Below are 57,671 nucleotides of genomic sequence, written 5' to 3'. Positions count from 1 at the left end.
TAGCACATTGTTGCACAATGTTTCTGCAATATTTAATATATCATTTTTTATTAATTTGCATACTATATCCAATATAAATTTAATTTTTGCTTCTTTATCATCATTAGGATATATCTGCAATGCATTTTTTAAATTCTCCAATGCCTCATCTTTCATATTCATTTCAAACATAACTTCTGCATAATCAAACATTTCATTAGCTTTTTCAACCAAGTTTTTTTCATACATAGAATAGGATATGTCTCTAAATTTTTGGAAATCATTTTTATTCTGTCTTAAATAAATTACAGAAATCAAATGATATATTTTTGCTTTCTTCAATTTTTCATTTTCACATTCTGAAAGTTCTATGAGTTTATCTACCAACGTATAAACCTCTTTATATTTTTTAAGCATCAAAAGACATTTCATCTTGCTATATAAAGCCTCTACCAATATAGAATTGTTACATACTCTTTTTGAAATATTTATAACATTATTATAATAATTGAGAGATTGCGTGTATTCTTCAGCTTTAAACAAATATTTTCCAATATCCATATAGTACACAGCTGTATTTTTATCATTAAAGCATTTTTGAATATATCCATAATATTTTGGGACTAAAATCCATGCCGAATTTATTTGACTTTTTTCTATAAAATAATTAAACAGTAAATGCAGCAGTTTAACACAAAGATCATTGTAATTATATTTTTCTGCAAAATTTAAATTATATTCAAGTTCAGCTTCATAGTTAAATTTATTTTTATCATTCATTATTACTTTTATATTATTTTTTATCTGATCTCTTATACTTTGCTTCAAATATTCTACATCTACATCAAATTTGTCTGCTATAAATTTTAAGATTGAATCATCGGGCTTTATTTTTTCGTTTTCTATGCAGCTCATCTTTGAAATCGATATTCTGTTACTGCATAAATCTTTTAGAGTTAATCCTTTATATATTCTTATTCTTCTGATTTTCTCTCCAATTGAAATTATTTCCATTATTTATCACCTATTTAGATTAGGGTTCATCTATTATACCCAATGTTTTGAACATATCTACTCCCTCACTTAAATATGCAGCAGCTTTTATGTTATTTCCTGTGTCCATGTAAAACTTACCGAGGAAAATAGCTATTTGAGCAATCTGTTCTGTAAACTCCATATTCTTCGCAAAATTCAATGCCTTCAGTAATATATTCTCAGCTTGATGAAACTTTCCCTGAAGCATGTCGATTCTGTATTTTAATAAATAATATTCCAGCATTACCTTATTGCTGCCATCGTGTATATTGGACCGTAATTCCTCAAGTGCCTCATTTGCATTTTTAATATCTTTTAATTTTATGTAATTTTCACATATATTTTTGATAGTCTCTATTACGGATTCATCTTTAAGTTTAATTCTAATTTTCTTTGATTTGTTTAAATGTATAAAAGATTCTTCTACATTGTCAAATTCATAAAATAGTTGTCCCAAATTATTTTCTATTTTGGCAATATTGATTAAATCATTAATGGATTTATATTCTACAAGAGCTTCCTTAGAATACCTGATAGCATTATTTAAATCATTTTTTTTGTTACATTCATCTGCTAGAAGTAGAAGTAATCTGGCATATTCACTTCTGTTTTCCATTTTATTGAATTTTTCCTTGGCAAGATAGGAATAATTCATTGCACTTTCAGTTTTTTCAAGCTTAAAATATATAAATGCTACATTATAATATATTTGTCCAAGTAAAAAATCATCTTGTATTCCACTGTCCTTACATACTTTTTCTGCTTGTCTAAAATAACTATTGGAGGAATGATATGATTTCAACTCCATTGTTATCTTTCCAAGGTCCATAAAAGTATTTACAATCTCCATGTAGTTGTTATTTTCTATAAAAATAACGTTGGCAGACAAAAGATACTGCTGGGCTATAGAGTATTGCTTCCTTGCTGTAAATATTTTGCTTTTGAGATATAAATTTTTTGCTTTTCTGTATTCTAAATTATATTCTTCTGCAAAGTATATTGCTCGATCAATATACTTCTCTCCTTCAATCAGGTCTTTATTCATTATATAAGATTCAGCAATATTTTGAAAATAAATACAATTTTTTTCTGCTTGAGTTTTTTCTGTTTCCATTAAATACTCGATGGATATATTCAATATGTCAGTTAAATATTGCAATAAATCCATACTTGGATTGGATTTTCCAGATTCTATGAGACTTATTTGCCCAGGTGTTATTCTATTTCCCGCTAGATCTTTCAATGTCATATTAAGTTCTTTTCTTCTTTTCTTTATCTTTTCACCCAAAGAAAGTATCTCCATTGTCAAATCTTCCTTTACTATTTCAATAGACTTCACATTGTTAAACATACAAAATATTTAATTATATCTAAATATTTTAATTTAATTTAAAAATACATATATTATTATATCATATTTTTAGACATAGTATTAAAAACCTTTTATTAATTATGTAAAAATAAAAGGTTCAGTAAGTATTAATTCTACTGAACCTTTTATAATGTAATATGCACTCAATGTAATCTTATTTCATCCATCCGATTATAGCATTTTTCATACGATCTGATGTCCTTCTTATCCTCTTCTTTGTTGATCTATCTATTTCAGGCATTATCATCATACTTACTGCTGCACCAACTAAAGTTCCTGCTATAAACTTACTATGTTTCATAATTACACGCTCCTTTTTAATTGATTATAATAAATTAAATTTATGTTTATATAATTATGATATGTAAATTAATGCTTTTTAAACATGGAATATACTTTATTAAATAAATTAACAATAATTTAATGTATAATACTGGATTATTTATGGTATAATATTACAATATAGAAAGTTTATTAAACATAGTTTTACTCTATATATTCAAAAAAATAAATTTATTAAAATAAAAACAAAAGAGGTTGATATTATGTTCATTGTATACGTATTTTTTATCATTTTAGGTATTATAATTACTTTATCTAAATTAAGTCAACTTATAGACAAAAATGAACAGTAAATAAAATTATTTTTTCACCAAATTTTTTATTTGAATTTTACCTGGAAAAAGACTGTTTAGCATCATTCCCACTACTACAAATAATATTCCAAACAAATCCACTGATGTTGGCAATTTATCTTTGAATACAAATACACCTCCAAGCAGAGTAAATATAACTTCACCTGACTGAGTAGACTCCACTATTGCAAGCTTACGCACATCACTGCTAACCATATCCGTAGCTTTAAAAAATAATACAGTGGCAATTATCCCAGAACAAACAGCTACCACAAAAGATTGTAATACCTGTCCTTTGCCTGGCATTCCAACAGATACCAAGCCAAATACAGATAAAATCGTCCATAATATCATACTGCAAAGTGTCATACCAAATACTCTTTGAAATGTAGTAAATTTATTTTCACAGAGCTCTATCATTTTACGGTTTCCTAGAGGATAGGCAAATGCAGCTATAACTACCGGTATAATTCCTATTAATGATTTTATACTGGAGATTTCTTTTAAATGTTGAAACTGCATTAAAAATATACCAAATAAGATTATCAGGGAAATACCGAGTACTTTTTTAGGAATTGTATTTCTTATTTTAAAAAGTCCATTTTGATTTTCTATGGTTTTATAAAAAAATGGGGACAATAGTGCTCCTGCTATTATAGTTATCTGCCATGTTCCTGCAATAAGCCATGAAGATCCATATGCAGAGGCAAAACTAAGTGGAGCATAGAATAGTCCAAAACCTACTGTACTCCATACTATCCATTGTATGGGCTTTTTTGCTATATCTTTCAATACAGCAAACAATTGATTTTTTACGATTATAATTACAAGCAAAATTGGAAGAGTAAATATATACCTAAGTGATGAACTCCATATCCAATTCCCACCCTGAATATCCATCTGTCTATTTAGTACAAAAGTAAATGCAAAGAAAAAAGAAGCCATTATTCCCAATATAATTGATTTTTTCATTTTTATTTCCCCTATCTTCACCGACATATTATATTGTATATTATACATATGTATGTTATATTTTACAACCGACATTTTATATAATTTACTTAAGTAACAAATTATTATAAAATTATATAGGTTGAGTATAAAAATCTGACAAGGGGGAGAATAAAATGAAAAATTTAAATTTGATTATAGGTACTAAATTAAAGGATATAAGAAACAAGAGGAATTTGAGTTTGGACAATGTAGCAAAATTGACAAATGTAAGCAAAGCTATGCTCGGGCAAATTGAAAGAGGCCAGTCAAATCCCACGGTATCTACACTATGGAAAATTTCCACTGGACTAAAAGTTTCGTTTTCATCATTTATAGATGAAGAAAATGAAGGACATAAAATAGTACATCAGGGTAATATAACCCCTCTGATGGAAGATAATAACAGAATGAAGTTGTATCCTATATTTCCATTTGACAGTAAAAGAAATTTGGAGATATTTACTATAGAATTAGAACCTGGATGCAATCACGTATCTACTCCTCATAATGATGATGTTGAAGAATATGTAATAGTTACAGAAGGTAAACTTGAATTAGTTATAGATGGTAAAAGTTTTGTCCTTCAGAAAGGTAATTCTATTAGATTTACAGGAAACAAACCTCATTCATATAAAAATCCAAACAGCAAAAGAGCAGTATTTCAAAATGTAATAACATACTAATCTATTTTAACAAGTATTCAATTAATTCTGTTTTTTGTTTACTACTTAAATTAGCTATGAGATTTTGATTTGATATTGGATCTTCTTTATATTTTTTTATAATATTTTTAAAATAATTTTTGTTATCTGCTTTATGAAGATCCTCATTGCCTATAACAACTATATTTTCATTTCCATTTGGGGCTATTTTTAAAATTTCATCTTTTACATCCTGTGTTGACACATTTATTTTATTTGCAAGGAGCCACTTTTCTACTGTTCTATCAGATTGTATGGACAATTTTTCCTTGCATTTTTCATCAACAAGTTCATTAAATAAATCCCCCGTGTGACTGTCCACTTTTACAAACATCACTTCAATACCCTTGTTCATCAGCTCATTCATTTTGTTGTAATATTCTATTGAAGATTTTTCTCTTCTCTCCCAGAACCCAGTAGCATGGTGAGATATCCCCTCATAGTCGTGGAATATTACAACTTTTTTGTTGCCTGTATTAAGTGCATATTGAACCGCTTTTACAGATCCCTGAAGTTCCCCGGCTATCTGTCTTATATTTTTTTCAGACTTGTCTTTACAGGCTCCACTTTCAATGTATTCAACTATATTGTTTCTAACAGCAACTAAACCATATGAATACATCTGAGTGCCTATGTTATAACTTCCATCTACATATACGTGCAGACAATCTTCTGGATAAGTATCCTGTCCTTTTTTGAGAAGTTTGCTTCCCTGATTCAGATATTGATTTGCACTGTTGATATCTGTAAAACTTTTGTACTTGGCTCCTTTGACCCCCTTTACATATTTTAAACATTCAGCCCATGTGCTGACTATTTTATTTTCAATCCTTTTATTGGTCTTTGGGTCAAATCCCTCTTGAATTGCATATAGTTTCTTGGCCATTTTATACATTCTCCTTTGTAACTCATCTTTTAATACAATTTTTTATGATTTACTATTTCCATTGTTTCCTGTGTAAATATTTCTATACTGCTCGTTGGTAATATACTTTTTAGATGGTTTTTTCAACATACTCTTTATTAAATCAGATATTTTCGAAATATTTCCCATACCCACTATTTCAGTTATATACTTTATGACTTCCTGTGTCATAATAATAACATCATTTTTTCCCTGCCAATTTTCAAGTATTATTTCCCTTGGAACTTTATCTATTATATAATTCAGTGCGAAAAATGCCACTGCTACATCATCCATCTGCCCAATTATTGGGATAAAACCTGGTATAAGATCCACAGGACTTATAATATACAAAATTGCGTTTACCAGAACAATCTTTATTGGGGAACTTACTCTTTTGTCCTTGAATAATCTCCAGAAAAGTATTAATATATCGGGCATAAACATAATGTATTCTGCTAACTTTGAAAACTTGCTTGGGAGTTTTTCAATAATATTTTCTCTCAATTTAACATATTTATTGGAATTTATTAAGGAATTCTTTGAATTCTTTGGGGACAGTTCACAAGTTTTATTTAAATCAGGAAATTTTTTGTCTTTTTGATACACTATATTTTTAACTTCAACTTCTATTTGTCCATGGAAAGTTTTCATTTTTACCAATTTTAAATTGAAACGTGGTATTAATTTCACAGCAGTATTCAAATCTATGCTTACAGTATCTTTGTCTACCTCTATTCCGTAATAAAAAAATTTTTTGAGAATATTCTTTGAAATAATATCTTTAATAGAATTAAAAATTTTTAGCTTGTATACTTTTAAATTATATATTTTTAGATTTAAAATATTGTCTTTTATATTTCCTAATCCTATTTTTATTTGAAAGGACATTTTTAATTTATTTGTATAGTTACCCTCTATAGTTATAATTTCATCTATTAATATATTTTTTATTTCAACTCCATCCAGATGTATATAATCTGTTATCAAACTCAAGACATCTTGATCTGTTAATTTAAATTTAGCAGCAGATATTTTCATTTTAATTTCCTCCTCAATTTATAAGTAAATTATACAATAAATTAAAAATTAGCGATAGGCGGGGACTTGGGGGACAGTTAACAACTTTTGCAAGATTAAAAGTTGTTAACTGTCCCCTTCATTTCTAGAAATTGCTTTAGCAAATTTTATGATTTTAATTAGACTAATAAATAACTATATTATATTATATTAAAAGAAACTAAAATTAAATTAGAATTGCATATAAAAATATCTTATGAGGATAGGTGATTGAATGGAAAAAATAAAAAATAAATTTTTAATATTACCAATTATAGTACTTGTAATTTCACTATCTACATTAATATTCTCAAAATATACCAGTCCAAAACCAAGTTACAAAGCATATACTTCCTTTAAAGATGAACTAAAATTGAAAAAAATATCTACAGTATACATTACAGATTCCAATAAGATTAAATTTATGCTAACAAATGGACAAGTATATGAGACAGATAACCCAGGAACAAATAATTTTAAAGAAACTTTACTTAGTAGCAATATAAAAGTTTTAGATCAATATCCATTGAATAATATAGAGAAATTTTCTTTAATAGGTCTGTTAGTATCTATTGTCTGTATAATTGCCACTTATTTAAGATCATCTAAAATAAAAACTAAAAAATCATTTTCTGTAGATGCAATAGATGCTAAAGCAATAGAAAATCCAGACTTTACCTTTAAAAATATGGCAGGAAATGAGGAAGCAAAAGAAAGTGTTCAAGACATAGTTGATTTTCTAATTAATCCTGAAAAATATAAATCATATGGAGCTAGAATACCTAAAGGAGTAATACTCTATGGTGAACCAGGTACGGGTAAGACATTGCTAGCAAAAGCCATTGCAGGCGAAGCAGGAGTTCCTTTTTACGCTGTATCAGGATCAGATTTTATCCAAATATATGTAGGTGTAGGTGCCAGCCGTATAAGGCAATTATTCAAAAAAGCACGAAACAACAAGAAGAAAAAGTCCATCATATTTATAGATGAAATAGATGCCATAGGTAAAAAAAGAGAAAGTGGAGCTGCTTCTTCCTCTGATGAAAGAGACCAAACTTTAAATGCTTTATTAACCGAAATCTCAGGATTTAATGAAGATGATGGCATAGTAGTTATTGCAGCTACAAATAGATTAGATACATTGGACCCTGCTCTTTTAAGACCTGGAAGGTTTGATAGGCATATTGAAATAAGTCTTCCAGATATATCTGCAAGAGAAAAAATTATTAAACTTCATTTAAAAAATAAACCTGTTGGAAATATAAATATAAAAGACTGGGCTCAAAAAACATCATATTTTTCAGGTGCCAAAATTGAAAGTTTAATAAATGAAGCAGCTATTATTGCATGTAAAGAGAACAATACAACTATTGAGGACAAACATATGGACAAAGCATTTTCCATAACCCTAGCAGGATATGAGAAAAAAAACAGAGATTATATAAAAAATACAGATAAAAATATTACAGCTTATCACGAAATGGGACATGCTATTACATCTTTAAAGATGCTTCCAAATGAAAAAGTATCCAAAGTTACTATAATACCTAGTACAAAAGGAGCGGGTGGATATACTTTGAGTATTCCAGAAGACAGATTGTATCAAAATAAAGATTATCTAACAAAAAAAATGATGGTACTCCTTGGTGGTAGAGCTGCAGAACATATTGTATTTGGTCCTGAATTTATTACAACAGGTGCCCATAATGATTTAAAACGCTGCACAAATATAGCCTATAATATGATCAGTAGATATGGAATGGGTAAAACCCTAGGATTATTAAATATGGAGGAACTCTCACAATTAAATATTAATCAGGATAATGTTATAAAAGAGTGCAAAAATCTAGTAGATGATATTTATGAACGTACAAAAAAACTTATTCTCGAAAATATGGATTTTCTTGAAGTAAAAGCAAAAAAACTTATAGAAAAAGAAACTCTCTTTGAAGAAGACTTAATTTAAAACTACAGGGACAGTTAACAACTTTTTTAAAATTAAAAGTTGTTAACTGTCCCCATTTTTTCCTATCTTCAAAATTAAAGAAGATACTATTCCTCCTATTAAACCACCAACATGGCCAAAATTATCTACATTAGCCACTGAAAATCCCAAAATCAAATTAACAGCAATTACAGAAAAAATACTATAGATAAATTCTTTATTTATTCTTTCTTTCATCTTTAAAGCAAATATCAAAGTTGCTCCAAACAAACCAAATATAGCTCCTGACGCCCCAATAGATATACTTGGAGAAAAAATATAACTAAAAATAGAAGCAATAATGCCTGAAAAAAAGTATATAAATATATATTTTAACTTACCATATATTTTTTCCACTAAAGGTCCAATAGCTACAAGTGCATACATGTTAAGCACCAAATGTACAATACCTCCATGTAAAAACATACATAATATTAATCTATAATACTGTCCAGATGATATAAATTGATTAACTTTAGCACCCATATAAACTAATACATTTATATCACTGCTAAATATATTTTTTGATAAAATAGCTGTTATAATATAAAATATTATATTTAAGGCCACAATAAAATATGTTATTTCTGATCCTCTTATGCTAAACTTACCGTTTTTGTCTATATGTTTATTATGATTATTCAACTTATTTATACAATTACTTATTTTATATACAAATGAATTCGCAGATTCACTATAATATAATATTCTATTTAAATTAACATCTATTAAAATTAATTCACATTGTGGATAACCGATTAAATTACTAATTTTTTGCTGAATAGATACAGTATCATTTTCCAACAATACAATTGTGAGTGTTAAATTACTGTATCCAATTATATTATGAAGTTTAACTTTTAATATATTAGTATCTATTTGCCTGTAATGATCTAAATCTGAAAAAAGTACCACATTTAAATTATTATTATATATGCTATAAACTCCCCATTTGCTAGTAGATCCAGTAATATTGCCAATTTCCAAAATATTAAAATTGTATAAATTGTACAATTCTTTAATTAAATTTTGTATGTATCTGTTCATAAAATTCTCCTTAAAAAACTAATATTATATTATCTTCAAAATTACAACATTAGTATTATAAAGCAAATCTATTTCATGAAAACATGAAATATTGCCAGTATCTTTTGGTATAACTCTTACTATAGGCCTGTCTGGAAAACCCTGATTCTGTTTTATTACATATCCATCTTCATTATTAGACAATTTAACATGGCATCCAAGTGGATAAATGGCAAAGGTATTTTTAAAATCCAATACAAGCTGCTTATCAAAAGCACTCCCACTTCCAGAGAGTATTAATTCATAGGATTCATTTAATTTGAACTTTTTTCTATATACTCTATCATTGCTTACCGCATCATATACATCACATATACAAACTATCTTTGCAAATTTAGTTATCTGTTTATCCCTTAATCCATATGGATAACCTCTTCCGTCAACCCTTTCATGATGCTGCTCAACTACCTTTATAATTCTACTTGAAATCATAAAATTTTTTTTTAAAAGTTCCACGCCATAAAGAGGATGTTTCTTTATCTCTTCAAATTCTTCATAAGTAAGTCTGGTTTTTTTATTCAATATTTCAATTGGAATTTTCGTTTTTCCAACATCATGTAAAATTGCTCCTACTCCAACATCCTTCAAATCACAAGAGTCCACTCCTGACGTTATAGCTAAAAAACATGACATAACACAAGTATCCAGAGAATGTATAGAAGTATAATTATCATATGTTTTTATATCATATAAACTTTTATTTACATCTCCCATATTAAGTATATAATCCATCATATCCTGAACTGGCGCTATAGCCTTTTCAAATCCTTTTCCATTACCATAATATAATTTTCCAACTATGGAGGATATACTTTTCATAGCAATTTGTTTAAGTTCTGTCAATTTTTCATCCTCTACATATACATCATCCAGCATTTCATCTTCTATGTACATATAACATACACCAAGATTTCTCAATTTATTTATATATACGTCACTTAGATTTACTCCTGCCTTTAATAAAATTTGACCATCTGATGTAAGTATATTTTTCCCGAGAATCTGTCCTTCTCTAATTTTACTTATATGCTCCAATCTCATTAGTTACACCTCAATAAAGTTATAAATATTTACTTTAATGCATAATTAGTCTTTTTCATAATAACAAGTATATTATATACTTGTTATTATTACTAGTATACAATTCATATTATGAAATTAATCTTCATATTTTTGTCTTTTATTCACTATATTATTAAAAACTTTATTCATACAAATATTTATTAAACTACATAAAGTATTTAATCTTTTTTCATTAAATTATGATTATCAGTATAGTTAAATTTAACTATCCACATAGGATTATATTCGTCTTCAACTTCCTTAATTTTAAAATTATTTTCATTGAAGTTATATTTTTCAAGCATGTCGAAAATGGTATAATACTGCCAATCTTCCACCTCTTTATTTGTATTGAAATAAATATTTACATAATTACTATCATAATACACCCCTCTTATGTATTATGCCCCGTCTACTGCATTATAGGTTCCAAGCTGACCATTTATCATTCCTGTTTTCTTATCTTTTTCTATTAAAATTAATGAAGAAAAATCCAATTCAACATCTCCCTGTAATGCACTTGCTAAATATAGTCAATACCTTGCATTATACTATATCGTACTTTTAAGACAAATGTTTAATATGAATTTATTTACATGTATTTACTTATATTGAAATAAAAGTTATTATTATAATATATACTCTTTATCATGAATACTATAAAATAAAATTTAATAATCATAAGATTATATGGAGGAAAACTTTATGAAAAAATTTATATGCTTAATAATATTTATTTTATTCGCAAGTATAATAATATTACAGCAATTCAACTTAAACAAATCCAAAGATATAAATTATGCTGTTGAACAATATTTTACAACTGGAATTTTTAATAAATATAAAATGTATGACGTTAGTAATAAAACTTTATATTTTTCTAATGGTGTTGATGCTTTTGTAAAAGTAAATGGGCTTTCAAATGGTAAGTCTCACAGATCTATCAATTATGAAGTGTTCTTAGAAAAAAACAAGAAAGGAATATGGAAAGTATATAAAGTTTACCCCTATTAAGATAAAAATTTACCACACTATATTTTGATATGTTCTTTCAACAATTTATTTCTGCATTCTTCACATATTCCGTCTAATTTAAAATCCAATTTTTCATCTGAGTCAGAAAGTACAAATCCTGTTTTACTTTTTATTATCTCTTCTATTTCCTGCATCGGACAATCTATTTCAACTTTTTTATGGCACAATTTACATTGTATTATGTGTTTGTGCTTTTTTCTTATTATAGCATAAGCAGATTTATTTAATCCTAAATCAAATTTTTTTATTATTTTTTTAGCTTCAAAAAGATCCAATGATCTATAGATTGTAGATATATCCACATTAACATTTTTCAACTTGCATTTGTTAAAAATATCCTCAGCGGTTATAGCATTATCACTTTTAAAAAATATTTCCAGTATGTTGACTCTAGGTTTTGTAACTTTAATATTATATTTTCTTAAGCATTCTTCAATATCATTCACAAAATCACCTCAAATTCACTCAAAAATATATAATAAACAATATTATTTACATATTTATTATTTACATATTTATTATTTACATATTTATTATTTTTTTATTATTATAAATATGATTCATTATATGCATAGTATCGTTAATATATATTACATATATTATATACTTTTTTAAGTTTAATGTGGGGACAGTTAACAATTTTTTATAAACTAAAACAAAAAAATTGTTAACTGTCCCTTTTTAACTTGTTTAAAATTATTCATATTGTCAATAATCATAATATATTTATCAAATAAACCTATTTAGGAAAGGAGCTTTTGTTAGTGTCAAGAACTGCACGTCAAAAAAATGGAATAAACATTCACCATATTATGAGCAGGGGTATAAGTGAAATCATACTTTTTAAAGATTCTAATGACAAAGAAAAATTTTTAAATTTATTAAAAAAGTACAAAAAAGCCTACATGATAAAAATTTATTCATATATAATAATGGACACTCATTATCATCTTCAAATTAATGATAATGGGGCCGATATATCAAAATTTATGAAATCTATTAACCAGAGTTATGCTCAATATTATAATAAAAGATATAATAGACATGGTCATGTATTTGCAGATCGTTTTAAAAGTAAGCCAATACAAAGTGACAGATATGCAGTAGTTGTATCCTTATATATACACAACAATCCAAAAGACATTTCAAAGTATAGAAATTGTATTAATAAATATAAATATTCAAGTATTCATGCATACTTAAATAAGAAATCTCCTAAAAATGATTTAATAGATACGGATTTTATTCTAAATCATTTCAGTTTAAATAGATATGAAGCTGCAAAAAATTATCTGGGTTTAATTTTAAATTCATCAAATAAAGATATTGAAGATAAAATTAAACTTTTAAAAAAAGAATATACTTATGTAAAAGATAATCATATATTAGTTAGAAATTTTAAACCAGAAAAAATCATAGACTTTATAAAATACTTTACTAAAAAAACTTTTTGTATAAACGGAAAATACAATCATAAAAATATGGAACTAAAATCTCTATGTGTATTTTTACTTAGATGTTTATGTAATTTCAAACTTAATGATATATCTAATATAATTGGAAATATTTCTAATTCAAATACACTAAAGCTTTATGAAAACGGATTATTTCTCGCCAGTAGTAAAAAATACAAAAATATTATCAATAACTTTATATCTTATAGCAAATCATCTCAATTACAAATTACTAATACTTAAAGTTTTAAATATTGATTATATATCCATTATTATGAAGCCAAATTTTTTTAGTTTATAATCTTGAATTATAGAACTAACTAAATCCCAATATCTTTTAGAATGGCTCATATAAACTAGATGACATAACTTATGTACAACTATATAATCTATTATATCTAATGGCATCATAATTAAAACTCAAGTTACCATTTGAAGAACAACTTCCCCATATGCTTTTCTGATTTCTTATAGTTATTTTGTTGGGATTAATTTTTATTATGTTTTTATAGATATCTATTCTTTCTTCAAGTATAGTATACAGCTTAGCTTTTAATGCGCTTGACACAAATTCTTTTATATTTTCTGAATTAGATAGTGCATAATCATTTCCATAAATAATTATCTTATCATTATCAAATTTTATATATGGTTTATTTATATTTATGTAAACATTCTACAGTGTCAATATTTTTCCTAAAAATAATACTTTTTTTCATATTATAAATCTGTAATTCATTTAATTTTACATTTCTGTTATTAACTAAACTCAATTTTTTAACTATCCATTAAATTTTATTATTTATAACTTTTTCTATAGAAGATTCAGCTATATTTAGCAGACAAGTTACACATATATCTACATTATTATTTACCCTAATATTTATATTCTTTATGTTTTTTCTAATTATACGGTAATTGATGGACTTGATTCCATATCTTATTTTCATATTCTAATGTTTTAGGGACAGTTAACAACTTTTGATCCTAAAAGTTGTTAACTGTCCCCACCAAATTACAATTATTTTACTAAGGGTTTTTTGAAAACGCCAAGTAAGCCCGCCGTAATAAATGATCCTATTACTATAGCAAGTATATACAATAGTGGATTCCCATTTATTACTGGTATTACAAAAATTCCACCATGTGGTGCAGGCAATCCTATATTAAATATCATTGAGAGTCCCCCTGCAACTGCAGCTCCTACTATCGAAGCAGGAATTACCCTTCCAGGATCAGATGCTGCAAATGGTATAGCACCTTCTGTAATAAACGTAGCACCCATTACATAGCATGTTTTACCTGTTTCTCTTTCTTCCTTAGTAAATCTATTTTTAAATATTGAAGTAGCAATAGCTATTCCAAGTGGTGGAACCATTCCTCCAGCCATTATTGCAGCATGAGGAGTAAATTTTCCATTTGCTATCATAGCTATTCCAAAAGCAAAGGCTGCCTTGTTTACAGGACCTCCCATATCTATTGCCATCATTCCTCCAAGTATAAGTCCTAAAATAAGCCTATTTGTACTTCCCATAGAGCCAAGCCAGTGTACTAATCCTACATTTATTGCCTTTACAGGATTTACTATAAATAGAAGCATTATTACACCAGTAATCAATATACCAAACAATGGATACAAAAGTACAGGCTTTATTCCTTCAAGCGACTGTGGAAGCTTTGAAAATACCTTTTTCAAAAGCAATACAACATAGCCAGCTATAAATCCAGCTATAAGACCTCCTAAGAATCCAGCATCACTTTTAGCTGCTATGAAACCACCTACCATGGCAGGAGCAAATCCAGGCCTGTCAGCTATACTCATTCCAATAAATCCTGCAAGTACTGGAACCATTAATGAAAATGCATAAGTTCCGCCTACATCATGAAATAATTGCGATATAACATTAAAAGATGGATCCTTAGGATCATAACTTTTAATACCAAACATAAACGATATGGCTATTAAAATACCACCGCCAACAACAAAAGGAAGCATATTTGAAACACCACTCATAAGATGTTTGTAAAATCCAACCCTCTGTTTTCCACCAGAGTTAGAAACTTTTCCCTTTTCATCTGAATGATAAACTGGTGCATCACCATTTGCAGCCTTGTTTATTAATCCTTCCGGATCTTTAATGGCCTCGGATACAGAAACTTGAACTAGTTTTTTTCCATCAAATCTAGCCATTTCAACCTGTTTGTCCGCAGCTACAATTATACCATCCGCCTTCTCTATTTCTTCATCTGTCAATTTATTCTTAACACCAGTAGAACCATTTGTTTCAACTTTTATGTTGACTCCAATTTCCTTACCTTTATTGTTAAGTGCATCTGCAGCCATATAAGTATGAGCTATTCCTGTAGGACAGGCTGTAACTGCCAGTACCAGCTTTTCTGAGCTGTCAATTTCAGCTGGTTTTTTATCTCCACCTTGGGCCTTTATATAAGCCTTTTCCTGTTCATCTATCATTCCCAGAACTTCATACTCAGATTGAGCATTTAAAAGATTGTTTTTGAATTCCTGATTCATAAGCATACTTGATAATCTTGCAAGAGTATCTAAATGTTCATTATTGGCACCTTCTGGCGCTGCTATCATAAAAAACAGTTGAGCATTAGTTCCATCTAGTGACTCATAATCAAGTCCATCTTTTTTTAATCCAAATGCTAATGCGGGAATCTTAACTGCAGCTGTCTTTGCATGTGGTATTGCTATACCTTCTCCAATTCCAGTTGAAAATTCAGCTTCTCTTTTTAATATTTCCTTTTTATATCCTTCTTTATCATTGAGCTTGCCTGCAGAATTCAGTATGTCTACAAGTTCTTCTATTACATCGGATTTAGTATTTGACTCTAAATTCAGCTTTATAGTGTTTCTTTGTAAGAGTTCAGTAATCTTCATAATATTTCCCTCCCATTATTTTAAAATATATATAGGACAAATTATTAAAGACATTTAACTGGTGAAATTTACAATATATTATTGGATTTATAATTTCTAAAAAATAACTATTTCCAATTAAAGGTTTTCAAATTTGCCATAGGCATATAATAATATATACCTAGAAAACTAATTAATAATAAAATTCTTCCTATAATTTAGTTACATTTATTTCAGCCATCAATTGCTCTACAAAAGCCTTTTTACACAAATCTATTGAAAAGGCCGTAGCACTTCCTGAAGCTGCACCATACTTAAATGCATCAACTATACTGTGACTTCTTGTATATTCAGCTAAAAAACCAGCTACAACAGAATCTCCTGCACCTACAGAATTTTTAACTGTACCTTTAGGTGCTGATGCCTTATATACTCCTTCGTCACATACAAGCATTGCTCCATCTTTTCCCATGGAAATTATTACATTTTGTGCTCCCATCTTTCTCAATTCATTTGCATATTTAATTACTTCATCTGAACTTTTAAGTTCTCTTTCAAATATTTCTCCAAGCTCATGTATATTGGGTTTTATTAAAAATGGTTTATATTTTAATGTAGCAGTAAGAGCTGAACCTGTAGTATCCACTGCCACTTTTCCATTTTTACATCTCTGCTGAATTCTAGAGTATATATCCCTAGGTACTGATTTTTGCACATTACCTGCAAGTACTATAAAATCTTCACTTTTTAAGTTTTCTACTTTTTTAAATAATTTTTCTAAATTTTCCTTGTCTATATCAGGACCTGCACCATTTATTTCAGTTTCTTGTTTTGATTTAATTTTTACATTTATTCTGGTGTCTTCCTTAACTTCTATAAAATCTGTAAAAATCCCTAAATTCACTAAAGAATCTTTAATAAACTTTCCAGTAAATCCACCTATAAATCCAAGTGCCTTACTTGAGACTCCAAGATTATTCAATACTCGAGATACATTTATTCCTTTTCCTCCTGCAAATTTTTTTTCATTGTCAACTCTATTAATGTCTCCTAGAATCAAATTTTCAGTCTGTATTACATAATCTATTGAAGGATTAAAAGTTACTGTATATATCATGAATCCATCACAACCTTTATATTAGTTTTTTCTGAATATCTTTCATAATTTTCTATTTGTCCATAGGTAATTATATCTGACATTTCCAAATCAGCTACTTTCACAAAACTAACCTCTCCAAATTTACTTTCATCTGCAAGAATATAGCTTTGTCTTGAGTGTTCAATAGCATTTTTTTTCAGTATTGCTTCTTCAGAATCAGGGGTTGTAAATCCATATTCAGGGTGAATGCCGTTTATTCCCAAAAAACATTTGTCAAATCTAAATTTAACCATGCACTTCAGCGCATCTATGCCTATAACGGCTTTTGTATTATTTTTAACTTTACCTCCCAATATATAACCATTTATATTATTTTCAATAATGGCATTTATATGCTTTAATCCATTAGTTACTATTATTATTTTCTTGTTGCTTATATATTGGATCATTTCAAATGTAGAAGTTCCTGAATCTAAATATATGCAATCTCCATCTTCTATGCAAGATGATGCAAATTGTGCTATTTTTTTCTTTTCTTGTACATTCTGTATCTCTTTTTCGCTATAGCTTGGCTCTATAAGTCTTCCCTTTGGAATAGCAGCTCCACCATGAATTCTTTTTACTGCATTTATGCTTTCCAGGTAATTAAGGTCACGTCTTATAGTAGACTCAGATGTATTTAAAATATTTACAAGGTAATTTATCTTTATAATTCCCTTTTGTTTTAGCTCATCTAATATTATTCTATGGCGCTGTTCTGTAAGCAAGATTTTTCATCCTCTTCCAAATTGAATTTATTAATGTTAACTCCTTATGCAGACATTATAATATAAATTTTTTTACTAATCAATCATTTTATTCTAAAATCATTCACTTTTTTTCATGATTCTTTCAAAAGTAATCAGTAGTATTAATTACAAATGTGATATAATTTTATTGATTAATAAAGTATTTTTATAAATCATTATTGATATCGTATAAATAAAGGAGAGAAAATTACATATGAATAAAAATTTTGCTACACTATTGAACTGTATGGATGGGAGAACTCAACTACCAGCTATAAATTGGATAAGAAATAATTTTAACGTGGAATACGTGGATATAATATCCGAGCCCGGTATAGATAAAGTCCTTTTTCTAAAAGACAAGGTTTTTCTAGCAAGTTTGAATAAAAAAATGGATATATCTTTAAATTCTCATGATTCAAAAATGGTATTTATAGCAGGACATTATGATTGTGCTGGAAACAGTGTTGATAAAGATGAACACATTAAACATATTAAAGCTTCTGTAAAATTATTAAAGAGCTTATATGAAAATATTCCTGTAACAGGATTGTGGATTAATAAAGATTTTAAAGTAGAAAAGATATGCTAAATAAATATACTAATTAGGATACTTATCATTCTTAGATATATATTCCAATTAGTATATTCTTAAATAAAAGATAAAATCATATTAGAACTTGATGCTAATGCTTCCATCCTTTAACTGAAGTTGTTTCATTTTAAGCGGAAGTCCTGTTGTATCTATATATATTTTGTTGTTTTTTAAGGACAGCCCACTTAAAGTTTTATTTTTTATGATATTTAATACAATACTTTTAGATAAATTCAATTTTCCAACTTTGAAATTATCTATTGCATAAACTATCTTTCCTTTTTCTAAATATGTATTACCGGAAGTGGATAAAAGTATATCTAATCCCTTATATTTAGATGGGAAATAAATATTAAATTTTCCTTTTAATACTCTAATGTATACAGTTTTTACTTTTAAATCCCCAAAGCTATTTTCACCTATAGGGTACAAGTCTATGAGTTGATTCAATTCTTCATTGCTAAGTGTTAATATTGCATTATCTTTAGGTATTTTAATAATTTTCAATGCCAATTTTTGAGATGGCTGTGGAAAAATCGGTATATCAGAAGAATTCCATGTAACCAAATAATAAAGCACACCTACAACTATTAAAACAGGCACAATTATTTTTAAAAATATTTTGGATTTTTTAGTCATAGATCAACCTCCTGGGGACAGTTCACAAGTTTTATTTATGAACTTTATTATAAGTGACACATAACAACTTTTCAACAATATTTAAATTTATAACAATATATACTATAAAATTAAATATTGTATAGTTAAAATTTTATTCCCATTTATAATATGTAATTTATATAAAATCCGTTCATGAAATCAAAAAGTTGTTATATGTCCCCCTAAAATCACACTAAAAAAGTAGAGCCATAAAAACACAGCTCTACTGAATTATTTTTTACCATCAATTAATAAACTGGAGTACAGTAATGTGCATACTTAGGATTTTTGCCAACAGTTAAATTAAAGAATAATTCTTTAATTTTCTTGCAAACTTCTCCCTGTTTTCCATCACCAACGACTCTATGATCAACTTCAATTATTGGAGTAACTTCCATAGCAGTTCCACTAAAGAAAACTTCATCTGATGCATAAAGTTCTGTTCTCGCAATACTTCTCTCCTGAACTTCCAAGCCCAATTCTTCTTTTCCAAGCTGCATAACAAGATCTCTTGTAATTCCTTCAAGGATATTATCAGAAGCTGGAGGAGTTATTAATTTTCCCTTTTTGTAGATAAATATGTTTTCTCCAGGGCCTTCGCAAACATGATTTCCTGAAGTTAAAAATATAGCCTCATCAAATCCTGCTCTTTTTGCTTCAAGTGATGCTAAAGCTGAATTTAAATAAGCTGCTGTAGCTTTAGTTCTTGGTGGAAGCATATTATCCTCAAGTCTTCTCCATGATGTTATTCCTACACTTAATTCTGACTTTCCTGCATATTTGTCTAAAGGTTGACAGTAAATTACTACTTTAGTGTCGGGTTTAGAAAGATTAGGTCCTATATCCTGAGCATCGTTATAAACTATAGGTCTTATGTATGTAGTACGCTTACAATTATTTTTCTTTAAAAGTTCGATTGTCCATTTACTTAATTCATCTGCTGTATATGGTATATTTAAGTTTAGCGATTTAGAAGATTGAAGTAATCTCGTATAATGATCCTTTAATCTAAATCCAAAAAGCTGCTTCTGTTCTTCATCCCAGTAAGCTCTAATCCCTTCAAAACATCCAAGTCCATAATTAAAAGCCTTACTTCTTATACCTATAGTTACTTCACTTTCATCTACAATTTTACCTTGATAAAATACATATGAATTTGACATTAAAAAGCCCCCTTGATTTCTTACTAATTTATTATAATTATAGTTAAATATAACGCTATAAAAAAATTTAGTCAATAAATCTAACATCTTATCAATAATTTTTATAAAAAAATATATTCATTTTAAAAATTATCAACCTATATAAAAATATTAACATTAAATAAAAAAATATAAAAGTCATATTTTAAATTTGATGTTCAAGTCTTAGTACAATTTCTGCAATTATACTGGCAAATACAAAAGTCCCTGTATAAACAGTCAATGCTACAACAACTATCTTCCAACTTAGATTTTTAAACAATTTTATATCTTTTCCTAGAGACAGACCTGCAAAAGCTAGAACTGGAGTTGTAAGTGCCAGCATGCTTATCTTACTTAAATACTGTTTATCCAAAAATGCTCCATATGGATCAATTGGACTTGTAAGTAAAACAGCTACTATGGACACCCAAAATACTACCGGTAATTTAACAGGTATTATCTTTTTAATTATAATTCCAATAATAGTTACAATAACTAATATTCCCATTCCAATAAAACTTATCTTTAAAGGCACCCTTTCACTTATAGTATTGCCTATTACAGAAACAAATCCAATCCATAATAAAATAATAAGTTTTTTTATTGCATTACTCATACATTATTCTCTCCTTTATGATTCTTGTTTTTGCCAATCTTAGGTTCTAACCAAGCATACATTTTATTGGCAACTGGAAGTGAAACAAATAATGTAAAATATATGCCTATTATAGTGGTTATAAGATTAGATGCTGCGGCAAAACTTGCGATTTCTTTGGCTCTTTCAGGGAAAACAGCTGCAATAGCTCCCGATGCTGCCGCCATCATACTTCCGGATCCAACTCCTGAACCCATAGCTAGAGCCAATGGATTAAATATCTTAAGTGATCCCAAATATCCTGCAAGCAGCCCAATATAAACTGCTCCAAACAAAGTTCCACAAATATATATTCCCATGACTCCACGTCCTTCAGGGGAATCCATACCATACTTTTCTGCAATAATAGCTATATTAGGTTCACGATCAATGGAAAAAGTAGCACCTACAGATTCACGTTTAAGTCCAAGTAATAGTGCAATTGGGAGTCCAATAATTACTGTTCCTAAAAAATGTCCAAGTTCTTGAAAGCAAATAGCCCAACCTGATTCAACAAGCATTACAATAGATGGCCCCATAGTGGCACCTATTTTTGCTACAAATATTATTACAGCAAGACTCATAATAGAATTAGATAAGTTCATTTCCTTGTCGGAAATAATTTTTAATTTAGGCAAACTTATTATTGCGCCCATGACAAGTGCAAACAACATTGGAAGAAATACAAGATACCCAGGTCCTACTTTAATCTTCTTTTCTCCAATAAATTCGGCTATCACAACTAGCACAAGAGCCAACAAACAAATTTTCCAGTATTTTTTTAACATGCTTTTCCTCCTATTTTTATTATTTATTATTTTTAATTTGACTTTTTAAGTCAAAAGTTGTGTACTGTCCCCAGCTTGTACCTAATTATAGAAGCTATTCATTACTTTCAAATACTCTTCTTTAGTAAATGTAGGTTTAAAATCATTTATTATTTTTTTGCCCTTTTCAGCATTATCTGCAAGTAAATCAACTACTGTCATTGCCATTAATTTTGCAGGCAAAATACAAGCTGAATAATAGTCCTCAACATTAAATTCCTTTGAATGCAATGTTCCACTTACTCCACCTATATAAGGATGTATACTTGGTATAAGTTGAGATACGTCCCCCATATCAGTAGAGGCAAAAAAATGTCCTGCATCTAAAATGCTGTCTTTTGGAAGAAGTCTTTCACAGTTATTTTCAAATAAAGAGTTTAATTGCTTTGAGCATTGAAGAGGCAAATATCCTGGTATATTCTTTATAATTGTCTTTGCACCTACTGCATCTCCACCTGCTTTAAGTGCCCTGTCAACCTTTTTATTGGCACTTGTCATGGCATCTACGGTCTTTGCTCTTACATAACTTTCAAGTCTTACATCTGAAGGTACTGAATTAACAACGTCTCCTCCTTTTGTTATAATAGGATGAAATCTGACATAGTCATCATCTTTGAAAGTTGATCTAATGGCATTTACACCCATTAGTCCAAGCATTGCTGCATCCAAAGCGTTTATACCCTCATGAGGAGCTTCTGCTGCATGAGCTGTTTTTCCAAGATATTGTATAGTTTTTGCTATAAATCCATTACTGGAAGTTCCAATTGCTGCAGTTGGATTTGGGCTGTCCTTTAAGGAGTGCATCATCATTGCTATGTCTACATCATCAAATTCTCCCTTATATATGAGTTCTTGCTTTCCACCCATAAAATGAAGTTTTCCTTCCTTACGAAGTTTTTGTCTATAAGTTACTTCTATGCATTCTTCTGCCGGTACTGCCATAAAGGTTACATTTCCATCCAATTTTTCTGCTACCCCTGACAATTTTAAACCTATTGCAGCTCCTATAAGTGCACCTAGCTGCAAATGATGTCCACAAGTATGCGCAGCTCCAGTTTCAGGATTTGTATTCTTGTTTCCCCTGCATATAACTGCATCCAGTTCTCCAAGTATAGCTACATTTATTCCATCTTTTTGATCTTTTAATTTTGCTTTTACTCCAGTAATAGCAAGTTTATCCTTGTAATTTAAACCTATTTCATTGAAAATATCTTTTACCTTTTGTGCTGTTTTTATTTCTTTAAAACCAAGTTCAGGTTCACTTTCTACAGATTTGGAAAATTTTATTATTTCTTTTGAATTCTCATCAATAATTTTACATATTGACTGCTTGATTTTTTCCATATTCATTATTATCCCCCCTAATATTTTATAAAATTATTTCAATATACTATTATACATGTTTTATTCATAAAATCCATGATAATTTTAAATAAAAGGTATACAAATATATTATTTCTAAATTTTTGTGAAATTATTTCTAAAAATGGATCATGCTACTTTTAAAATACCATAAAAAGACGAGCTACAATCTCTATACTGATGATTTACAGCCCGTCTTTACTATATGAAAAAGTTGTGTACTGTCCCCTAGTTGTCCCCTAGTTGGTTATTATTATATATTTCGTAATTTTGTTTTTCTAATTTTTTCCGCTTTTGACTGAATATCCTTGAGCTTTTGATTGTTGTCCTTTATTTTTATTCTTTCCAGGAATGCTGAATTTCTAAATATCTTCTTGAATACAAAATATCCTATTACCATAACTGCAAGTTCTCCCACTGCCTGTGTGAAAAATGTATAAAAGAAAGGTACCTTATACAATATATGGAGTTCTTCCGCTATAATTGCACTTCCTAAAACCGGCCATATCATTGAAATGGCCATTTTTCTGGTTTTCCACATGGCATAAGTTGCAAGCAAAGTAGCAAAGCTCCCTACAAACACATCAATTATACTGAAGCTATAGAAATTAGCTATAGCACAGCCTATGGTTAGAGAAATTATATAAAAAGGATCTATAAAAGTAAGAAAATTAAGCATTTCACTAAGTCTGAAGCCTATAGGCCCCCAATAGGAAAGTGATCCAAGTGCAATAGTTACAACTATATATATGGCCGCTACTACGGATATTTTTACAAGCTTGTTTGTTTTATTCATCTATATTGCCTCCCACCCCATCTAGATCTGCATTACATCTAGAATCTATATCATCAAGTATCTCAACTCTATTATAGTAAGTTGTCTGAAGCTGTTTAAATAAATTGCTGTTGTAAAATTCTTCTATAAGATTATTATCTCTTTTTACATGTGTTGTATTCTCACAGAATATATTTACAGTAACTCTTTCAAAATATTTAAGTCCCAATTCAACGTCCTTCTCTAAATTTTCAATACTCTGTCCAGATATACCAAAAAGAATATTTACCCAGTCAAAATTTTGAAAATCACATGCTTTTCTATTACCTATTCCCTTATTTAAAATATTTTCCCTATAATTTATATCAAAACTCTCCGCACCTACTATAAATTTTAAATTGGTTGGTTTAAAATGCTCTCTAAAATCATCTATAAGATCTTCATATTTAACGTGGCTTTCCATAATCATTTCTTTTATATTTTTATCCATACATAGGCTTTTGAGTTCTCTTAATGTTCCATTGTCAAGTTCACTTGCACTTCCCGAATTCATTATCTGAAGCACACCATACTTTCCAGTAACTTTTTCAAGCACTTTATGATTCAATTTATAATTTTTGGATTTATCTGAATCCTTGTCCATATGGTAATCACAAAATATACAATTTCCCCATGTACACCCACTTCCTCTTAAGAGCACTACTTCTCTAGGCAATCTTTTAGTGACTTGTCCATATCTTTTTAATTTTGATATACAGATCATATTGTCCCCCTTATATTCTTAATATTGAATTAATGGATAAAAGATAGAAAATAAGAACCATCCTAGATATGCAAATTGGCTTTTTAAAGCATGAATATAAAAAAAGGTGGAGAACTATCCCCACCTTTTAATCTCAAAAATAAACTATAATTAAATAATAACCTAATTATATATAGTTAATCCCTAGTTTTATTTATAGACAGGATGGTTACGAACTGTCTTCTATGCATTTATATATTTTATTATACACCTTAAAGTGTTATAAATCAATGTTTTGTATTTTTTATTAAATGTCAAGAAATATTATTAAAATTTCTATTTTACGTTTGCAAATATGTTTGTAAAACATGTCCTAAACAAAATTTAATTTGCAATATGTTAAATTATTCAATGCAAAAATATAACTCCAGCTTGAAATTAAGCTGGAGTTATTATAATTAACTAATTTTAACTTTGTCACTAAATATGTTATCTTGATATTGTAATAACATTTCCTTGTCTCCTACTGTTTCCTCAAAAACTACAGTTCCTTCTACTTCCCCGCCTGGTGCTAACTCCCAAGATTTTAAGGCTGTATCTTCATTTACATTAGAGAATGTTTCATCCTCAATTGTCCTTTACTATTTTGCATTTTAAAGTAAAAAAGATTATATGCTAGTTTCTCCTTTACATCGTTTTTTATTTTCACTCTAACTATAACAAATTCTTTTCCATCTTTAGGTATATCATATTCAGATCCATTAGATTTATCGATATTTAGCACTGTCATTTCTATACCTTTATATTTTGCAGTTTCCACAATAGCATAATAACTTTTCAATTCATTCTGCTTAGATTCTTCTTTTTTACTAGCTTGATTAGTTGTAGTTGTTTCCTTTAAAATCCTTCAATCTTTGCCGCAATGAGGACACTTCTCAACGCCTTTGGCAATATCAGCCCCACAAGCCCTGCACTTGACTAAATTCTTGTCTTCCAATATAATTCCCTCCAAATATGTATATTTTATTATATTGTAGTGATCTAATAATAAATTATATATACTTAAGTAAAAAAATAAAAGTTTACCAAAGAAGTAACTCTTCGATAGACTCAGATTATTTCTGTACAGTTTGGACTACATCTGCGGCATCTTTTATATTATCATAGGCAGGAGCCAACAACTGACTATCCTTAACTTCACTATTTACTTTTCCACAATGAGCTTGTTACTTAAAAATTCTATTCTTTTTTCATTCGAAAGTTTACACAACTTAACTTCAAACACGTACTTCCATAATTTAAACATTTTACTCATTTAATTCCTCAAATTTGACTTATTCCTCATTTTTTGATAGTATGATGTCATACCATTTGTTAACGTAATCGTTAACGTAAAATTCTTAGCCCTTGGAAGAGGGCTCTTTTTATCCATTAAATTCCATGGCACATCAAAACGCACAAACCTTTTCATTACTACATATGCCCTAAAAACTATTAACATTTCTTAATCTAAGTTTGTTCTTTTGCCAAATTTAATACGATTTTACCTTATATCGTCAGTGGTCATTTGTAAAATTTCTTTAAGTAACTGCTTTATTATGCTGTCAGTTCCTCTTTGAGAAATTTCAAGTTTTTTCAATCCGTCATATACTTGTTAACCAATTCATAACATCTTTTTTTTGTTGAGTTATAAAGAGATGAATTATATGCAACAAATTCAAATGTTCCACCCTTATATTGCGATGCTTCCTTATTCGCTTCAGCTTCTTTATGTTCTATCCATTTAATCTGTTCAGTTTGTAAATTTTTCATTGTTTCCGGAGATAACTGCTTCTTTAACAAAGCATAAATCTCATTTAATTCCCTATCATACATATCATAAGATTTTCCATAATAACTACGCATGGCATTTGTTACTCCAGCATCTGAATCCTTCTTTTCTGGCAAGGCATCAATTTCTTTTTGTATATTATCTAATCTTCCTAGAAACGCTTCCCTTCCTATTTCTATTTTTGTCATCGTATTTGTTGTATTGGCCTCATGAATGTTTTTATTTGCTTTCATGTCATTCACCGAAGCTGTTTTATCTGTATTCTCAACTTTGTTCATACTATCTTTTACTTGCCAATTTTGTTCTGTTTTATTTGCAGAATTTTGATTTTTTTTATTATCTTTTGTGCATGCTGTCAATGTAATTATTGACAATACTATAACCATCAAAAATATATTTCTTTTATTTTTCATTAGTGCTTTCTCCTTTTGATTTTGTTTGTAATTATATTTTTATCTTACCATAATAATTCAAAACCATGGAGTTTTTCTTCTGCTATGCTCGGGGTATTTAATCCAGAGAAAAATTTATAATATTTACAAATCATAATTAATCAATTAGGATACTACTCGCAGATTTTTTATATTCCAAACTTCTAAAGGATTTCAGATTTACACATCTATATTCTATTTAGCGGAAATGTCATACAGTGTATTCCTCCACCATGTTTGAACATTTCAGTTATATCAACTTCTATAACATCCAATCCATCTGCCCTGAGTGCACTGTTTACCTTCTTATTATTTTTAAATGATACTACTCTGCCATTTCCAAGTGCCTGAAGATTACAATAACATTCCAGTAAATTACTTTTGTCTACTTCTATAAGCTCATAATTTTTGTTTTTCAATATATGCAAAAATTCATCAGGCAGCACCTCCTTGCATATTACAGCTATTTTTTCCGCTACTATATTAAAGCACATATCAAGATGAAGGCATTTTTCAGAAGATTTCACCGACATAATTTCATATCCATACTTTTCTATCTGGCTCCTTATTTCGTCAATACCTTTTTGATCAGTTCGCTCCAGTATGCCTATGGCTATCGTTTTATCATCAAGCATCCAGAAGTCCCCACCTTCAAAATATCCATTTCTGCACCTTGCAATACATGGAATTCCAAGTTCGTTCATCTTCTGCTCATAATCTGCAGTTTCACCTTTTCTTATATCTATTCTAAAATTTCCAAGTATATATCCTTCTTTTATACAGGCGCCAAAGTCCCTCGAAAATACCTGGTCATATAATTGATTGTTTGGAATCATAAGTTCAACTTCAACTCCATTTGACCTGTATGCATCCACAAGTTCGCTGTGTTCTTCATTGCATCGTTTTCTATCTATCTTTATATCATAATTTTTATTTATGTCTTTTTTTAAATGTGAGTATTCAGGCGGACACATCAATACCTTTTTCAATATTCCGGTTGAATTTTTTACAAAATATCTATCCATACATTTATCCATATTTCATATCCTCTCCAAATTATATAAACAAATTAATTTCCACTTATATTATATAATTTACAAGTATACACCAAATTATTTATATTTAAATAATTTTTTATAACATTTAACCAGGTAAATGGATAAATACCAATATAAAAAAGACTAACTTTTCATGTTAGCCTCTTTTAAAAATTTCTATCAGATTTTAGCCTTTTTTCTCATGTGTTTAGGTTTTATCATATCATATGGATTTATAAAAGTTTCAAATTGTTCCTCATTTAAAACTTTTTCTTCAACAATTATGTCCTTTATGCGTTTTCCTGAAGCAAGAGCCTTTTTAGCTATACTGGCAGATTTTTTATATCCCATGTATGGTGCAAGAACTGTTATCATTCCCACACTGTTTTCTAAAAGCTGTCTGCATCTGTCTCTATTTGCAGTTATGCCTAAAATACAGTTATTTGTAAATGTATCAATTCCATTACTTAGAGTTTCCATGGATTCAAATAAATTATAAAATATAACTGGTTCAAATGCATTTAATTCAAGTTGTCCAGCTTCTACTGCCATAGTTATGGTAACATCATTTCCAATTATATTAAAAGCAATTTGGTTCAATACTTCCGGTATAACAGGATTTATTTTTCCAGGCATTATTGAAGAGCCATTTTGCATGGCTGGGAGATTTATTTCCCCAATTCCAGTTCTTGGGCCCGAAGACATCAATCTTAAATCATTGGAAATTTTAGATAAATTTACTGCACATATTTTTATCGCCCCGGATATAGTAGAAAAGGCATCTAAATTTTGAGTAGAATCTATTAAATCATCTGCTTGACATAAATCCATTCCCGTAATTATAGAAAGATTTGGAACTACCGACTCCACATACTCCTCGTCCGCATTTATTCCAGTCCCTACTGCAGTTCCCCCTATATTCAATACGCCCATATCCTGAAGGGCCTTTTTTATTCTTAAAATATCTCTCTTAGCTACAGCACTATATGCTCTGAATTCCTGTCCCAAAGTAATTGGTACAGCATCTTGAAGTTGGGTTCGCCCCATCTTTATAATATCTTTAAATTCCTCACTCTTTCCCTTTAATGCCATATGAAGTTCACTTAACTGATTTAAAAGTTTTGATGCCAATCTTAAAGCAGTTATTTTACCTGATGTAGGTATGACATCATTTGTAGATTGTCCCATATTTACATGATCATTTGGGCTTACAATACTATAATCTCCCTTTTCTCCCCCAAGAATTTCTATAGCTAAATTTGCTATAACTTCATTTGCATTCATATTTATGGATGTACCTGCGCCACCTTGAATAGGATCTATTATAAACTGTTCTCTGAACTTACCTTCAATTATTTCATTACAAGCTTGTATAATTGCATTTCCAATCTTGCTATCTAATAATCCAATGCTGCAGTTTGTTATTGCAGATGCTTTTTTAACTTGAGCCAGGCTTTTTACAAATTCAGGATGTATATTTAATCCTGTAATATTGAAATTGTTAGACGCCCTCAAAGCTTGAACTCCATAATAAGCATCTTTTGGAACCTTTCTACTCCCTATAGAATCACTTTCAATTCTAAAATTCATTTAAACAACCTCCCTAAATAATATATCCATAAATATTTTTGCAAGAATTTAATCATATTGAGTTGCATTTTTAAATTCATTTTTTCAACTTTAATATTATATCAAAACAATTATGATTTAATTCTTCGCACTGCTTTGTATATTATTATATACAGTTTATATTTATTTTTCAATTATTTTTAATATATTTTAATATATTTTTATTATTTTTCTTTATTTATTGATATATTTATAATTTCAAAATTAAGAAATAAATATTTCAAATAGTATTTTTCAATATAATATATGAAATATTTATTTCTTTAATCTTTTATTAAAGGAAGATAATTTATTATCATCATTCATTTACCTCATTTATTTGAATTATGTGAAAATATTTAAAGGTTATACTCTAGCCATTTTAATAAATCGACAGATTATTTTTTATCTTGATTTGAATTTACAAATGTTTTTGTTTGTCTTCATATTATTCAACTCATTAAAAGCATTGAAATTTAAAAATGATTTACTTGCATTAGGCTTTAATATAAAAATTACCTCATAGATAAAGTTTTCCCCTCTATCTATAAGGTAATTCTTAATCCTAGATCCATTTTACTCCTAATCTTTCAAAAACTTGTGTACCGTTCCCAATTTGTCTAGCTCTTTTTTAATAATTTATAATAGGCTGTATAAAACACAATAATTCCAATTATACTTCCTGAAAAATCTATGATTACATCACTTACAAGTGATGTTCTTCCTGTAACAAATGCCTGATGAAATTCATCTGTAACTGCATACAAAAGGCATATGAACATTATATATACAATAGCCCCTCTTCCTTTTAAGTGGAAGGCAAACATTGCAATTGCGACTAAAATAGCAAGTACAAAGTATTCAAAAGCATGGGCATTCTTTCTTATAACCATATTTAATTTCTCCTGCCTGTTGTCAGGGATTTTAAAAACCTCTTTCATTTTCTTTTTCAGGGATATTTTTGTTTTTCCATTATTGTCACCGCTTTTGTATTTATAATTATTCTCCTGAATATTTTTCTTATTTATATGTCTCAAATCATTTAAAATGGTATTGCTTTTTTGATTGGATATTTGTCCATTATTTGATGAGTTATAAAACAAAATTCCCATCCAGACAATACAAATTAAGATTAGAACAATCTTCTTGATAATATCACCCTCTTGAAAATATAGTATAATTGTCAACAGCATACATTCTATTATAACAAACTATATAACAAACTATATAACAAATATATTATAATTTATTTAACATTATAATATTAATACAGCTTTATATCCTTAATTTCAATATGGAAACTAAAAAATTGCTATGATATAATTATTTTGAGGTGAGTGCAATGGACGAGTTAAATGTGCCAAATCATATATATCAAATATCCACCATAAATGCATTGGTTTCAGGATTGTATGATGGATGTGTTACACTAAATAAACTTCTTCAAAAAGGAAATTTTGGAATAGGAACCTTTAAAGGTTTGGATGGTGAGCTGACTCTGTTAGACGGTATTTTTTATAGAACAAGGCCTGATGGAAGTATTTATACATGTTCCGAAAATGTATCTGTTCCATTTGCTGTTATTACTGAATTTGAAAAATACAATATATACAATATCTCTAATTGTACTTCATATCATGATATTCAACAAAAATTTGACAGTTTCATAAAAAGTAAAAATCTATTTTATGCTTTTTATATAAAAGGTAGATTCAACTATATAAAAACCAGGACTGTAACAAAACAGGAAATACCATATAGACCGATGGCTGATGCCGTCAAAAATCAACCTGTATTTGAATACAATAATATAGAAGGCTATATAGTTGGGTTCAGATGCCCCGAATTCGTTGAAGGGCTTAATGTACCCGGATATCATTTTCATTTTGTAAGCAAGGATAAAAAAGTTGGAGGCCATATAAGTGAACTTTCAATAGCAAATGCAGAAGCATTTGTACAAAATTGTTCCTGTTTTAGAATGGAACTTCCTGAAAATACGAATTTCTATAACTTGGAAGTTAAGGATAGAAGCAGCGATATAAAAGAAGTTGAAAAATAAGAAACCAGGAGTTTAAACACTTCTGGTTTCTTATTTTTGATTATAAATTAAATTTGTTCACTATCTTATTAAGTCCATCTGAAATATCCTTAAGTTTTTTCATATTTTCATTTATACTTTCTATTGAGCTGTTCTGTTCCTGAACGGAAGCTGCCAGTTCTTCATTTCCTGCTGATGACTCTTCCGATATGGAAGATATATTCTCTATAGCATTTATAACCGAATCTTTATTTGAATCCACTTCATTTATCTTTTCAACGAGAATTTCCATATCAGAAATAACATCATTTATGGATTGTCCAATCATGTTGAATGCCCTGTTTGATTGTTCCATACTTTCATTTGCTGCATCATTAATTTCACTTGAATTATGTGAACTCTCTATAGCAGTTTCTATTTCCTTTTGTATTTCCTCTATTACTGTTGATATCTCTCCTACTGATTGTCCTGTCTGTTCTGACAGTATTTTTACTTGATCTGCAACCACTGAAAATCCCTTTCCTGCTTCTCCTGCCCTTGCAGCTTCAATAGCTGCATTTAATGCAAGAAGGTTTGTCTGTTGTGATATTTTTTCTATAGTATACACTATTTTATCAATAGATTTAGATTTTTGCGATAGATTTTTCATACTTGTTGACATTTCATTAATTGCCCTGCTATTGTCCTTTAATTTCAAATTTAGCACCTTTACAGCCTTTATTCCATTGTTATTGATTTCTCTCGTATTATAAAAATTATCCTTTACTTGTTTTGCCTTGTCTGATACATTATTTATCTTAAGTGATAGATCATTTAACTTTTCTGTACCTTGTTGAGCTTCATTTGCCTGAACTATTGATCCCTTTGCCATTTCCTCTGTAGTTTTTGATACATTTTCTATGGATTTTGAAGTTTCATTTAATGCCTGTGAAACATTAGAAGAATACTCAAAGATATTATCGGAACTGCACCTTATATCATTAACTGCTGCAACAAGTGATCCAGATAATACTTTTACATCTTCTGCTATAGACCCTATCTCGTCTTTATTTTTAATTGCCTCATCTAATTTTTCACTGTCATATTTAAAATTCAGCTTTCCTAATTCACCTATAACGTATCTTATGTTGTCTATAGGACTTGATATATTTACTGCCATATGCCTTGAAACTACAACAGCTGCTGCTATACAGACAGCCAGAATGGCAATTCCCATAATTACAAGGGAGTGAAGATCTTTTGTAAATTCGCTTTTAGGTACTGCAAATCCTACTGTCCAATTGGATATCTTTATTTTGGAAGATGAAAAATACTTATTTATTCCATCATAATCCTTTATGTCAGCTAGTTTATTCTGTACATTTACAATAGATTTATACTTGCCCTGCATAAAGTCATTTATATTTTTAAGTTTGTCTCCTTTAGCACTTAAATCCTTGCTTGGATGTACAAGAACATTCCCATTATCATCAATTAGGTATCCATAGCTGTTTTTCAAGGGCTTTGCTTTATCTATTATATCTACAATAGAATTCATCTTTATATCCTCAGATACTACACCTATCGTTTTTCCACCTTTTACTACAGGTACTGATATTGACACCACCATTTTCTTGGTGACCATGTCATAATATGCCACATATGAGTAACCATTTTTAGCTATTGCATCTTTATACCACTGCCTTGTTGTAGGATCAAAATCTGATGGTGGTATCCAACCTGATCCATCTAAAATAGTCTTATTAGGAAGACCCATATACAAATCTGAAATATTAGGATTAGATTTAAGTTTTTCTTTAAAGTACTCAAGTGATTTTTTATTGTCACCTACTATATTATTATCATACATATTTGTGACAATACCGTTAAATATGGTAGTTTGTTTATCCAGCCATCCATTGACAATTTCAGAATATTTCTGAGATGACAGAGACATGTTATATTCATATTGCCTAACAAGTATATTTCTAGATATAAAATAGGCTCCAATAAGCGAACATAACAGTAATATTATTATCAAAGATAACATTGAAAAGGTTATTCTATTTTTTATGCTTTTCATACAAGTCCCCCCAATTTTAAATATATTATTTTATATATCGAAGTTTTTATAAGATTCTAAACATGTTAAAACACAATATAACATCATAATATTAAAAAACCTTATAAATTTTTAAGTATTTTTTTAATTATGTGTAATAATCTCTGCAATAATTTAATAAATATATAATAGACTAATTGATTTGCAAGAGGGATAATTAATGAGAAAACACAAGGCATTAAGATATAAAATTATTGCAGCAATAGTTTGTAGCATTATAATATCAGTTTTAATATCACTTATTCCACATTTTTTTAGAAATACTTATACCGTAATAATTTCAAGTAAACAAATAGAAAAGAAATCGAAAAACAAAACTATATACTTGATATATACTCAAATGGACAATGGAACAGTAAAAGTATTTAAGAATATAAACAGCTTTCCAGAATTAAAATTTAATTCCCAGGACATATACGGAGGACTCAGAATCAACAGAAAGTATAAGATAAGAGCATATGGTCTTAGAATACCTCTACTATCATCCTATGAAAACATAGTCAAAGTCCAGGCTGTGAAACCATATAACCAATGGCAATAGAAAACTTTCTTAGTGATATAATATATATATCATAATTAAGGAGGTTTTAAAATTGATTTTTTCCAGTAAAATGAACCAGCTTACTTCAGCTATATTCTCTCAGCTGAGCTATAAAAAAGACAAGCTTCTTTCACAGGGAAGAGAAATAATCGACTTCAGCATAGGTACTCCGGATATACCTCCGGCACCTCATATTGTGGATACAATAGTTGAAGAATCAAAAAAAATTGAAAACTATGTATATGCTATAAATGATTCACAGGAGCTTATAAACTCAGTGAAGAACTGGTATTCAAGGCGTTACAAAGTAAATCTTGAAGATGATGAAATATTATCTCTGCTTGGGTCTCAAAGTGGTTTTGCAGAATTGTCTCTTTCACTTGTAAATTCTGGGGATGTAGTACTTACACCTGATCCAGGCTATCCTATTTTTACTATAGGGCCCTATCTTGCCGGTGCAAAAATAGTTAAAATGCCACTGTTAAAAGAGAACAACTATCTTGTTGATTTTGATTCAATAGATGAAAAAACTGCAAAAATGGCAAAACTTATGGTAGTTTCCTACCCCAACAATCCAACAGCAGCTTCAGCTCCTAGAGATTTCTATGTAAAGCTTGTTGCATTTGCAAAGAAATACAATATAATGGTACTTCATGACAATGCCTATAGTGAACTTGTATTTGACGGAAGTGAAGGTGGAAGCTTTCTATCCATACCCGGAGCCATTGATATTGGAATTGAGTTCAACTCTCTTTCAAAAACCTATAGTATACCAGGATGCAGAATTGCATTTGCTGTTGGAAACAAGGACATTATAAATCAACTTAAAATATTGAAATCCCATATTGACTATGGAATGTTCATTCCATTTCAAAAGGCTGCCATTGCAGCTTTAAATGGTCCTCAGGACTATGTTGGATTTGTAAAAGAAACCTATAGAAAAAGAAGGGATCTTCTTGTCGAAGGACTGTCAAAAATAGGATGGCATATTGACAATACCGGAGGAAGTATGTTTGTATGGGCTGCCATACCGTCAAAATATGACTCTTCTCTTGAATTTACCTTTGATCTCATGGAGAAGACAGGTGTTATTGTAGTTCCAGGCAGCAGTTTTGGGGAACGTGGTGAAGGTTTTGTTCGTTTTGCCCTTGTACAAAATGAAGATAGTATAAACAAAGCCATACATAATATAGAAAAAAGCAGCATACTTAAAAATGGCAGAAGTTAAAATTCTTCTGCCTTTTTACACAAATCTATACCCATTCCCTATGTTATTTATAATATCTAAATTTTCCTCTCCTGGTATTCCAAAAATATAATCTACACCTTCTACTTCTAAACATTTAACTAAAAGTTGTGCCGTAGTTAAACTAACCTGATATTTCAATAATTTATTCTGTAATTATTTTATGAATTAGCACAGGCTTTTCAACTTTATTGCTTATTGAAATGTTGTCATAAATTTTTGCTCTTACATCTTTTACATCTTCCCGGTTTGAATAAATAGTTACAATAGGATCTCCCGCCTCTACCTTGTCTCCAACTTTTTTATGCATTATAAGTCCTACAGCCAAGTCTATTTTGTCTTCCTTTGTAGCCCTTCCTGCACCTAGAAGCATCGCTGCAATTCCAATTTCATCAGCTGCAATATTTGATATAAATCCGCTCTCTTTGGAAGGTACGTCAATTTTGTATTTTGCCTGGGGCAATTTATCAGTATCATCTGCAATAGAAGGATCTCCCCCTTGATTTTTAACAAACAATTTAAACTTTTTAATTGCACTTCCACTTTTTATTGACTCTATAAGCTTTTTTCTGGCTTCTGCAAGAGTCTCTGCACCTTTAGCCAGTACAACCATCTGACTCCCAAGTGCTAGAACAAGCTCTGTCAAATCTTCAGGTCCATTTCCCTTTAATGTATCAATCGCCTCTTTTACTTCAAGTGCATTTCCTACTGCAAATCCAAGGGGCTGGGACATGTCAGAAATTATGGCCATGGTATTTCTTCCTACATCATTCCCTATTTTAACCATTGCATGGGCCAGTCTTTCAGCATCTTTTTCAGTTTTCATGAAAGCTCCAGTACCCGTCTTTACATCTAGAACTATGGCATCAGCTCCTGCGGCTATCTTTTTACTCATTATGGAGCTTGCTATAAGTGCTATTGAATTTACACTTCCTGTTACATCACGAAGTGCATATAGCTTTTTGTCTGCAGGAGTTAAATTTCCCGTCTGACCCATAACTGCTACCTTATCTTCATTAACTAATTTTATAAACTCATCTTTTGTAATTTCTACATGGAATCCACTAATTGACTCCAGCTTGTCAATAGTTCCCCCAGTATGCCCCAAGCCACGTCCGGACATTTTAGCTACAGGAACACCTAAAGATGCAACAAGCGGTGCAAGTACAAGTGTTGTAGTATCTCCTACTCCGCCTGTTGAATGTTTATCTACCTTTATTCCATCAATTGACGATAAATCAATAGTCTCTCCAGAGTTTACCATGGCCATTGTAAGGTCGGCTTTTTCACGATCATTCATGTCCTGAAAATATATTGCCATTGCCATGGCGCTTGCCTGATAATCAGGAATTGTTCCTTTAGTATATCCTTCTATAAAAAAGTTGATTTCCTCTGTACTTATCTCTTTTCCATCACGCTTTTTTGAAATTATGTCCACCATTCTCATTTTTATCATCCTCTCATATTAGTTTTTGCAGAAAACTTTCACCATACTCGGGCATTTTCACATTAAAATTATCTGCAACTGTTGCACCAATATCGGAAAATGTCTTCCTTATTCCCAAATCCCTTCCAATTTTAAATCTCTTTGAGTATGCAAACAAAGGCACATATTCCCTAGTATGATCCGTTCCCTTGTAAGTTGGGTCATTACCGTGGTCTGCAGTAATTAAAAGAAGATCATCTTCTCTCATTTTTTCAGAAACTTCCGGCAGTCTTTTGTCAAAGTCCTCCAGTGCATTTCCATACCCGATTGGATCACGTCTGTGACCATAGGATGAATCAAATTCAACCAAATTTGTAAAACTAAGTCCATGAAACTCTTCACCAAGCAGTTTTACTAACTTATCCATGCCATCCATATTTGATTTAGTTCTGATTGCCCTTGTAACACCTTCTCCATCAAATATATCTGAAATTTTCCCTATTGCAATAGAATCCAGATTACTCTCTTTTAAATAGTCCATTACAGTTTTTCCAAAAGGCTTCAAAGCATAGTCGTGGCGATTTGAAGTTCTCTTGAAACTTTGTGCAGTTTTTCCTACAAAAGGTCTGGCAATGATTCTTCCAAGCTTATAAGGTTCATCCAGTGTTATGCTTCGGCAATATTTGCATATTTTATACAGTTCATCCAGTGATATTATCTCCTCATTGGCTGCAATTTGAAGTACAGAGTCTGCTGAAGTATATACAATAAGTTCTCCTGTTTCTAGCTGTCTTTCACCAAGTTCCTTTATAATTTCAGTACCACTGGCAGGTTTGTTTCCCATAACTTTTCTTCCAGAGAAATCCTGTATCTTTTCAATTAGTTCCTGGGGAAAGCCTTTGGGAAATACACGGAAAGGTTTGTCGATATATAATCCCATCATCTCCCAGTGTCCTGTCATTGTATCCTTACCTCGAGAAGCTTCCTGCATCTTTGTAAAATATGCCTTTGGAGCTTCAGCTTTTTCTACTCCCTTTATTTTATATATATTGGACAATCCTAATGCTGCCATATTGGGCATTTTCAGTCCATTATTTTTCTCAGCTATATGTGCCAATGTATTCACACCAAAGTCATCAAATTTGTTTGAATCAGGTGCTTCTCCAATTCCTACAGAATCCATTACTATAATGTGTATTCTATTAAATGCTTTCACTTGAATCCCTTCTTTCATCTATTTATATATCAATTATACTATTAAACCCACAATAGTTGCTGTAAGTACATATAATAGTTTTAATCCATACACTGCTCCTGAAACAATTCCAATAGATACACTTTACATTTTTGTTCAAAACTTTTATATGCTAAAAAGGCACTCCTTCATAACCTAAAAGAATGCTTTTTAGCAATAGTATTTACTTTTCAAGGTCTTTTTTAGTAAAAGCTCCAGGTAAAATTTCATCCAGGGTTTTAACTATATATTCATTTTTACCCTTACCTAGAATTATCTTTGTATTATCTGATGCAAACTCTGATATTACCTGCCTGCAAATTCCACAGGGATAAGTATAGTCATTTATTACGCCAACTATGGCAATTGCCTCTATAGTTTTATGTCCTTCTGATATTGCTTTAAATATGGCAGTCCTCTCTGCACAATTTGTAGCACCATATGATGCATTTTCTATATTGCATCCTGTATATATCTTTCCATCTTCAGTAAGTACCGCTGCTCCAACTTTAAAATTTGAATAAGGTGCATAAGCATTTTTTCTCCCCTCAAAAGCTTTGGAAACCAAATTACTATAATCCAATTACAACTTCCTCCATTTTCACATTAATTAAATAATAGTGCTTTTTTCTTTACTTATATTTCAAATTATCTATTTTTCATTGTTGACAAATTTCACTCCATAACCTTTTTCAAAATTCTCTTCATATTTTGGACATCCAAAATGTTGTGCAAACCAACGTACAATAAATGGACACAAAATAGCTGATAAAACAGCTGCACATGATATCTGTACAGTTGCCAATTTTACATAAGGGCTAAATTTTGGCACAATTTGCCCTATCATTACAGGAACTGCAATTGTATTGCCAGCTACAGATACTGTTGCCATACCTCCATAACCTGGTCTTTTTAATAAAATCCTATCTACAATTAATGCAACTGGTCCAGTAACGATAATTACAATGATAAATAAAAATATTCCACCAAATCCTGAAGTTATAACTTTAAATAAATCAATATCCGATCCTAAAACAAATCCCATTATTGGCAGTATTATTGAAATACCCTGTTTTGTTGCCAATTTAATTTGTTTGTCAATAGTAGATAATATTATTCCTATACACAATGGCAATAAAACAGTTACATATTCCTGCCAATGCACTGTATTGGTTCCTGAAATTCCAATAGTCAATAAAGACAGCATAGGGCCTGAATTAAAATTAAATATTGGCCTTGCTACAAGATCTGCATGGTCACCATAACTTTGTACCAATCCCATGTATAAACTTCCATTGTTATTTGTCAAAGCACATAAAATTGCAAGGCTGCATGTTCCAAATATCCCCTTATATCCAAAGTAGTGAAATATAACAAGATAAACTCCGGCACCTGCCAAATATTTAAATAATACATGACTTCCACCACGTTTCAAGGATTCGGGTATATCTCTAATGCTCATTTGTGTACCTGTAAACAACAAGGTTAAAAACATCATTACATTTAATCCATCATTGGATATTAAGGATTGACTATAACTTCCTATTCTCAAAATTGACGGGCATAACGTATTTAGAATAGCTGCTGCAAATAATGGTATAATCATTGTTCCTGCAGGAAACCTGTTTACTCTTTTTAATAATTGCGTTTTTTTCTCCTCCCTAACTTTACTAGGAAATCTTACTAGCTGTTATTTTAAAATCTTATCCAATTTTTATCAATTTCCATATTCCTGTTTGTAAACTTGTTAAATCTCTTTATCAGGCTGTATACTACAACTATAATGCCGACTGTAATGCCGATTATTATGGCAAAATTAACAATTGTCACGATAAGGACCATGCAATCATTCCCTTCTAAATTATGTATATTTATTATAAGTATACAATAGATTATTATATATAATCCAATAATTTATAATACAAAGTAAAAGTCAATTTTAAGATTTAAAATCTCTTACAACATTTCGATAAAAGCACCTATTCTCGTATTTAATTGTCCCAAATTTGACTGTGAATAGTCAATTTCAACAGGTATATATGGAATACCATTGCTATTTACAAATCTCTTTATTGAAAAACTCTCCACTGCATAAGTATGACAGGCCTGTAGAATGACATCTATTACCCCATCTACCTTGTATTCTCTCATCATATTTTTTAAAGTTTCCAGCCTGTTTTTATTTGGAGTCATACATGAACATCCTATGGCAAGATATTTTTCAGTCAATGCATCAAATACATCTTTGTTTTCATCTACCAAAAGTTCATTTGCCTTTGAAACAGTACAATTTTCAAAAGCAACTACATATGCCCCATTTTTCTCTACTGCTTTGACTACCTTGTCTGCCGCGCCTCCTATAGGACATCCTGTTATAAGTATTCTGGGTTTTTCAGGTAATCTTTTTCCTTCCTTATAACTTTTTATAATCTTTTCAGTAAGATCTGATATCTCATCTATAGATTCCTCTTTATTAAATTTAAAGGTGGCACCATTTACTACATTTAAAATATCCATACCCGTAAGTGCTGAAGGTTTCAATTTCCCAAGTGAATAAAAATCTTTTATTGCCTGTCTTTCTCTATTTTTTAGTAATATGGCCTGTTTTATGTCTTCTCCTTTTATTTCAATGTCAAACATATCTTCAATTTTTTCCTTCAGTCTTATAATTTCATCTTTCCAAAGTTTAAAACTGTTTTCTCCAATTTGTGTATTGGGGAGCTGCATAACATGAACAGGCTTGAATTCTCCAAGATACTCATACATTTTTTTCTTTCCGTCACATGTAGTTTCTCCTACAATTAAATCTGAAAAATAAAAATATGGACACTTGTCCGTTTTCGCAAAACCATAACTGCTCTTTATTAAAGGGCATAAATTCTTTGGAAGATAATTTTCTGCTTCCTCAATAGTTTCATCGGAAGTTGAACAAAGTGAAACTACAGCAGCTCCAGCCGCCATTGCTATTTCCTGAGGCATATATGAACAAAATGTTCCTACAAGAGGTCTATTTTTTTCTTTTAATTCTTTTGCTTTTATAAATCCATTTTTCCTGGCTTCAGAGAAGCTAGAAAAAATCTCTGGTAATTCTTTTTTTATATCCATATAAACTCTCCCTAAATAAAATTCATGTATTTATAGAATTTATTTTTTGTTATATTATATCATTTATAATATTATATTAATAATTTTCTATTAAACCAAGCATATATTTTTTATTTCAGCCTGATACAATCAACTTTATTGAATATTTCAAGTAAACTAAATTTTATCTTGTAAAAATTAAAATCAGCACTTATGTATATACTGATTTAAATTTCATAATTTAAGATGCTATAATTACATAATTCTTATTTATTCGTAATTTTAATGCATTATATTCTATTTTTTTAAATTTTATTATAGTAATTCAAATTTTATACGTATATATTAATATAGAACTAAATTAATTAACATATATTCAGTGAAAAATATAAAATCTAAAGAAAAGGTGGTAAGGCAATGAAATTATTTTCCAATATGAATATCTTCAAAAAACTAATGATGTCTTTTATTATTATAGCAATGTTGGCCTGTATAGTGGGTATTGTATCCATGAGCAAAACAACTGTAGTAAAAAGGAATTTAGATACCCTATATAATATGGATTTAAAAGAAACAACTGAACTAAAGGATATCAAAATAAATCTACTAGGGGTACAGTCTGACTTGCTTGTTATGATGAATAAGGAAAATAGGCCCCAGATAAATAGCTTGATTAATAATATTAATGAACAAATAAATCGAAACGACAAACTTATATCAAGTTATTCTAATTCATTAAATAATAAAAACAAAGATTTACTTGGGCAATTTGAAACATATAGAAAAGGCTGGAAAACCTCCAGGGAAAATTACATACAATTGATTCAAAAAGGAGACTACAATGGTTCAATAAAAGAATTTCAAACTAGTGAAAAATACAGAAAAGATCTTTTCTCAGTAATAGATAAACTTATAGATACAAATTTAAAACTTGCACAGAATGATTATAATTCAAGTATTTCTAAATATAATTCTTCTTTAATATTTGTAACAATATTGATTATAATCAGTTTCATCGTATCCATACTGTCCGGACTAGCAATAGCAAGAGATATACATAATCCCCTTATAAAGATAAAAGACCTTGCAAATCGTTTTGCACAATTTGATTTTTCAACGGATATAAAAACAACCCGTTCTGATGAATTTGGACAAACAGGTACTTCTTTAAATACCGCACAAAATAATATAGTATACCTTTTAAAATCAATTATGGAAAACTCCGAAAATATGGGAAGTGCTAGTGAAGAGTTGTCTGCAACAGCAGAAGAACTTTCAGCAAAAGCGGAAAATATGGATAATTCAGCAAAAGTTATAACCTCAGGAGTGGAGGAAACAACCTCTTCCATAGAAGAAATAACTGCATCTGTAGAAGAAATCAATTCAAATATAAATGAATTGTCTCAAAAAGCTGCAGACAGCAGCAATAGTTCAAATAGCTCTAAAGAAAAAGCTACAATGGCTCAACAAAAAGGAAACTCTGCAATACAAAATACCCAAAAAATATATAAAGACAAAAGAGAAAAAATACTGGAAGCTATTGAAGCTGGTAAAGTAGTTGAAAATATAAAGGAAATGGCACATACTATTGCAGGAATAGCTGAACAGACCAATCTTCTTGCATTAAATGCAGCCATTGAAGCTGCAAGAGCCGGTGAACATGGTAAGGGATTTGCAGTTGTTGCAGATGAAGTTAGAAAGCTGGCAGAAGACTCTGCAACAGCTGTATCATCAATTCAGGACACTATTGGAAAAGTAAACGAGGCATTCAAAAATTTATCTGACAGTAGTAATGAAGTTTTAGTATTTATAAACGATGAAGTAAATCCACAATTTGAAGCATTTAAAGATATGGGAAATCAATATTATAAAGATGCTGATTTCATAAAAAGTTTATCTGAAGAAATAGCCTCAATGTCAGAAGAATTAAATGCTACAATGGCACAGGTCAGTGATGCCATGCAGCACATGTCAGACAACCAACAGCAGGCTTCTGAAAATGCTTCACAAATACAGGAAGGTATTGATGAAAATACTCAAGCTGTAAATCAGGTAGCCCTGACAGCCCAAAGCCAGGCAGAGCTTGCACAAAAACTAAATGAGCTTGTACAAAAGTTTAAAATATAATGTAGAATTAAAACCACCAATTAGCTTATAAACTAATTGGTGGTTAAATTATCTAACAGTTAAGTCCAATTTCATTTCCGCTCCAAATTGCATCCATTATATTTGCAGTCTGATATGCATCTCCAATAAGATATAAATCAGTAACTTTACCATGAAGCTTGTTATACAATTTTCTATTGGACTTGAATCCTATAGAAATCACAATAGTGTCAGCATATACTTCCTGCTGTTTGAACTTGTTGTCTATAAGAACTGCTCCATCACCCGTTACCTCAAGCAGCGAGTTACCCGTAATAACTTTTATATTGTATTTTTTAATAAGATCTTCGAGCATAATCTTATTCATATGAGGGATTGGCTTTCCTGCATCCAATATTTTATCCTTTGCCTCTACAATTGCAACTTTCTTTCCAGCTTTGGCAAGGTATAGGGCCGTTTCACATCCAACAAGACCTCCTCCTACAATAAGTACATTCTTTCCTGACTTTTTAGCTCCATTTAAAATGTCCACAGCTGTGGATACTTTATCTTTTTCTATACCAGGCAGTTTTATCTTGACATCATTGGCTCCTGTTGCAACAATCACCACATCAGGCTGTTCCTTCCCTACAAGTTTATCCGTTACCTCTGTATTAAAAATCACATTAATTTTAAGCTCTTTCATTTCATTTCTATACCAGTCCAGCAATCTTCTATCGTCTATTTTAAAGTCAGGTACTGATCCTGGAACAATTTCCCCGCCCAGTTGATCCGTACTTTCATAAAGTGTAACTTTGTGACCTCTAAGCACAGCCATTCTAGCAGCTTCCATTCCTGCAACTCCTCCACCTGCAATCAACACTTTCTTTGGTATGGCTGCTGGCCTTATCTCATAATAGCGTTCTCTTCCTGCAGCTGGATTTACTGCACAACTCAAAGGTTTTCCTTCAAATCCCCTGCCAAGGCAGCCTACATGGCATCCAATACAGGGACGAATTCTCTCAGGATGACCAGAAAGTACCTTTTTAGGCCAGTATGCATCTGAAAGAAGTGGTCTTGCAAGCCCTATCATATCCGCACCACCCTCATCAAGAGCTTTTTCAGCTTCTTGTGGAACACCAAGTTTTCCTGCAACTATAACAGGAATTTTTACGACCTTTTTCAATTCCTTGGTATATGGAAGATACAATCCGTCTTTCTGATAAAGAGGTGGATGTGACCAGTACCATGCATCATATGTTCCAACATCTGTATTTAATTCATCATATCCAGCTGCTTCGAGAATCTTTGCAGACTCAAGTCCCTCTTTCAAATCACGTCCTTTTTCCACATAATCCTCATCCGGAAGTCCACCCTGCCTCCAGTCTTTTATGCAGCTTTTGACACTATATCTCAATCCAACAGGGAAATCACTGCCAACTTGAGCCTTTATACCCTGAACTATTTCTATAGGCAGCTGTAATCTTCCCCTTAAATCTCCTCCGTATTTATCTGTCCTTCTATTGAATATAGAGAGTGTAAACTGGTCCAGCAAATATCCCTCGTGAACAGCATGTATCTCAACTCCGTCAAATCCTGCTTTTTGTGCAATAGCAGCACCCTGAATGAACTTCGCAACTATCCATTCTACTTCTGAAGTGGTAAGTTCCCTGCATGTAACAGTTGGATCCCAGTAATTAGGAACACTTGAGGCAGAAACCGGCTGTGATGTTAGAAGCGTTCCAGGAGCTCCGCTTCTTCCAAATCCCATTGTGAGCTGCAAAAATATCTTTGAACCATAGGAATGGACTCTTTCAGTCATTTCAGATGATGTCATTATAAATCTTCCCGGATTTATTGAAATAATGGGAATTACACCAGGTACAACTTTATCAATTTCATTTTCAACTTTAGTTATACTTGTTATAATAAGACCTGTGCCGCCTTTAGCTCTTTCTACATAATAATCTACAGCTCTCTGATTATAACAGCCTTCATTGTCTACCAGGCCAAATGCACCCATAGGGGCCATCGATATTTTGTTTTTTACTTCTACTTTTCCTATTTTAATAGGTTCAAATAAAGATTTGTTTTTCACTTTTATTACCTCCCCATATATTTTTTACCTTACACTAATAATTATACTTGTTAAATCATTATATTATAATTGTCATTAAGGCCTATATTATGCATATATTCATTGTTTACAGCAAAATAATTGTATATTAAACGTTTTCTCACCGTATTTTACTATAATTCTCAGTTTACTACTGTTTCCGACTATTTTGGGGTTGTGAATAAAGTTTAAGACAAAGCAACTTACTGTCTTTGTTAGATTTGATATTATTATTTGGCAAAATACTTTCAATGTAAATAGTTGTATCTGAAGAATTCATTCTTATTTTATCTACTTTATAAACTTATAGTGCCGAAATTTAAAATTATGATTGCATCAATAGTTCCATTTATATTTCCAATAATGATGTTCTTGATTATGGATTTATATTTTTAAACTCTAAGGGAAATAAATGTCATAAAACTAAAAAAATTATAAAAAATCTCCAGCCTAAAAAAGGTCTGGAAATTTTATCTACTTTATAAAATTGCCAAAAAGCTTCACTATTATAGGAGAAAATATTACAACAACAATTCCTGCAAGTCCAATGGATAGACTACTCATAGCCCCCTCTGTTTCACCCATCTCCATTGCCTTGGAAGTCCCAAGTGCATTGGCTGACGTTCCAAGTGCAACTCCTTTTGATATACTGTCTTTGATTTTGAATATTTTAAATATCAATGGACATATTACAATTACAATAATTGCACCTAACATTGTAGAAAATATGGTTATGGCAGGAATGCCTCCTATCTGCTTGGAAACCGACATACTTATTGGCACTGTAACAGATTTTGGTATCATGGACAAAGTCAGTTGTTTTGAAATGTGAAATAGTCGGCATAAAAAAACTGTAGAGAATATACCTGCCAGGGAACCTGCTATTATACCTGACATTATTGGAAGTAAGTTTTTCTTCAAGAGTTTCATCTTTTTATACAATGGTACCGCAAGTATAACTGTAGCCGGGCTCAAAAAAAAGCTTATTATATCTCCACCCTTATTATATGTATCAACACTTATGTTCAGTGATTTAATTACAAACATTACAACCACTATGGCAATAATTACAGGATTAAACAATGGAAATTTAATTCTTTTATATATGATACTCCCTGCTTCAAAAGCCACTAATGAAAGCATAATTGAAAAAACAGGAGAACTTATCAATTCTCTCACCCCAAAAACCTCCCTTATAAATACATCTATTTAATGATATAATACTTATAAGGCAATTTATATTAAATATTGAATAAATTATCTTAAATATATTTATATTTTGAATAAGTATTGCTTAAAATATATTTATTTTGCAAGGAGCTTATATGGATAACCTGGATATTAAACTAATTGAACTTTTACAGAAAAATTCACGCATGACTATAAGTACACTGTCAAAAGAGCTTTCCCTCAGCAGGCCAAGTATTACTGAGAGAATTTTACGGCTTCAAGAGAAGAATATAATTGAAGAGTTTACTGCAAGAATATCCTTAAAGAATATTGGTAAAAATATCATACTGTTTGTACAGTTGAGTTCTTTAAAAGTATCACCTAAAACATTTGAACAAATGGTAAAAAAGGATGGTGACATTTTAGAGTGTCATAGAGTAACCGGACCCATAAATTATTTTATTAAAGCTGCTGTAAACAACATGGATGATATGAGTTTGCTAATAGACAGACTACTTCCTTATGGTGATATAAATACATCTGTAGTACTTAAATCTCCTGTATCCTATCGCCACGTTATTCCAAAAAACACAAACATTAAATAGCAAATATACTATTTTTTATTTAAAAACTTCCTTTTAAAATTTTTTATTGCAATTTTATGTATAAAATAATAAATTATGCAAATGATATAAGCAAGGTTATTATAATTTAAAAGGAGTTTGAACATGAATGTATATGTAGCTAAACAAGCTATTGTTGACAGGTTCAGCAACATAGTAGGGTATGAACTATTATTTAGAGATAATTATGAACAAAATAAATATACTGTTACAGATGGAGACAGGGCTACTCTTGAACTACTTCAAAACAGTATTGTAAATATAGGCATGAACAAACTTGTTGGAACTAAAAAAGCTCTTGTAAATTTTACCGGCAATATATTGGAATCCAATATATGTTCTTTTATTTCTCCTGAAAATATTATAATAGAAATTTTGGAAAATATTGAACCTACAGACAAGATTATAGACTCATGTAAATCATTAAAAGAAAATGGATTTGTACTTGCACTGGATGATTTTGTATTCAATATCAAGTACGTGGATTTAATCAAACTTGTAGACATAATAAAAATAGACTTTTTTATGACAAAAAATATGGAAAGAAAAAATGTTATGAAAAAAATTCATTCTATAAACGGAAATATTAAATTTCTTGCAGAAAAAATCGAGACACCAAAGGACTTTAAAGAAGCTTTATCTCTTGGATATTCATACTTTCAAGGATATTTCTTTAGTAAACCACAAATAGTAACAGGTAAAAAAGATGAAAAGACACCTGTTCTATTTAAGGAAAAAGAATATAATTTTGTATAGAAACAAAGCATGTGTTCTGTTCTAAAAACATTCCAACCTGCTACCTTAAATTATCTTATTAAAATTTATTATTCCAAATCAAAATTTCACAATTCAGTAGATCCGTTCTATATTAAATAAATATAAAAATTATGATTTTTACACTTCAAAATTAACTAAAAATGAATATTTAGCATTCTAGCTATATTATTAAGCACATTATGTACAATTGGCAGTTCATTTAACTTGTACAATACAAAAGCTATAATTCCTACCATAAGTATGACTTTAAATATCTTGCCAAGCAATTTTAAAACAATTGCCAGTACTATTATACCAATTACTATATGTACTGGATTTGTACTTATATGAAGATGGAAAAAATTCAGCATTTTTCAAAGTTCTCCTTTGTATTTTATATTACAACTTAATAAAACATATAATCTGTGAATATTATATCACAGTTCAAATTTTTGAGAATATAAAATATAATAAAAAACGGTCTCTATGGTAAAAATTTTCATAGAGACCGCCCCTGACTATGTTACTTTATATCAAGCCCTTCAAACTGCATATTATAGTAGTAGGAATAAGTTCCTCCTTTTTCAAGGAGTTCTTCATGGTTTCCCCTCTCTTTGATTCCTTCATCATCAATAACTATTATTTCATCTGCATTTCTTATAGTACTGAGTCTGTGGGCAATTATAATAGTTGTCCTATTTTTTGCAAGCTTTTCAAGAGATTTCTGTATAAAGCTTTCACTTTCATTATCCAGTGCTGAAGTTGCCTCATCCAATATGAGAATTGGGGGATTTTCTAGAAATACCCTTGCAATTGAAATCCTCTGTTTCTGCCCACCAGAAAGCTTGACTCCTCTTTCTCCAACATAGGTATCATATCCATTATCAAGGCTCATTATATAATCGTGTATATTGGCTTCCTTGGCTGCTATTATTACATCTTCTTCAGATGCTTCCGGTTTTCCATACTTTATATTGTCCCTTAAAGTTCCAGAAAACAAATATACATCCTGTTGAACTATTCCAATGGAATTTCTAAGTGATTCAAGAGCAATATCCCTTACATCTATTCCATCTATCATTACAGATCCAGATGAAACATCATAAAATCTAGGAAGAAGTGAACAAATAGTTGTCTTTCCTCCTCCTGACGGACCTACAAATGCTACTTTTTTACCAGCATCTATTTTCAAATTCACATTATCAAGTATCTGTTTTTGGTCATTATAACTGAAATAAACATTTTTATATTCTATATTTCCCTTTACATTTTTAAGAGTTACAGCATCCTTTTTATCAACTATATTGGGTTCAGTATCAACAATCTTTATAAATCTTTTAAATCCTGCAAATCCCTTCTGGAATTGTTCTGCAAAATTTATGAGTATGTCTATAGGATTTATGAATATATTGATGTAGAGGGCATAAATTGCAAGGTCTGATATTCTCAAAGTTCCTTTTGATATAAAAAATGCACCAGTGACTAGTATTACTACATATAAAAGTCCTTCAAAGAAAGCATTTCCAGCTATAAATCTTCCCATTATCTTGTAACTATGCTCTCTTGAAATACGGTATGCATTATTATTTTTATCAAACTTTTCCCTTTCAATACGCTCATTGGCAAATGATTTTACAATCCTTATTCCCAAAAGGCTGTCCTGAACAGAAGCATTTATATTTCCCATTTTTTGCCTATTATCCATAAATACTTTCTGCATCCTATTATTTTGATAAACTGAAAAAATAACCATAATTACTGTTACTGCCAAAAGTATAATGGTCATCTTAGGATTAATAAATGTTAATATTATAAATGAACCTATTATCTTGACTCCTGAAATAAATACATTTTCCGGCCCATGATGTGCGAGCTCCGATATGTCAAACAGATCTGATACAAGTATTGACATCATCTGTCCCGTGTTCTTTTCATCATAATAGGAAAAAGGCATCTTTTGAAGATGGTAAAATAAATCCTTTCTCATGTTGTTTTCCATTCTAGCCCCCATAATATGCCCCCAGGAAGCAATAAAATACTGACAAAAATATTTAACTGCATATATGGCAATCAGTATTATTCCTATGTAAGGTATCAAATGAAGTATAATATGTTTGTCCATTGTAAATACAGTCCTTGAAAGATAAGTCAAAATAAGGGGAAACGACAGATCAACCAAAGACACAATTAAAGCACAGAACAGATCCATATAAAAAAGGAATTTATAAGGTCTGTAGTACTGTATAAACTTTTTTAATATACTCATAAAGTTTATTATCATCCTTTCTATATTGATTTTTACTGTAAAAAGTTTTACTGACTATTATAACACGCTGGATATAGTGTGTAAAGCTATTGCACTACTTATGGAAGATGATAGAAGAAAAAAAAACCATGCCGCTTATTTTTCAAAATTACTTAAAGAAATTGTCTGATTGCAAAGACTGCGGGATATCCTCCAACAGTCTTATTTTATAACTTTATTTACAATGTTATGAATGTACCAAATTTATCTCATTAGCTATACTTAGCCATTACATTACGAAGATTTGCAGAATGCCATGTACAATCTGCAATCCTTTTTTTTATATTAAATTCCAGATCAACATTTTCAAAACCCTCAATTGTCATATCCGTTTCTATTTGAAGCCTGTAACTCATAAATTTTTTTCTAAATCCAATGAATTTAATATTTTTATTATTAAAAAAGACGTCTAATCCTTCAAATTTTACTCTTGAACCGTCAACTCCCATAACCAAAATTCCAGAATCACTGAAGTTTAAAATGGCATTGGCAGGTACGGGCAATCCTATAGTAATCCCATCAGCCAAAACTGAACATCCTTTTTCATAATCATACTCTTTATCCTTCAAATGTTCTTCTATATCTTTTTCTTTTATAAATAACCCCAAAACATATTCTCCAATCCAATATATTTTCCATGATTATACGTTTTTTTCACTTTTATTCAAGGCATGATTTTTATACATAGTCCTACTTAACCAAATATAAAATATTCCCAAACATATAAGCAGAATTCCCATATAATTTTTAGTGCTTATTCCAATTATGCCTGCAACTATAAAACAAACACTTGATACCATCAATAACTTCCACTTTTTTGAGCTCTTCATACTTTCATCTCCTGTAATTTTCCACTATTTATATCAATTACTTGTATAAAATTATATCATATTTATTTAATTTATGTACTTATGGCTTGATGTTATAAAACATTATTGATATTTATACTATATCAACATTAAAACAAGTATATAAAAAGTCAGGGCAAACCCTTTTGCCCTGACTGGATTCTATTTGGCAACAGCCTGTTTTACAGCCTTTACTGCATTTATCTTTCCATATCCATAATATATGTTTCGATGTTGGTTACCAATTTTATCTGTTGATTCATCAAGTATTTGTGCTATCTGGGTTGAATTCAAATTCGGATTTGCAGCTTTTACCATAGCCGCAACTGAAGATACTATAGGTGCTGCCATTGACGTTCCCGTCATAAAATAATATTGATTATTGAGTTCCACACTTAAAATATTGTCCCCTGGTGCTGCTCCCTGCACATTGTAACCGTAGTTCGAATAATATGATTTTGAATTTCGCATATTTAAAGCCGATACAGTAAATACATTGGAATTAGATGCAGGTGAATAGTCTTTTACATCTGCATTGTCATTTCCTGCTGCTGCTACAACAAAGGATCCCTTGGATTTTGCATATTGTATTGCTGAATCTATCTCAGGTGCCAATCCTTTTCCTCCAAAACTAAGGTTTATTATATCTGCACCCTTGTCTGCTGCATATTGTATACCTTCTGCAATTATATCGGAATCACCTGTTCCGGAACTATCCAGTACTTTCACAGGAATAATTTCAACATTTAAATTTCCAGTTACCCCAATAAGATCCTTACTCTTTACATTTGAATTTGTAGCTATAATCCCAGTTACCCCTGTTCCATGTCCACTATCATCCATTGCATTTGAATTGTTGGAAATAAAATTATAACCATCTGAAACATCAATTTTCCCTTTTAATAGTGAATTATTATAATCTACACCTGTATCAACTACAGCTATTTTTACAGTTTTTTTCTGGCTTATATTTGACCATGCACTATCTGCCATTACATCTGGAATATCCCACTCTAGACTTCTTGCAGAATTAACATTCATTTTTCTTGAGTATCCATCAATTTTCATTTTGACTGGATTTCTTATGCTCCTTATATTCTTGACTTTAGACAAATCTTTTTTCAGTGTATTTTTAGAGATATCCTCAGAGTACACAACTGCTTGTCCATTAGATAGATCCTTTACCTCAGCCTTAGGAATACTGGACTTTATCTTGCTAATATCCTGTTTTGAAGATACTGTAACTATGTATCTTGAAGTATTCATTTTCAGTTGATCTTTATAAGTGCTTGCACTAACATTTTGAAAAAGTCCAAGTATTATAAAAATACCTGCCAACAGAGAAAGTATTTTCTTTTTCATAATATCAATCACTATCCCATCATAAAAAATTAAATTTGTATTATTTTTCATAATATAATTGATTTTAATTTACGATACTCATATATATCACCTTCTCCTATAAAATATTACATATATTTAGATTTTATAAATCATTCCTTAAAATTCACTTAAAATTATGTGAGAATTATGTGAAATATACTTTAATTTGGCATGTGTTTATCTCAACATAAAATATATTACTACATTTATTAAACTATATTTTTCATCTTGTCATTTATATTTTTGTATCTATATACACCAAATACCATACCACTTATACCTAAAACTGCAAAAATTATTCCAACCACGTATGTAAAAGTGGTATCAAACAATTTTATAAGAGTAATTGCTACAGCAATTAAACTCACCCCTGTTCTTATGTATGCCAGTAGGGTTCTTTCATTAGCAAGGAGAGTTCTGTCCACTGCAAGAAAATCTCTCAATATCATTTCATCTTTATTGAATTTATAGACCCTTTTATCCCTATTTAAAAAATTACTCATATACATCAACTCCATAAATTCTTTATATCATAATATTATTGATTTTTCCAATAAATTTTCATATAATTAATTGACATGCATATATTAACGTGATAATGTTTATGTACAAGTATTAAACCGTAAAAATAAATATTGAAAGCGCTTAATCAATTATGAACGGGAGAACCACTTTTGGGGTGAATCTTGTATTAAAACAAGTAGGGTTAATTTCTTCGATCCGAATCCGTCAGCTAATCTCGTAAGCGTTGAAGAGAAGTTTTTTGGTATGTAAATTATGAATTTTATTTTTAATATACCTAAAATTGAGCTGCAGAGACTTCTCTCTGCAGCTTATTATTTTTGGGAATTAATAAATTACACGCAAGGGGGAACAGTGTAATGATACTAACTAATTATAAATCAGATAATTATTATGCTAAAATAAATCAATCAAAAATATACGTGGATTACGTAAACAGCCTTGCAAAAATAGTTGACTTTCATAATATATCAGTTCAAAATATAAAAAGATTGGTACACTTTGCTTCAAGGCAGCATTTAGGCAAAATTATTTGTAATTGTGATGCCGCATCATTTAAGAATTTCATTAAAGCAGGATTTAAACTGGAGGGTAAAATAGACAGTTATTTCAAAGGTGAAAGTGCATTTTGTATGTCTTATTTTATTAGCAAAAAGAGAAAACTATATAACAAGCATTCAATGGAAAATTTAATTTTAATACAGAGTTTAAATGCAGAAAGCACTTTTGTACCTGATACTACTTTAAAATATAATATAAGATATGCGGAAAAACGTGATGCAAAACAGATGTCGGAACTTTTCTCAAAAGTATTTTTCGAATGCCCATCTCCACTGTTTGACGAGAAATACTTAAAAGATAACATGAATAAAAGGATATTGTATAAGACAGCTGTATACAATGGGAAAATTATAAGTGCAGCTTCAGCATATTTAAATGAAGAAGATTTAAATGCCGAATTAATAAACTGTGCAACCCATCCAAACTATAGAAATAAAGGAGTAGTATCTAATATTATATCCTCTTTTGAATCAGACTTGATATCTATGGGATACATGGGCATATACAGTTTATCACGTGCTACATGTACGAGCATTAATTTTGCCTTAAGTAAAAACAACTATAAATTCAGAGGAAGATTGATAAACAATTGCAATATATATGGAGAATTTGAAGATATGAATATATGGGTCAAGGATTTTAACAATTAATTTTACAAATGTCCTCAATATCATTTTAACAAATTAATAAAAAAAATAGCCAATATATCTAAATATGAATCAAATTATATTGACTATAATAAAAATTTAATTTATAATTTGCCTCATAAATGAAAATTTGAAAAGAGGATGTGTAATTATGAAAAGTGAAAATGTTGTAATAGAGGTTTTGGAATCCAAATGTGATCATTACAAACCTGGAGATAAAATATATATAAAAGATGCACTTATAGACATGGAGAAAACAAAAAAAGTTTGTGTTATGGCACTTCAGTCATTTTTTCCATTTGTATTTGCTGCTAGGAAGGGCGTAACTCCCCAACAGGTTGGATTTGGAGATAAATTTATAGTTCAATGTCCCGACTACTGTGAACCAGTTGTCTTTGAGATAAAAAAGGAAGACTAGCCTAATTGGATTGTATCTGCAGGATGTTACCAGCATCCTGCCTTTATATGTTATGATAGTTTTACTATAATGGCTTGAAATTGGAAAAGAGATACGACTCAATGGGCGCAAATAATTCAATATACAAATTAGATCCATATAAAAAATTAACAGAAGAACAGGAAAACTAAAAGAATCCATATTCAGATTCTGCTATAGCCACCAAAATGATGAACATGCTATATTTTTAATTAAGGGGAACTCAGGAACTGGGAAGAGACTCCTTTTAAGCTCAATAAAGAGATGAAATAATTGTTTTTTCAGACAGATATGAAGATAGGCTCGCATATATGGGGAGCCCCAATATAGACTCTCCAGATGAAGCCAAGTCCAGAATCATATTAAACTCCATAAATGTACTTATGACACGTGGAAGAAAAGGCATGTACATTTACGCAGCAGATAAAAAGCTAAGGAAAAAATTACTGTCCCTTGGCTAAATAAGTATTGGGGACCTGACCCCATACTTGTCCATACTACCAGTTTATATTCTGTTTTACTTGAGCTTTTGGTCCCAGCTTTACATCTTTTAGTGCATACTCTTTAAACTTTTGATAACCGGTCCTATCTACAATATAACCTATATGCTCTTTTCCACCTGGAGCATTTTCATCTATATAATCTTCTATATAGTCATAGGTATTCAATATTATTTTTATAATACTCTCTTCATCTATCCACTTTATGAAATTTTGAGAAAGCCTTGGATTTTTCTTTCCCGTTCTTCCCATTATAAAAAGATTGTAATATTTTTCACTGCTTCTTGTCCATGCACCTGTTGGACATTTTCCTATACATTCACCACAACCTATACATTTTTCAGGATCTCTTATAACCTTGAAATTCTTAAATATCAGTGCATCTGCAGATCTCTTTCTGCAATTGTTCACACATGCCTTGCAACCTATACATCTATAACTGTCATACTGTGGTTCCGTCATTCCCATAATTCCAAAATCATGCATTCTTGACTTTATACAGTCATTAGGACAACCTGTCAGAGCTATTTTTACATGTCTGTCATTTGGAAATATTGCCTTTTCTATTTTTTTCGCAAACGCAGTAGTATCATAGTTTGCAAAAGTACAAACCCTGTTTCCTATACAGGCACATACATTTCTAGTACCTGAAGCAGGATATCCAGTGTCAGGACTTTTCTGATTTATTTCAAGACCTTCAATAACAGGCTGTATAATCTTGTTTATTACAGGAATATTTTTCATATCAATGCCTGGTATTTCAAATCCCTGCCTTGTCGTCATGTGAAGTGTACCATTTCCATATTGCCCTGCTACCTTTTGAAGTACAGTAAGGTATTCAGCCTTAAGATATCCTCCCGGAACTCTTATTCTTATAGCTGTCTTTCCTCTTTCCTTGGTTATCCTAAAAGCATTTTTCTTAAGCTGTTTTGTATTGATATCCACATTTACACCTCCTGTTCTAATCTATAAGATGTTTGGCCTTCGTATAATTAAACACAGGTCCATCTAAACATATATAAGTATCATTCATTCTACAGTGTCCACATTTTCCTATGCCACAGCACATTTTTCTCTCATATGAAACCCATAGATTTTCCTCTCTGATTCCTCTTTTCAAAAGTTCCTGAATGGTAAATTTCATCATTATAGGAGGACCTACCACAATAGCCTGCGCTTTTTCAAGATTTTCAATTTTAATATCTGCAATATAATTTGTAATCAATCCTGTATTGCCACTGTAGTTTTCACTGGCCTTGTCTACAGTTAGAGTCACATTCAAATTCTTTTTCCATCTTTCTATATCATCTTTAAAAAGAATATCTTCCGGTGATTTAAATCCCATTAGAACATTGAGATTTTTAACTTCTCCTCTATTGTTGGAAAAATGATCTATGATGGCTTTTACAGGTGCAACTCCTGTTCCTCCTGCAGCTATAACAAGTTCCTTGTTTATATATATATCCACATCAAATCCATTCCCATAAGGCCCTCTCATAAAAAGTTTCTGACCTGTTGAAAATGTGTGAATAATATCAGTAACTACTCCAACACGTCTTATTGTCAAATCCACATATCCATTTCCTATTCCACAGACAGATATAGGAGCTTCACCGTATTTTGGAATTGACACTTCAAAAAACTGTCCAGGTTTTACTTCACCTCTAAACTCCATTCTAAAAGTATAATCAATATCCGTATGCTTTTTTATATCAATTATTTTGCTCACTTCCGGCAAATATACATTTTCCACTTGTTCCACCTCCATAACCTGTATTATTGCGATAATTTGTTTATGCAATTGGAAAAAGATATATATTCCGGACAGACATCATCACATCTTCCACATCCAACACACATATCATATCCAAATCTTTTCTTGAAATGAGAAATTTTATGCAGTACTTTAAATCTCATTCTATCTCCCTTGTCCTGCCTGAAACTGTGTCCACCAGCTATATCCGTATATCCATCCACTTCACATGAACTCCATACCCTTCTTCTTTCTCCTGCATTTTTATTTTCGCTGTAGAAAATGTCCTGCATTGAGAAGCATGTACAGGTTCCACATACTACATTGCATCGCCCACAGGCTATACACCTTGATGAATATTCCTTCCATACCGGACTTTTTATTATACTCTCATCCACATTTTCAGGAACATTTACATTTATATCATTTTCCTCAACAAATTTAGGTTTCAGGTCACATGTTTCAGTATTCTCAAAATATTTACCAAAACATTCATCCCTGCACTCTACGAATACTTTTCCATCTCTGTACCTTACAAAC

At 30.2% G+C, this 57,671-nt stretch carries 58 protein-coding genes, 3 pseudogenes and 1 riboswitch (2 of these 62 cut by a window edge); of the genes and pseudogenes, 14 read left to right on the top strand and 47 right to left on the bottom strand.

What is annotated here, in order from left to right:
- From J418_RS0106665 to J418_RS0106650, 4 genes are all read right to left on the bottom strand, one after another.
- Positions 1-993, bottom strand: partial view of a helix-turn-helix transcriptional regulator gene (locus J418_RS0106665; protein ID WP_017895173.1) — the 5' portion only. Its footprint begins 261 nt before the window's first position; only the first 993 of its 1,254 coding nucleotides appear in the window; the start codon lies at positions 991-993; its stop codon lies beyond the left edge, outside the window.
- 19 nt (positions 994-1,012) lie between these two features.
- Positions 1,013-2,317, bottom strand: a complete 1,305-nt coding sequence (locus tag J418_RS0106660) for a helix-turn-helix domain-containing protein (protein ID WP_017895172.1) — start codon at positions 2,315-2,317, stop codon at positions 1,013-1,015.
- A 223-nt stretch (positions 2,318-2,540) separates the two neighbouring features.
- A complete protein-coding gene (locus J418_RS16375) occupies positions 2,541-2,687 on the bottom strand; it encodes a YtxH domain-containing protein (protein WP_017752736.1) in 147 nt (48 codons plus the stop codon).
- Between the two features lie 340 nt (positions 2,688-3,027).
- Positions 3,028-3,993 carry a DMT family transporter gene (locus J418_RS0106650; RefSeq protein ID WP_017895171.1) on the bottom strand — a complete coding sequence of 322 codons (966 nt, stop codon included), beginning with the start codon at positions 3,991-3,993 and terminating at the stop codon, positions 3,028-3,030.
- A 155-nt stretch (positions 3,994-4,148) separates the two neighbouring features.
- Between J418_RS0106650 and J418_RS0106645 the strand changes: the two genes are divergently transcribed.
- Positions 4,149-4,697: a helix-turn-helix domain-containing protein gene (locus J418_RS0106645; RefSeq protein ID WP_017895170.1), complete on the top strand. Its 549-nt coding sequence runs from the start codon at positions 4,149-4,151 to the stop codon at positions 4,695-4,697.
- A 1-nt stretch (position 4,698) separates the two neighbouring features.
- Here J418_RS0106645 and J418_RS0106640 read toward each other — a convergent pair whose 3' ends face one another.
- Positions 4,699-5,601, bottom strand: a complete 903-nt coding sequence (locus J418_RS0106640; protein ID WP_017895169.1) for a ribonuclease H1 domain-containing protein — start codon at positions 5,599-5,601, stop codon at positions 4,699-4,701.
- Positions 5,602-5,643: 42 nt separating this feature from the next.
- A complete protein-coding gene (locus J418_RS0106635; protein WP_017895168.1) occupies positions 5,644-6,660 on the bottom strand; it encodes a YkvA family protein in 1,017 nt (338 codons plus the stop codon).
- 253 nt (positions 6,661-6,913) lie between these two features.
- Here J418_RS0106635 and J418_RS0106630 point away from each other — a divergent pair, with 253 nt between their 5' ends.
- Positions 6,914-8,644 (top strand): ATP-dependent metallopeptidase FtsH/Yme1/Tma family protein, encoded by a 1,731-nt coding sequence (locus tag J418_RS0106630; protein ID WP_017895167.1) that lies wholly within the window; start codon positions 6,914-6,916, stop codon positions 8,642-8,644.
- Positions 8,645-8,686: 42 nt separating this feature from the next.
- Here J418_RS0106630 and J418_RS0106625 read toward each other — a convergent pair whose 3' ends face one another.
- The 4 genes from J418_RS0106625 to J418_RS17015 all read right to left on the bottom strand — a co-directional run bounded on the left by J418_RS0106625 (position 8,687) and on the right by J418_RS17015 (position 11,307).
- Positions 8,687-9,709: a rhomboid family intramembrane serine protease gene (locus tag J418_RS0106625; protein ID WP_017752730.1), complete on the bottom strand. Its 1,023-nt coding sequence runs from the start codon at positions 9,707-9,709 to the stop codon at positions 8,687-8,689.
- A 24-nt stretch (positions 9,710-9,733) separates the two neighbouring features.
- A complete protein-coding gene (locus J418_RS0106620; protein WP_017895166.1) occupies positions 9,734-10,789 on the bottom strand; it encodes an HD-GYP domain-containing protein in 1,056 nt (351 codons plus the stop codon).
- A 200-nt stretch (positions 10,790-10,989) separates the two neighbouring features.
- Positions 10,990-11,199 (bottom strand): DUF6762 family protein, encoded by a 210-nt coding sequence (locus J418_RS15885; protein ID WP_017895165.1) that lies wholly within the window; start codon positions 11,197-11,199, stop codon positions 10,990-10,992.
- Between the two features lie 12 nt (positions 11,200-11,211).
- Positions 11,212-11,307, bottom strand: a complete 96-nt coding sequence (locus J418_RS17015) for a DUF6762 family protein (RefSeq protein WP_017895164.1) — start codon at positions 11,305-11,307, stop codon at positions 11,212-11,214.
- Between the two features lie 208 nt (positions 11,308-11,515).
- Between J418_RS17015 and J418_RS0106610 the strand changes: the two genes are divergently transcribed.
- On the top strand, positions 11,516-11,824 hold the full coding sequence (locus tag J418_RS0106610; protein WP_017895163.1) for a hypothetical protein: 309 nt from the start codon (positions 11,516-11,518) through the stop codon (positions 11,822-11,824).
- Between the two features lie 17 nt (positions 11,825-11,841).
- On the opposite strand, the gene J418_RS0106605 is transcribed toward J418_RS0106610, so the two are convergent.
- A complete protein-coding gene (locus tag J418_RS0106605; RefSeq protein WP_017895162.1) occupies positions 11,842-12,291 on the bottom strand; it encodes a Fur family transcriptional regulator in 450 nt (149 codons plus the stop codon).
- A 318-nt stretch (positions 12,292-12,609) separates the two neighbouring features.
- On the opposite strand from J418_RS0106605, the gene J418_RS0106600 reads away from it, so the two are divergent.
- Positions 12,610-13,542, top strand: coding sequence for a transposase (locus J418_RS0106600; RefSeq protein ID WP_017751626.1), 933 nt, complete (start codon positions 12,610-12,612; stop codon positions 13,540-13,542).
- Positions 13,543-13,557: 15 nt separating this feature from the next.
- Here the strand turns inward: J418_RS0106600 and J418_RS17065 are convergent.
- The 4 genes and pseudogenes from J418_RS17065 to J418_RS0106585 form a co-directional block, all read right to left on the bottom strand.
- Positions 13,558-13,918: pseudogene (locus J418_RS17065) on the bottom strand (M48 family metallopeptidase).
- Between the two features lie 402 nt (positions 13,919-14,320).
- Positions 14,321-16,204 (bottom strand): PTS fructose transporter subunit IIABC, encoded by a 1,884-nt coding sequence (locus J418_RS0106595; protein ID WP_017895161.1) that lies wholly within the window; start codon positions 16,202-16,204, stop codon positions 14,321-14,323.
- Between the two features lie 190 nt (positions 16,205-16,394).
- Positions 16,395-17,300: a 1-phosphofructokinase gene (gene pfkB, locus J418_RS0106590; protein ID WP_017751624.1), complete on the bottom strand. Its 906-nt coding sequence runs from the start codon at positions 17,298-17,300 to the stop codon at positions 16,395-16,397.
- Complete coding sequence (locus tag J418_RS0106585) at positions 17,297-18,049, bottom strand: DeoR/GlpR family DNA-binding transcription regulator (protein ID WP_017895160.1); 753 nt, start codon at positions 18,047-18,049, stop codon at positions 17,297-17,299. Before J418_RS0106585 ends, pfkB begins: the two co-directional genes overlap by 4 nt.
- A 235-nt stretch (positions 18,050-18,284) precedes the next feature.
- On the opposite strand from J418_RS0106585, the gene J418_RS0106580 reads away from it, so the two are divergent.
- Positions 18,285-18,662 carry a carbonic anhydrase gene (locus tag J418_RS0106580; protein WP_017751622.1) on the top strand — a complete coding sequence of 126 codons (378 nt, stop codon included), beginning with the start codon at positions 18,285-18,287 and terminating at the stop codon, positions 18,660-18,662.
- 81 nt (positions 18,663-18,743) lie between these two features.
- Here J418_RS0106580 and J418_RS0106575 read toward each other — a convergent pair whose 3' ends face one another.
- The 14 genes from J418_RS0106575 to J418_RS0106515 form a co-directional block, all read right to left on the bottom strand.
- Positions 18,744-19,304 (bottom strand): hypothetical protein, encoded by a 561-nt coding sequence (locus J418_RS0106575; protein ID WP_017895159.1) that lies wholly within the window; start codon positions 19,302-19,304, stop codon positions 18,744-18,746.
- 269 nt (positions 19,305-19,573) lie between these two features.
- Entirely contained in the window at positions 19,574-20,488 is a 915-nt protein-coding gene (locus J418_RS0106570; protein WP_017751620.1) for a branched-chain amino acid transaminase, read from the bottom strand.
- 184 nt (positions 20,489-20,672) lie between these two features.
- Positions 20,673-21,125, bottom strand: a complete 453-nt coding sequence (locus J418_RS0106565) for a hypothetical protein (protein WP_017751619.1) — start codon at positions 21,123-21,125, stop codon at positions 20,673-20,675.
- A complete protein-coding gene (locus J418_RS0106560; protein WP_017751618.1) occupies positions 21,122-21,931 on the bottom strand; it encodes a DUF3100 domain-containing protein in 810 nt (269 codons plus the stop codon). The genes J418_RS0106565 and J418_RS0106560 overlap by 4 nt, the downstream gene beginning before the upstream one ends.
- A gap of 81 nt (positions 21,932-22,012) precedes the next feature.
- Complete coding sequence (locus tag J418_RS0106555) at positions 22,013-23,320, bottom strand: amidohydrolase (protein ID WP_017895158.1); 1,308 nt, start codon at positions 23,318-23,320, stop codon at positions 22,013-22,015.
- Positions 23,321-23,585: 265 nt separating this feature from the next.
- Positions 23,586-24,128, bottom strand: coding sequence for a QueT transporter family protein (locus J418_RS0106550; protein ID WP_017895157.1), 543 nt, complete (start codon positions 24,126-24,128; stop codon positions 23,586-23,588).
- Positions 24,121-24,870, bottom strand: a complete 750-nt coding sequence (locus tag J418_RS0106545; protein ID WP_017751615.1) for a hypothetical protein — start codon at positions 24,868-24,870, stop codon at positions 24,121-24,123. Before J418_RS0106545 ends, J418_RS0106550 begins: the two co-directional genes overlap by 8 nt.
- A gap of 437 nt (positions 24,871-25,307) precedes the next feature.
- Positions 25,308-25,481, bottom strand: coding sequence for a DUF4352 domain-containing protein (locus J418_RS17060; protein ID WP_080629775.1), 174 nt, complete (start codon positions 25,479-25,481; stop codon positions 25,308-25,310).
- Entirely contained in the window at positions 25,454-25,690 is a 237-nt protein-coding gene (locus J418_RS15510) for a DUF4352 domain-containing protein (protein ID WP_017895156.1), read from the bottom strand. The genes J418_RS17060 and J418_RS15510 overlap by 28 nt, the downstream gene beginning before the upstream one ends.
- Positions 25,691-25,756: 66 nt before the next feature.
- Positions 25,757-25,846, bottom strand: coding sequence for a zinc ribbon domain-containing protein (locus J418_RS16930; RefSeq protein WP_017895155.1), 90 nt, complete (start codon positions 25,844-25,846; stop codon positions 25,757-25,759).
- A gap of 638 nt (positions 25,847-26,484) precedes the next feature.
- Entirely contained in the window at positions 26,485-27,093 is a 609-nt protein-coding gene (locus tag J418_RS0106530; protein ID WP_017895154.1) for a lysozyme inhibitor LprI family protein, read from the bottom strand.
- 206 nt (positions 27,094-27,299) lie between these two features.
- On the bottom strand, positions 27,300-28,148 hold the full coding sequence (locus tag J418_RS0106525) for a dimethylarginine dimethylaminohydrolase family protein (protein WP_017751612.1): 849 nt from the start codon (positions 28,146-28,148) through the stop codon (positions 27,300-27,302).
- A 180-nt stretch (positions 28,149-28,328) separates the two neighbouring features.
- Positions 28,329-29,738: an aspartate ammonia-lyase gene (locus tag J418_RS0106520; protein WP_017751611.1), complete on the bottom strand. Its 1,410-nt coding sequence runs from the start codon at positions 29,736-29,738 to the stop codon at positions 28,329-28,331.
- 638 nt (positions 29,739-30,376) lie between these two features.
- Positions 30,377-30,868, bottom strand: coding sequence for a VanZ family protein (locus tag J418_RS0106515; RefSeq protein ID WP_243276257.1), 492 nt, complete (start codon positions 30,866-30,868; stop codon positions 30,377-30,379).
- A 230-nt stretch (positions 30,869-31,098) separates the two neighbouring features.
- On the opposite strand from J418_RS0106515, the gene budA reads away from it, so the two are divergent.
- Positions 31,099-31,815: an acetolactate decarboxylase gene (budA, locus tag J418_RS0106510; protein WP_017751406.1), complete on the top strand. Its 717-nt coding sequence runs from the start codon at positions 31,099-31,101 to the stop codon at positions 31,813-31,815.
- 40 nt (positions 31,816-31,855) lie between these two features.
- Here budA and J418_RS0106505 read toward each other — a convergent pair whose 3' ends face one another.
- Positions 31,856-33,856 carry a methyl-accepting chemotaxis protein gene (locus J418_RS0106505; RefSeq protein WP_017895153.1) on the bottom strand — a complete coding sequence of 667 codons (2,001 nt, stop codon included), beginning with the start codon at positions 33,854-33,856 and terminating at the stop codon, positions 31,856-31,858.
- A gap of 199 nt (positions 33,857-34,055) precedes the next feature.
- Between J418_RS0106505 and J418_RS0106500 the strand changes: the two genes are divergently transcribed.
- Positions 34,056-34,436 carry a DUF1523 family protein gene (locus J418_RS0106500; RefSeq protein WP_017751404.1) on the top strand — a complete coding sequence of 127 codons (381 nt, stop codon included), beginning with the start codon at positions 34,056-34,058 and terminating at the stop codon, positions 34,434-34,436.
- Between the two features lie 52 nt (positions 34,437-34,488).
- Positions 34,489-35,664 (top strand): aminotransferase class I/II-fold pyridoxal phosphate-dependent enzyme, encoded by a 1,176-nt coding sequence (locus J418_RS0106495; RefSeq protein WP_017751403.1) that lies wholly within the window; start codon positions 34,489-34,491, stop codon positions 35,662-35,664.
- A 33-nt stretch (positions 35,665-35,697) separates the two neighbouring features.
- On the opposite strand, the pseudogene J418_RS17010 reads toward J418_RS0106495, so the two are convergent.
- The 6 genes and pseudogenes from J418_RS17010 to J418_RS0106465 form a co-directional block, all read right to left on the bottom strand.
- Positions 35,698-35,823, bottom strand: a pseudogene (locus J418_RS17010) (thiamine pyrophosphate-binding protein); the annotation flags it as partial.
- Positions 35,824-35,827: 4 nt separating this feature from the next.
- The gene (locus J418_RS0106485; RefSeq protein ID WP_017751401.1) at positions 35,828-37,129 is read right to left on the bottom strand and encodes a pyrimidine-nucleoside phosphorylase; all 1,302 of its coding nucleotides are present in this window, start codon (positions 37,127-37,129) and stop codon (positions 35,828-35,830) included.
- 13 nt (positions 37,130-37,142) lie between these two features.
- Positions 37,143-38,324 (bottom strand): phosphopentomutase, encoded by a 1,182-nt coding sequence (gene deoB, locus J418_RS0106480; protein ID WP_017751400.1) that lies wholly within the window; start codon positions 38,322-38,324, stop codon positions 37,143-37,145.
- A 202-nt stretch (positions 38,325-38,526) separates the two neighbouring features.
- Complete coding sequence (locus J418_RS0106475) at positions 38,527-38,925, bottom strand: cytidine deaminase (protein WP_017751399.1); 399 nt, start codon at positions 38,923-38,925, stop codon at positions 38,527-38,529.
- A gap of 69 nt (positions 38,926-38,994) precedes the next feature.
- Positions 38,995-39,984 (bottom strand): annotated as a pseudogene (locus J418_RS0106470) (2-keto-3-deoxygluconate permease); the annotation flags it as partial.
- Between the two features lie 314 nt (positions 39,985-40,298).
- The gene (locus J418_RS0106465) at positions 40,299-41,447 is read right to left on the bottom strand and encodes a double-cubane-cluster-containing anaerobic reductase (protein ID WP_017895152.1); all 1,149 of its coding nucleotides are present in this window, start codon (positions 41,445-41,447) and stop codon (positions 40,299-40,301) included.
- 396 nt (positions 41,448-41,843) lie between these two features.
- Between J418_RS0106465 and J418_RS0106460 the strand changes: the two genes are divergently transcribed.
- On the top strand, positions 41,844-43,553 hold the full coding sequence (locus J418_RS0106460) for a methyl-accepting chemotaxis protein (RefSeq protein ID WP_017895151.1): 1,710 nt from the start codon (positions 41,844-41,846) through the stop codon (positions 43,551-43,553).
- Between the two features lie 52 nt (positions 43,554-43,605).
- On the opposite strand, the gene J418_RS0106455 is transcribed toward J418_RS0106460, so the two are convergent.
- Both J418_RS0106455 and J418_RS0106450 read right to left on the bottom strand, forming a co-directional pair.
- Positions 43,606-45,615: an FAD-dependent oxidoreductase gene (locus tag J418_RS0106455; RefSeq protein WP_200886077.1), complete on the bottom strand. Its 2,010-nt coding sequence runs from the start codon at positions 45,613-45,615 to the stop codon at positions 43,606-43,608.
- A 486-nt stretch (positions 45,616-46,101) separates the two neighbouring features.
- A complete protein-coding gene (locus J418_RS0106450; protein WP_017895149.1) occupies positions 46,102-46,806 on the bottom strand; it encodes an LrgB family protein in 705 nt (234 codons plus the stop codon).
- 146 nt (positions 46,807-46,952) lie between these two features.
- On the opposite strand from J418_RS0106450, the gene J418_RS0106445 reads away from it, so the two are divergent.
- Both J418_RS0106445 and J418_RS0106440 read left to right on the top strand, forming a co-directional pair.
- A complete protein-coding gene (locus J418_RS0106445; protein WP_017895148.1) occupies positions 46,953-47,402 on the top strand; it encodes an Lrp/AsnC family transcriptional regulator in 450 nt (149 codons plus the stop codon).
- A gap of 123 nt (positions 47,403-47,525) precedes the next feature.
- On the top strand, positions 47,526-48,176 hold the full coding sequence (locus J418_RS0106440; RefSeq protein ID WP_017752880.1) for an EAL and HDOD domain-containing protein: 651 nt from the start codon (positions 47,526-47,528) through the stop codon (positions 48,174-48,176).
- Positions 48,177-48,331: 155 nt separating this feature from the next.
- Here J418_RS0106440 and J418_RS0106435 read toward each other — a convergent pair whose 3' ends face one another.
- The 6 genes from J418_RS0106435 to J418_RS0106410 all read right to left on the bottom strand — a co-directional run bounded on the left by J418_RS0106435 (position 48,332) and on the right by J418_RS0106410 (position 53,215).
- Positions 48,332-48,547: a hypothetical protein gene (locus J418_RS0106435; RefSeq protein WP_017752881.1), complete on the bottom strand. Its 216-nt coding sequence runs from the start codon at positions 48,545-48,547 to the stop codon at positions 48,332-48,334.
- Positions 48,548-48,699: 152 nt separating this feature from the next.
- Entirely contained in the window at positions 48,700-50,442 is a 1,743-nt protein-coding gene (locus tag J418_RS0106430) for an ABC transporter ATP-binding protein (RefSeq protein ID WP_017895147.1), read from the bottom strand.
- 251 nt (positions 50,443-50,693) lie between these two features.
- A complete protein-coding gene (locus tag J418_RS0106425; RefSeq protein WP_017895146.1) occupies positions 50,694-51,089 on the bottom strand; it encodes a PH domain-containing protein in 396 nt (131 codons plus the stop codon).
- 33 nt (positions 51,090-51,122) lie between these two features.
- Complete coding sequence (locus J418_RS0106420) at positions 51,123-51,311, bottom strand: hypothetical protein (RefSeq protein WP_017752884.1); 189 nt, start codon at positions 51,309-51,311, stop codon at positions 51,123-51,125.
- A 180-nt stretch (positions 51,312-51,491) separates the two neighbouring features.
- Complete coding sequence (locus J418_RS0106415) at positions 51,492-52,691, bottom strand: S8 family serine peptidase (protein ID WP_017752885.1); 1,200 nt, start codon at positions 52,689-52,691, stop codon at positions 51,492-51,494.
- A gap of 230 nt (positions 52,692-52,921) precedes the next feature.
- Positions 52,922-53,215, bottom strand: coding sequence for a DUF202 domain-containing protein (locus J418_RS0106410; protein WP_017752886.1), 294 nt, complete (start codon positions 53,213-53,215; stop codon positions 52,922-52,924).
- Between the two features lie 129 nt (positions 53,216-53,344).
- Positions 53,345-53,475: riboswitch (cyclic di-AMP (ydaO/yuaA leader) on the top strand.
- Positions 53,476-53,593: 118 nt separating this feature from the next.
- Between J418_RS0106410 and ablB the strand changes: the two genes are divergently transcribed.
- The 3 genes from ablB (at position 53,594) to J418_RS16065 (ending at position 55,339) form a co-directional block, all read left to right on the top strand.
- On the top strand, positions 53,594-54,445 hold the full coding sequence (gene ablB / locus J418_RS0106405) for a putative beta-lysine N-acetyltransferase (protein ID WP_017752887.1): 852 nt from the start codon (positions 53,594-53,596) through the stop codon (positions 54,443-54,445).
- Between the two features lie 148 nt (positions 54,446-54,593).
- Positions 54,594-54,860, top strand: a complete 267-nt coding sequence (locus J418_RS0106400) for a TIGR04076 family protein (protein WP_017752888.1) — start codon at positions 54,594-54,596, stop codon at positions 54,858-54,860.
- 287 nt (positions 54,861-55,147) lie between these two features.
- Positions 55,148-55,339, top strand: a complete 192-nt coding sequence (locus J418_RS16065) for a DNA/RNA helicase domain-containing protein (protein WP_335617648.1) — start codon at positions 55,148-55,150, stop codon at positions 55,337-55,339.
- A gap of 36 nt (positions 55,340-55,375) precedes the next feature.
- On the opposite strand, the gene asrC is transcribed toward J418_RS16065, so the two are convergent.
- The 3 genes in view from asrC to asrA are tightly spaced (at most 23 nt apart) and all read right to left on the bottom strand, a layout consistent with a single transcriptional unit that may run on beyond the window.
- Positions 55,376-56,323, bottom strand: coding sequence for a sulfite reductase subunit C (gene asrC, locus J418_RS0106390; RefSeq protein WP_017895143.1), 948 nt, complete (start codon positions 56,321-56,323; stop codon positions 55,376-55,378).
- Positions 56,324-56,339: 16 nt separating this feature from the next.
- The gene (gene asrB / locus J418_RS0106385; RefSeq protein WP_017895142.1) at positions 56,340-57,131 is read right to left on the bottom strand and encodes an anaerobic sulfite reductase subunit AsrB; all 792 of its coding nucleotides are present in this window, start codon (positions 57,129-57,131) and stop codon (positions 56,340-56,342) included.
- A 23-nt stretch (positions 57,132-57,154) separates the two neighbouring features.
- On the bottom strand, positions 57,155-57,671 hold the 3' portion of the coding sequence (asrA, locus tag J418_RS0106380) for an anaerobic sulfite reductase subunit AsrA (protein WP_017895141.1). Its footprint extends 467 nt past the window's final position; only the last 517 of its 984 coding nucleotides appear in the window; the start codon falls outside the window, past its right edge; its stop codon occupies positions 57,155-57,157.

It is taken from the genome of Clostridium tyrobutyricum DSM 2637 = ATCC 25755 = JCM 11008 (assembly GCF_000359585.1).
Lineage (GTDB): Bacteria > Bacillota > Clostridia > Clostridiales > Clostridiaceae > Clostridium_B > Clostridium_B tyrobutyricum.
Note: the sequence above shows the minus strand (reverse complement) of the source record. Positions and strands in the feature narration are given on the sequence as shown.

Excerpts from the sequence above, each read along its gene's own strand:
- J418_RS0106565 (WP_017751619.1), bottom strand. The coding sequence starts at position 21,125 with ATGAGTAATGCAATAAAAAAACTTATTATTTTATTATGGATTGGATTT.
- J418_RS0106645 (WP_017895170.1), top strand. The coding sequence starts at position 4,149 with ATGAAAAATTTAAATTTGATTATAGGTACTAAATTAAAGGATATAAGA.
- J418_RS0106420 (WP_017752884.1), bottom strand. The coding sequence starts at position 51,311 with ATGAAGAGCTCAAAAAAGTGGAAGTTATTGATGGTATCAAGTGTTTGT.
- J418_RS0106610 (WP_017895163.1), top strand. The coding sequence starts at position 11,516 with ATGAAAAAATTTATATGCTTAATAATATTTATTTTATTCGCAAGTATA.
- J418_RS0106485 (WP_017751401.1), bottom strand. The coding sequence starts at position 37,129 with ATGAGAATGGTGGACATAATTTCAAAAAAGCGTGATGGAAAAGAGATA.
- J418_RS0106430 (WP_017895147.1), bottom strand. The coding sequence starts at position 50,442 with ATGAGTATATTAAAAAAGTTTATACAGTACTACAGACCTTATAAATTC.
- J418_RS0106400 (WP_017752888.1), top strand. The coding sequence starts at position 54,594 with ATGAAAAGTGAAAATGTTGTAATAGAGGTTTTGGAATCCAAATGTGAT.
- J418_RS0106595 (WP_017895161.1), bottom strand. The coding sequence starts at position 16,204 with ATGAAGATTACTGAACTCTTACAAAGAAACACTATAAAGCTGAATTTA.
- J418_RS0106530 (WP_017895154.1), bottom strand. The coding sequence starts at position 27,093 with ATGAAAAATAAAAGAAATATATTTTTGATGGTTATAGTATTGTCAATA.
- J418_RS0106630 (WP_017895167.1), top strand. The coding sequence starts at position 6,914 with ATGGAAAAAATAAAAAATAAATTTTTAATATTACCAATTATAGTACTT.
- J418_RS0106505 (WP_017895153.1), bottom strand. The coding sequence starts at position 33,856 with ATGAAAAGCATAAAAAATAGAATAACCTTTTCAATGTTATCTTTGATA.
- J418_RS0106410 (WP_017752886.1), bottom strand. The coding sequence starts at position 53,215 with ATGAGTAATTTTTTAAATAGGGATAAAAGGGTCTATAAATTCAATAAA.
- J418_RS0106500 (WP_017751404.1), top strand. The coding sequence starts at position 34,056 with ATGAGAAAACACAAGGCATTAAGATATAAAATTATTGCAGCAATAGTT.
- J418_RS0106570 (WP_017751620.1), bottom strand. The coding sequence starts at position 20,488 with ATGTCAAATTCATATGTATTTTATCAAGGTAAAATTGTAGATGAAAGT.
- J418_RS0106650 (WP_017895171.1), bottom strand. The coding sequence starts at position 3,993 with ATGAAAAAATCAATTATATTGGGAATAATGGCTTCTTTTTTCTTTGCA.
- J418_RS0106545 (WP_017751615.1), bottom strand. The coding sequence starts at position 24,870 with ATGATCTGTATATCAAAATTAAAAAGATATGGACAAGTCACTAAAAGA.
- J418_RS0106575 (WP_017895159.1), bottom strand. The coding sequence starts at position 19,304 with ATGACTAAAAAATCCAAAATATTTTTAAAAATAATTGTGCCTGTTTTA.
- J418_RS0106440 (WP_017752880.1), top strand. The coding sequence starts at position 47,526 with ATGAATGTATATGTAGCTAAACAAGCTATTGTTGACAGGTTCAGCAAC.
- J418_RS0106660 (WP_017895172.1), bottom strand. The coding sequence starts at position 2,317 with ATGGAGATACTTTCTTTGGGTGAAAAGATAAAGAAAAGAAGAAAAGAA.
- budA (WP_017751406.1), top strand. The coding sequence starts at position 31,099 with ATGGACGAGTTAAATGTGCCAAATCATATATATCAAATATCCACCATA.
- J418_RS0106620 (WP_017895166.1), bottom strand. The coding sequence starts at position 10,789 with ATGAGATTGGAGCATATAAGTAAAATTAGAGAAGGACAGATTCTCGGG.
- J418_RS0106415 (WP_017752885.1), bottom strand. The coding sequence starts at position 52,691 with ATGAAAAAGAAAATACTTTCTCTGTTGGCAGGTATTTTTATAATACTT.
- J418_RS0106580 (WP_017751622.1), top strand. The coding sequence starts at position 18,285 with ATGAATAAAAATTTTGCTACACTATTGAACTGTATGGATGGGAGAACT.
- J418_RS0106460 (WP_017895151.1), top strand. The coding sequence starts at position 41,844 with ATGAAATTATTTTCCAATATGAATATCTTCAAAAAACTAATGATGTCT.
- J418_RS0106560 (WP_017751618.1), bottom strand. The coding sequence starts at position 21,931 with ATGTTAAAAAAATACTGGAAAATTTGTTTGTTGGCTCTTGTGCTAGTT.
- J418_RS16375 (WP_017752736.1), bottom strand. The coding sequence starts at position 2,687 with ATGAAACATAGTAAGTTTATAGCAGGAACTTTAGTTGGTGCAGCAGTA.
- pfkB (WP_017751624.1), bottom strand. The coding sequence starts at position 17,300 with ATGATATATACAGTAACTTTTAATCCTTCAATAGATTATGTAATACAG.
- J418_RS0106625 (WP_017752730.1), bottom strand. The coding sequence starts at position 9,709 with ATGAACAGATACATACAAAATTTAATTAAAGAATTGTACAATTTATAC.
- J418_RS0106525 (WP_017751612.1), bottom strand. The coding sequence starts at position 28,148 with ATGGATAAATGTATGGATAGATATTTTGTAAAAAATTCAACCGGAATA.
- J418_RS0106435 (WP_017752881.1), bottom strand. The coding sequence starts at position 48,547 with ATGCTGAATTTTTTCCATCTTCATATAAGTACAAATCCAGTACATATA.
- J418_RS0106520 (WP_017751611.1), bottom strand. The coding sequence starts at position 29,738 with ATGAATTTTAGAATTGAAAGTGATTCTATAGGGAGTAGAAAGGTTCCA.
- J418_RS0106445 (WP_017895148.1), top strand. The coding sequence starts at position 46,953 with ATGGATAACCTGGATATTAAACTAATTGAACTTTTACAGAAAAATTCA.
- J418_RS0106640 (WP_017895169.1), bottom strand. The coding sequence starts at position 5,601 with ATGGCCAAGAAACTATATGCAATTCAAGAGGGATTTGACCCAAAGACC.
- J418_RS0106465 (WP_017895152.1), bottom strand. The coding sequence starts at position 41,447 with ATGGATATAAAAAAAGAATTACCAGAGATTTTTTCTAGCTTCTCTGAA.
- J418_RS0106635 (WP_017895168.1), bottom strand. The coding sequence starts at position 6,660 with ATGAAAATATCTGCTGCTAAATTTAAATTAACAGATCAAGATGTCTTG.
- J418_RS0106550 (WP_017895157.1), bottom strand. The coding sequence starts at position 24,128 with ATGAATAAAACAAACAAGCTTGTAAAAATATCCGTAGTAGCGGCCATA.
- J418_RS0106555 (WP_017895158.1), bottom strand. The coding sequence starts at position 23,320 with ATGAATATGGAAAAAATCAAGCAGTCAATATGTAAAATTATTGATGAG.
- J418_RS0106515 (WP_243276257.1), bottom strand. The coding sequence starts at position 30,868 with ATGGGAATTTTGTTTTATAACTCATCAAATAATGGACAAATATCCAAT.
- ablB (WP_017752887.1), top strand. The coding sequence starts at position 53,594 with ATGATACTAACTAATTATAAATCAGATAATTATTATGCTAAAATAAAT.